Source organism: Paenarthrobacter sp. TAF1 (assembly GCF_052113825.1).
In the GTDB taxonomy this organism is placed as follows: domain Bacteria; phylum Actinomycetota; class Actinomycetes; order Actinomycetales; family Micrococcaceae; genus Arthrobacter; species Arthrobacter nicotinovorans.
The window spans coordinates 56,893-110,903 of the sequence record NZ_JBFRDO010000007.1 but is presented as its reverse complement, the minus strand read 5'-3'; the positions used below and the strand labels follow the sequence as shown (position 1 = coordinate 110,903).

General features: G+C 63.1%; 58 protein-coding genes (1 of these 58 running past the window's edge). 27 read left to right on the top strand and 31 right to left on the bottom strand.

All coding sequences use genetic code 11. The features are described from left to right. Positions 1 to 323: 323 nt before the first annotated feature. Together AB4Y81_RS12140 and AB4Y81_RS12135 are read left to right on the top strand one after the other, a co-directional pair. Complete coding sequence (locus tag AB4Y81_RS12140; protein WP_441995983.1) at positions 324 to 1,091, top strand: daptide-type RiPP biosynthesis methyltransferase; 768 nt, start codon at positions 324 to 326, stop codon at positions 1,089 to 1,091. Then, positions 1,088 to 1,270: a hypothetical protein gene (locus AB4Y81_RS12135; protein WP_441995982.1), complete on the top strand. Its 183-nt coding sequence runs from the start codon at positions 1,088 to 1,090 to the stop codon at positions 1,268 to 1,270. Before AB4Y81_RS12140 ends, AB4Y81_RS12135 begins: the two co-directional genes overlap by 4 nt. Before the next feature lie 31 nt (positions 1,271 to 1,301). Here AB4Y81_RS12135 and ggt read toward each other — a convergent pair whose 3' ends face one another. From ggt to AB4Y81_RS12110, 5 genes are all read right to left on the bottom strand, one after another. Beyond that, positions 1,302 to 3,158, bottom strand: coding sequence for a gamma-glutamyltransferase (gene ggt / locus AB4Y81_RS12130; protein WP_441995981.1), 1,857 nt, complete (start codon positions 3,156 to 3,158; stop codon positions 1,302 to 1,304). Positions 3,159 to 3,267: 109 nt separating this feature from the next. Next, positions 3,268 to 4,212, bottom strand: coding sequence for a hypothetical protein (locus AB4Y81_RS12125; RefSeq protein WP_441995980.1), 945 nt, complete (start codon positions 4,210 to 4,212; stop codon positions 3,268 to 3,270). A gap of 131 nt (positions 4,213 to 4,343) precedes the next feature. After that, positions 4,344 to 5,432 (bottom strand): type I restriction endonuclease, encoded by a 1,089-nt coding sequence (locus AB4Y81_RS12120; RefSeq protein WP_055973111.1) that lies wholly within the window; start codon positions 5,430 to 5,432, stop codon positions 4,344 to 4,346. A gap of 123 nt (positions 5,433 to 5,555) precedes the next feature. Beyond that, a complete protein-coding gene (locus AB4Y81_RS12115; protein WP_441995979.1) occupies positions 5,556 to 6,458 on the bottom strand; it encodes a hypothetical protein in 903 nt (300 codons plus the stop codon). 9 nt (positions 6,459 to 6,467) lie between these two features. Next, a complete protein-coding gene (locus AB4Y81_RS12110; protein WP_441995978.1) occupies positions 6,468 to 7,487 on the bottom strand; it encodes an SPFH domain-containing protein in 1,020 nt (339 codons plus the stop codon). A gap of 101 nt (positions 7,488 to 7,588) precedes the next feature. On the opposite strand from AB4Y81_RS12110, the gene AB4Y81_RS12105 reads away from it, so the two are divergent. Next, entirely contained in the window at positions 7,589 to 8,329 is a 741-nt protein-coding gene (locus AB4Y81_RS12105; RefSeq protein ID WP_018778772.1) for an NUDIX hydrolase, read from the top strand. A gap of 37 nt (positions 8,330 to 8,366) precedes the next feature. Here the strand turns inward: AB4Y81_RS12105 and AB4Y81_RS12100 are convergent, their stop codons facing one another. The 3 genes from AB4Y81_RS12100 to AB4Y81_RS12090 form a co-directional block, all read right to left on the bottom strand. Then, complete coding sequence (locus AB4Y81_RS12100) at positions 8,367 to 8,840, bottom strand: hypothetical protein (protein WP_441995977.1); 474 nt, start codon at positions 8,838 to 8,840, stop codon at positions 8,367 to 8,369. A gap of 14 nt (positions 8,841 to 8,854) precedes the next feature. Beyond that, positions 8,855 to 9,073, bottom strand: coding sequence for a hypothetical protein (locus AB4Y81_RS12095; RefSeq protein ID WP_039242936.1), 219 nt, complete (start codon positions 9,071 to 9,073; stop codon positions 8,855 to 8,857). 123 nt (positions 9,074 to 9,196) lie between these two features. Next, the gene (locus AB4Y81_RS12090) at positions 9,197 to 9,802 is read right to left on the bottom strand and encodes a dTMP kinase (protein ID WP_441995976.1); all 606 of its coding nucleotides are present in this window, start codon (positions 9,800 to 9,802) and stop codon (positions 9,197 to 9,199) included. A 357-nt stretch (positions 9,803 to 10,159) separates the two neighbouring features. On the opposite strand from AB4Y81_RS12090, the gene AB4Y81_RS12085 reads away from it, so the two are divergent. The 9 genes from AB4Y81_RS12085 to AB4Y81_RS12045 all read left to right on the top strand — a co-directional run bounded on the left by AB4Y81_RS12085 (position 10,160) and on the right by AB4Y81_RS12045 (position 16,055). Beyond that, positions 10,160 to 10,318, top strand: coding sequence for a hypothetical protein (locus tag AB4Y81_RS12085; protein WP_018778776.1), 159 nt, complete (start codon positions 10,160 to 10,162; stop codon positions 10,316 to 10,318). An 86-nt stretch (positions 10,319 to 10,404) separates the two neighbouring features. Beyond that, the gene (locus AB4Y81_RS12080) at positions 10,405 to 10,578 is read left to right on the top strand and encodes a hypothetical protein (RefSeq protein WP_156369765.1); all 174 of its coding nucleotides are present in this window, start codon (positions 10,405 to 10,407) and stop codon (positions 10,576 to 10,578) included. Positions 10,579 to 10,896: 318 nt separating this feature from the next. After that, entirely contained in the window at positions 10,897 to 11,373 is a 477-nt protein-coding gene (locus tag AB4Y81_RS12075; RefSeq protein WP_082924658.1) for a hypothetical protein, read from the top strand. Next, positions 11,370 to 12,599, top strand: a complete 1,230-nt coding sequence (locus AB4Y81_RS12070; protein ID WP_441995975.1) for an Nramp family divalent metal transporter — start codon at positions 11,370 to 11,372, stop codon at positions 12,597 to 12,599. The genes AB4Y81_RS12075 and AB4Y81_RS12070 overlap by 4 nt, the downstream gene beginning before the upstream one ends. Further along, positions 12,596 to 13,021, top strand: a complete 426-nt coding sequence (locus tag AB4Y81_RS12065) for a hypothetical protein (RefSeq protein ID WP_441995974.1) — start codon at positions 12,596 to 12,598, stop codon at positions 13,019 to 13,021. Before AB4Y81_RS12070 ends, AB4Y81_RS12065 begins: the two co-directional genes overlap by 4 nt. After that, a complete protein-coding gene (locus tag AB4Y81_RS12060; protein WP_020608537.1) occupies positions 13,011 to 13,346 on the top strand; it encodes a PRC-barrel domain-containing protein in 336 nt (111 codons plus the stop codon). The genes AB4Y81_RS12065 and AB4Y81_RS12060 overlap by 11 nt, the downstream gene beginning before the upstream one ends. A gap of 125 nt (positions 13,347 to 13,471) precedes the next feature. Beyond that, on the top strand, positions 13,472 to 13,822 hold the full coding sequence (locus tag AB4Y81_RS12055; protein WP_018778782.1) for a hypothetical protein: 351 nt from the start codon (positions 13,472 to 13,474) through the stop codon (positions 13,820 to 13,822). A 115-nt stretch (positions 13,823 to 13,937) separates the two neighbouring features. Continuing rightward, positions 13,938 to 14,423: an SRPBCC family protein gene (locus AB4Y81_RS12050; RefSeq protein WP_018778783.1), complete on the top strand. Its 486-nt coding sequence runs from the start codon at positions 13,938 to 13,940 to the stop codon at positions 14,421 to 14,423. Positions 14,424 to 14,510: 87 nt separating this feature from the next. After that, the gene (locus tag AB4Y81_RS12045; protein ID WP_441995973.1) at positions 14,511 to 16,055 is read left to right on the top strand and encodes a CYTH and CHAD domain-containing protein; all 1,545 of its coding nucleotides are present in this window, start codon (positions 14,511 to 14,513) and stop codon (positions 16,053 to 16,055) included. Here the strand turns inward: AB4Y81_RS12045 and AB4Y81_RS12040 are convergent. Further along, positions 16,045 to 16,479, bottom strand: a complete 435-nt coding sequence (locus AB4Y81_RS12040; RefSeq protein ID WP_441995972.1) for a winged helix-turn-helix transcriptional regulator — start codon at positions 16,477 to 16,479, stop codon at positions 16,045 to 16,047. The genes AB4Y81_RS12045 and AB4Y81_RS12040 overlap by 11 nt on opposite strands. 124 nt (positions 16,480 to 16,603) lie before the next feature. Here AB4Y81_RS12040 and AB4Y81_RS12035 point away from each other — a divergent pair, with 124 nt between their 5' ends. The 3 genes from AB4Y81_RS12035 (at position 16,604) to AB4Y81_RS12025 (ending at position 21,103) form a co-directional block, all read left to right on the top strand. Beyond that, on the top strand, positions 16,604 to 17,281 hold the full coding sequence (locus AB4Y81_RS12035; RefSeq protein ID WP_064722733.1) for an FMN-dependent NADH-azoreductase: 678 nt from the start codon (positions 16,604 to 16,606) through the stop codon (positions 17,279 to 17,281). A gap of 115 nt (positions 17,282 to 17,396) precedes the next feature. Beyond that, positions 17,397 to 19,130 carry an ABC transporter ATP-binding protein gene (locus AB4Y81_RS12030; RefSeq protein WP_039242924.1) on the top strand — a complete coding sequence of 578 codons (1,734 nt, stop codon included), beginning with the start codon at positions 17,397 to 17,399 and terminating at the stop codon, positions 19,128 to 19,130. Further along, the gene (locus AB4Y81_RS12025; protein ID WP_441995971.1) at positions 19,127 to 21,103 is read left to right on the top strand and encodes an ABC transporter ATP-binding protein; all 1,977 of its coding nucleotides are present in this window, start codon (positions 19,127 to 19,129) and stop codon (positions 21,101 to 21,103) included. The genes AB4Y81_RS12030 and AB4Y81_RS12025 overlap by 4 nt, the downstream gene beginning before the upstream one ends. Positions 21,104 to 21,252: 149 nt before the next feature. On the opposite strand, the gene AB4Y81_RS12020 is transcribed toward AB4Y81_RS12025, so the two are convergent. Then, positions 21,253 to 21,822, bottom strand: a complete 570-nt coding sequence (locus AB4Y81_RS12020; RefSeq protein ID WP_441995970.1) for an MOSC domain-containing protein — start codon at positions 21,820 to 21,822, stop codon at positions 21,253 to 21,255. 75 nt (positions 21,823 to 21,897) lie between these two features. Between AB4Y81_RS12020 and AB4Y81_RS12015 the strand changes: the two genes are divergently transcribed. From AB4Y81_RS12015 to AB4Y81_RS12005, 3 genes are read left to right on the top strand one after another with little or no spacing between them, the layout of a single operon-like run. Further along, positions 21,898 to 22,335 (top strand): hypothetical protein, encoded by a 438-nt coding sequence (locus AB4Y81_RS12015; RefSeq protein WP_441995969.1) that lies wholly within the window; start codon positions 21,898 to 21,900, stop codon positions 22,333 to 22,335. Then, a complete protein-coding gene (locus AB4Y81_RS12010; protein ID WP_018778791.1) occupies positions 22,332 to 22,523 on the top strand; it encodes a helix-turn-helix transcriptional regulator in 192 nt (63 codons plus the stop codon). Before AB4Y81_RS12015 ends, AB4Y81_RS12010 begins: the two co-directional genes overlap by 4 nt. 26 nt (positions 22,524 to 22,549) lie before the next feature. Then, complete coding sequence (locus tag AB4Y81_RS12005) at positions 22,550 to 23,329, top strand: alpha/beta fold hydrolase (protein ID WP_441995968.1); 780 nt, start codon at positions 22,550 to 22,552, stop codon at positions 23,327 to 23,329. Here the strand turns inward: AB4Y81_RS12005 and AB4Y81_RS12000 are convergent, their stop codons facing one another. After that, positions 23,330 to 23,827 (bottom strand): NUDIX domain-containing protein, encoded by a 498-nt coding sequence (locus AB4Y81_RS12000; RefSeq protein ID WP_039242987.1) that lies wholly within the window; start codon positions 23,825 to 23,827, stop codon positions 23,330 to 23,332. It abuts the gene before it with no gap. A gap of 365 nt (positions 23,828 to 24,192) precedes the next feature. Here AB4Y81_RS12000 and AB4Y81_RS11995 point away from each other — a divergent pair, with 365 nt between their 5' ends. Further along, a complete protein-coding gene (locus AB4Y81_RS11995) occupies positions 24,193 to 25,437 on the top strand; it encodes a hypothetical protein (protein ID WP_422757458.1) in 1,245 nt (414 codons plus the stop codon). On the opposite strand, the gene AB4Y81_RS11990 is transcribed toward AB4Y81_RS11995, so the two are convergent. From AB4Y81_RS11990 to AB4Y81_RS11955, 8 genes are all read right to left on the bottom strand, one after another. Further along, on the bottom strand, positions 25,434 to 25,625 hold the full coding sequence (locus AB4Y81_RS11990) for a hypothetical protein (RefSeq protein ID WP_018778794.1): 192 nt from the start codon (positions 25,623 to 25,625) through the stop codon (positions 25,434 to 25,436). The two genes, AB4Y81_RS11995 and AB4Y81_RS11990, sit on opposite strands and share 4 nt — an antisense overlap. A 7-nt stretch (positions 25,626 to 25,632) precedes the next feature. After that, complete coding sequence (locus AB4Y81_RS11985) at positions 25,633 to 26,778, bottom strand: glycosyltransferase family 2 protein (RefSeq protein ID WP_431229666.1); 1,146 nt, start codon at positions 26,776 to 26,778, stop codon at positions 25,633 to 25,635. Positions 26,779 to 26,997: 219 nt separating this feature from the next. Beyond that, positions 26,998 to 27,168, bottom strand: coding sequence for a hypothetical protein (locus tag AB4Y81_RS11980; protein ID WP_018778796.1), 171 nt, complete (start codon positions 27,166 to 27,168; stop codon positions 26,998 to 27,000). 180 nt (positions 27,169 to 27,348) lie between these two features. Beyond that, positions 27,349 to 28,179 carry an oxidoreductase gene (locus tag AB4Y81_RS11975; protein ID WP_431229665.1) on the bottom strand — a complete coding sequence of 277 codons (831 nt, stop codon included), beginning with the start codon at positions 28,177 to 28,179 and terminating at the stop codon, positions 27,349 to 27,351. Between the two features lie 108 nt (positions 28,180 to 28,287). Next, complete coding sequence (locus AB4Y81_RS11970) at positions 28,288 to 30,264, bottom strand: amino acid transporter (protein WP_413304828.1); 1,977 nt, start codon at positions 30,262 to 30,264, stop codon at positions 28,288 to 28,290. 144 nt (positions 30,265 to 30,408) lie between these two features. After that, entirely contained in the window at positions 30,409 to 30,954 is a 546-nt protein-coding gene (locus AB4Y81_RS11965; RefSeq protein ID WP_441995967.1) for a GNAT family N-acetyltransferase, read from the bottom strand. Next, positions 30,951 to 32,315, bottom strand: coding sequence for an LLM class flavin-dependent oxidoreductase (locus tag AB4Y81_RS11960; RefSeq protein WP_441995966.1), 1,365 nt, complete (start codon positions 32,313 to 32,315; stop codon positions 30,951 to 30,953). The genes AB4Y81_RS11965 and AB4Y81_RS11960 overlap by 4 nt, the downstream gene beginning before the upstream one ends. A 58-nt stretch (positions 32,316 to 32,373) precedes the next feature. Beyond that, positions 32,374 to 33,258 (bottom strand): MetQ/NlpA family ABC transporter substrate-binding protein, encoded by an 885-nt coding sequence (locus AB4Y81_RS11955; protein ID WP_018778801.1) that lies wholly within the window; start codon positions 33,256 to 33,258, stop codon positions 32,374 to 32,376. Positions 33,259 to 33,481: 223 nt separating this feature from the next. On the opposite strand from AB4Y81_RS11955, the gene AB4Y81_RS11950 reads away from it, so the two are divergent. From AB4Y81_RS11950 to AB4Y81_RS11935, 4 genes are all read left to right on the top strand, one after another. Continuing rightward, positions 33,482 to 34,591: a methionine ABC transporter ATP-binding protein gene (locus AB4Y81_RS11950; protein ID WP_441995965.1), complete on the top strand. Its 1,110-nt coding sequence runs from the start codon at positions 33,482 to 33,484 to the stop codon at positions 34,589 to 34,591. Positions 34,592 to 34,593: 2 nt separating this feature from the next. Further along, positions 34,594 to 35,253 (top strand): methionine ABC transporter permease, encoded by a 660-nt coding sequence (locus AB4Y81_RS11945; RefSeq protein ID WP_018778803.1) that lies wholly within the window; start codon positions 34,594 to 34,596, stop codon positions 35,251 to 35,253. Positions 35,254 to 35,275: 22 nt separating this feature from the next. Further along, positions 35,276 to 36,436 carry an LLM class flavin-dependent oxidoreductase gene (locus AB4Y81_RS11940; RefSeq protein ID WP_441995964.1) on the top strand — a complete coding sequence of 387 codons (1,161 nt, stop codon included), beginning with the start codon at positions 35,276 to 35,278 and terminating at the stop codon, positions 36,434 to 36,436. A gap of 89 nt (positions 36,437 to 36,525) precedes the next feature. Further along, positions 36,526 to 38,070: an MFS transporter gene (locus tag AB4Y81_RS11935; protein WP_441995963.1), complete on the top strand. Its 1,545-nt coding sequence runs from the start codon at positions 36,526 to 36,528 to the stop codon at positions 38,068 to 38,070. On the opposite strand, the gene AB4Y81_RS11930 is transcribed toward AB4Y81_RS11935, so the two are convergent. Together AB4Y81_RS11930 and AB4Y81_RS11925 are read right to left on the bottom strand one after the other, a co-directional pair. Next, on the bottom strand, positions 38,034 to 38,489 hold the full coding sequence (locus AB4Y81_RS11930; protein ID WP_441995962.1) for a rhodanese-like domain-containing protein: 456 nt from the start codon (positions 38,487 to 38,489) through the stop codon (positions 38,034 to 38,036). The two genes, AB4Y81_RS11935 and AB4Y81_RS11930, sit on opposite strands and share 37 nt — an antisense overlap. Positions 38,490 to 38,544: 55 nt before the next feature. Further along, on the bottom strand, positions 38,545 to 39,681 hold the full coding sequence (locus tag AB4Y81_RS11925; protein ID WP_441995961.1) for an LLM class flavin-dependent oxidoreductase: 1,137 nt from the start codon (positions 39,679 to 39,681) through the stop codon (positions 38,545 to 38,547). A 345-nt stretch (positions 39,682 to 40,026) separates the two neighbouring features. On the opposite strand from AB4Y81_RS11925, the gene AB4Y81_RS11920 reads away from it, so the two are divergent. Then, complete coding sequence (locus AB4Y81_RS11920; protein WP_441995960.1) at positions 40,027 to 42,057, top strand: rhamnogalacturonan lyase; 2,031 nt, start codon at positions 40,027 to 40,029, stop codon at positions 42,055 to 42,057. A gap of 74 nt (positions 42,058 to 42,131) precedes the next feature. On the opposite strand, the gene AB4Y81_RS11915 is transcribed toward AB4Y81_RS11920, so the two are convergent. The 4 genes from AB4Y81_RS11915 to AB4Y81_RS11900 all read right to left on the bottom strand — a co-directional run bounded on the left by AB4Y81_RS11915 (position 42,132) and on the right by AB4Y81_RS11900 (position 46,019). Continuing rightward, a complete protein-coding gene (locus tag AB4Y81_RS11915; RefSeq protein ID WP_441995959.1) occupies positions 42,132 to 42,785 on the bottom strand; it encodes an SRPBCC family protein in 654 nt (217 codons plus the stop codon). Between the two features lie 99 nt (positions 42,786 to 42,884). Further along, positions 42,885 to 44,117: an amidohydrolase family protein gene (locus AB4Y81_RS11910; protein ID WP_441995958.1), complete on the bottom strand. Its 1,233-nt coding sequence runs from the start codon at positions 44,115 to 44,117 to the stop codon at positions 42,885 to 42,887. Between the two features lies 1 nt (position 44,118). Further along, positions 44,119 to 44,628: a GAF domain-containing protein gene (locus AB4Y81_RS11905; protein WP_064722705.1), complete on the bottom strand. Its 510-nt coding sequence runs from the start codon at positions 44,626 to 44,628 to the stop codon at positions 44,119 to 44,121. Next, positions 44,625 to 46,019: an MFS transporter gene (locus tag AB4Y81_RS11900; protein WP_055972435.1), complete on the bottom strand. Its 1,395-nt coding sequence runs from the start codon at positions 46,017 to 46,019 to the stop codon at positions 44,625 to 44,627. The genes AB4Y81_RS11905 and AB4Y81_RS11900 overlap by 4 nt, the downstream gene beginning before the upstream one ends. Before the next feature lie 108 nt (positions 46,020 to 46,127). Between AB4Y81_RS11900 and AB4Y81_RS11895 the strand changes: the two genes are divergently transcribed. Together AB4Y81_RS11895 and AB4Y81_RS11890 are read left to right on the top strand one after the other, a co-directional pair. After that, positions 46,128 to 47,006: a MurR/RpiR family transcriptional regulator gene (locus tag AB4Y81_RS11895; RefSeq protein WP_441995957.1), complete on the top strand. Its 879-nt coding sequence runs from the start codon at positions 46,128 to 46,130 to the stop codon at positions 47,004 to 47,006. Positions 47,007 to 47,056: 50 nt separating this feature from the next. Next, complete coding sequence (locus AB4Y81_RS11890; RefSeq protein WP_441995956.1) at positions 47,057 to 47,635, top strand: adenylate kinase; 579 nt, start codon at positions 47,057 to 47,059, stop codon at positions 47,633 to 47,635. Positions 47,636 to 47,771: 136 nt separating this feature from the next. Here the strand turns inward: AB4Y81_RS11890 and AB4Y81_RS11885 are convergent, their stop codons facing one another. Genes AB4Y81_RS11885 through AB4Y81_RS11875 form a run of 3 tightly spaced genes read right to left on the bottom strand, consistent with a single transcriptional unit; the run spans position 47,772 to position 50,406 of the window. Beyond that, positions 47,772 to 48,344: a flavin reductase family protein gene (locus AB4Y81_RS11885; RefSeq protein WP_018778815.1), complete on the bottom strand. Its 573-nt coding sequence runs from the start codon at positions 48,342 to 48,344 to the stop codon at positions 47,772 to 47,774. 2 nt (positions 48,345 to 48,346) lie between these two features. After that, entirely contained in the window at positions 48,347 to 49,393 is a 1,047-nt protein-coding gene (locus tag AB4Y81_RS11880) for a methionine synthase (protein WP_441995955.1), read from the bottom strand. Positions 49,394 to 49,413: 20 nt separating this feature from the next. Next, positions 49,414 to 50,406, bottom strand: coding sequence for a DUF1852 domain-containing protein (locus AB4Y81_RS11875; protein WP_018778817.1), 993 nt, complete (start codon positions 50,404 to 50,406; stop codon positions 49,414 to 49,416). A 122-nt stretch (positions 50,407 to 50,528) separates the two neighbouring features. Here AB4Y81_RS11875 and AB4Y81_RS11870 point away from each other — a divergent pair, with 122 nt between their 5' ends. Continuing rightward, positions 50,529 to 51,470 (top strand): LysR family transcriptional regulator, encoded by a 942-nt coding sequence (locus tag AB4Y81_RS11870; RefSeq protein WP_018778818.1) that lies wholly within the window; start codon positions 50,529 to 50,531, stop codon positions 51,468 to 51,470. A 4-nt stretch (positions 51,471 to 51,474) separates the two neighbouring features. Here AB4Y81_RS11870 and AB4Y81_RS11865 read toward each other — a convergent pair whose 3' ends face one another. The 3 genes in view from AB4Y81_RS11865 to AB4Y81_RS11855 are tightly spaced (each overlapping or abutting the next) and all read right to left on the bottom strand, a layout consistent with a single transcriptional unit that may run on beyond the window. Further along, positions 51,475 to 52,221 carry a glycosyltransferase gene (locus tag AB4Y81_RS11865; RefSeq protein WP_441995954.1) on the bottom strand — a complete coding sequence of 249 codons (747 nt, stop codon included), beginning with the start codon at positions 52,219 to 52,221 and terminating at the stop codon, positions 51,475 to 51,477. Then, the gene (locus tag AB4Y81_RS11860) at positions 52,218 to 53,582 is read right to left on the bottom strand and encodes a PIG-L family deacetylase (protein WP_441995953.1); all 1,365 of its coding nucleotides are present in this window, start codon (positions 53,580 to 53,582) and stop codon (positions 52,218 to 52,220) included. Before AB4Y81_RS11860 ends, AB4Y81_RS11865 begins: the two co-directional genes overlap by 4 nt. Further along, positions 53,576 to 54,011, bottom strand: partial view of an acyl-CoA dehydrogenase family protein gene (locus tag AB4Y81_RS11855; protein ID WP_441995952.1) — the final stretch only. It continues 641 nt past the right edge of the window; the window shows 436 of its 1,077 coding nt (coding positions 642–1,077); the start codon falls outside the window, past its right edge — the gene reads right to left on this strand; its stop codon occupies positions 53,576 to 53,578. The genes AB4Y81_RS11860 and AB4Y81_RS11855 overlap by 7 nt, the downstream gene beginning before the upstream one ends.

Genomic DNA, 54,011 nt, shown 5'->3' with positions numbered 1-54,011 from the left:
TACCGCTCATTGCTCTCATCCCCTTTGCGGCCAACGAAATCTGGCTTTCCCGAAAAGTCAGGAAGCCGTCTGGCGGTAAGACCCCGTAGGCATCCTGGCGGTGAGCCCTCGGCGCACGGACATTTGACCGGCGCCGAGGGTTTGCACGTCTGAAGGGCTTGGGCCACCTAGACGAGGCTCGTTACACCACCTAGACGAACCCAAACAGCCCCTAATTTCGTCCGATTCACCACCTAGTTTTGCCGTTCCGCCCTGTGGCGCCCCCGGCCGCACGTAGTGTCGATTCCAAGAACGAACACGCCGAAACTGGGGGAAGGTCACAGATGACAACCACACCGGAACGGGCCATTGATCCTGTCCTGCAGGCCTTGGAAGGCGGAAGCCGTCCCAGAGACCAGCAGGAGATCCATGGATGCCGCCTTTATGACCACATCCTCTCCAAGGACCTGACGGAGATTCCCGAGATCATGGCCGCGGTTGGTGAAACCCATGGGCCGATCCTTGAAGTGGCCCCAGGTTCAGGCCGCCTCACTTGGCATCTCCGTTCCTTGAGGCGGGAGGTGGCTTTGGGAGAGGTGGGTACAGCTTGCGCCGCTTTGGTGGAAACGTATGGCTGCGTCGTCCTTGGGGCCAGTTATGCCACACTCCTTGAGCCGCGCCGCAGGCGGATGCTGTTCCGCGAGGTGAGTCGGGGCTTGGCTCCGGACGGACGCTTCCTGATGACCGTGGTCAATGCTGATCACCGCGCCGAGAAGGAAACCATCAACGGCGGCACCACAATTTCCCAACTGGGGGAGGACGCATTCCTGATCACTGTTGAAAGCCGGGATGCCCTTAACGGCGCACGTCACCTGAACATGAGCTACGTCAGCTTCAACGAGTGTGGAACCTACCGGTCGTCTGAGTACACGAGTGATGTCGCTTTAGTGAGCACCGAACTCCTCGAAGAAGAGCTCAATGCGGAGGGTCTCAGCGTTCTGGAGCGCCGGCCCATCGCAGTTGTCCCCGAAAGCCCCGACATTCAAGAGCTCAACCTTTGGATGTGCGCCCGCAATCAACAGGGCCAGACAGATGTAAAGGATCGTCCATGAGCAACAAATCGATGAGCTGGCTGATCCTGGCCATGATCCTGGGATTCTATTCCCTGTACGTCTTCATTTCCGGTGCCAGCGACTCCGTTTGGTCGCTCACCACCGGAGTCGTTTGCGCCCTCGCTGCCTGCACAGCCTACTGGCGTTCCCGGCTGGAACGCAGAGCGGACCGCGGCTGACAATGCCGCGGTCCGCTCTGACGGTAGAAAGCTACTTGAGCTTAGGACCCTTTCCAGGGCCTTGACCGTGGTCGGAGACCACCATCGCAGAACCCCCTCCGCGACGAGTCGGCTCGGATACGGCGGTGAGCTTGCCGCCGTCGCCGAATTCAATGGCAGTAGCCGCGCCGATCTCAGCCGCAGATGTGAAAGCATCACCGGCCGGAACCAGATCGTGTCCCAGGGACTCCAGCGCCGGCCCATAAGCGTCAATGAACGCTGGTTCGGAGCTGACGGTGGCTCCGTTCCTGGGCGCTGCCCGTGGAGCCGCGAGGGCCTCGGAGATGCTCATGCCCAGGTCAACCCGGTTGATGATCGTCTGGAGCACAGTCGTGATGATGGTGGAACCGCCTGGCGAGCCGAGGGCAAGGAACGGGGCGCCGTCCTTCACGATGATCGTGGGAGACATGGAGGAACGCGGCCGTTTCCCCGGCTGGATACGGTTAGGGTCGGCGGCGTCGTAAACCGTACTGAAGTCAGTCAGCTCGTTGTTCAGCAGGAATCCGCGGCCAGGAACAACGATTCCCGACCCACCCGTCTGCTCAATCGTGAGCGTGTACTCCACCACGTTTCCCCACTTATCCGCAACGGTCAGGTTGGTGGTGGAGATGTTCTCGGTGTCGGATTCTTTGGCGAGCGGTGCCGCCGAAGTCGGGCACGCGCCGTCGTAATTGGTGACGTCACCCGGGGCTACCGGCTTCTTGGCCGCTGCTGCCGGATCGATCAGGCAAGAGCGTTCCTTTCCGAAAGCAGGGTCCAGGAGGGCCTGGGTCGGAACCTTCACGAACGCAGGATCGCCGACGTATTTGCCGCGATCTGCGAACGCAAGCGAACTCGCCTCGAAGTAGTGGTGCAGCGCGTCCGTTGCTTTCATTTCGGAGAGGTTGAACGGCGCCAGGATATTCAGCGCCTCCCCGACAGTGGTGCCGCCGCTGCTGGAGGGGCCCATGCCGTAGACGTCATAACCGCGGTAGGTCATGTGGGTGGGATCCTGATCCACCACCTTGTAGTCGGCCAAGTCCTTGGCTGTCATGAAACCAACAGGAACGGGCAGCGTCGGTTTGGCGACCTTGGGCGGCGCCTTGACGGTAGCGGCGATCTCCGTAGCCAGCTTGCCGCCATAGAAGGCGTCCGTGCCTTCCTTGGCAAGCAGCCGATAGGTCGCCGCGAGGTCGTGGTTCTGGAAGACGCTTCCGACGGCGGGAGCCTCGCCACCGGGGAGGAACAGGTCCTTGGTCGAGGTGAAGTTGCTGAACCGTGCCTGGTTGTCCTTGGTTTGCTGGCGGAACGTTTCGTCCACCACGAAGCCCCGGGTTGCCACCTTGATGGCTGGCTTCAGCGCGTCACCCAGGTCCATGCTGCCCCACCGTTCCAGGGCGCGTTCCCACGTGGCCGGAGTGCCGGGGACACCGACGGAGACGCCGCTGGTCACCAGCTGCGGGGTGAAGGGGTAGGGCTTCCCTGTGGCGGGGTCAATGAATGCATCGTTCGGCATCGCCGCCGGAGCAGTTTCGCGGCCGTCAATCGTGCCGACTTTTCCGGTCTTGGCGTCGTAGAACACGAAGTATCCGCCGCCTCCTATGCCGGCACTGTACGGTTCGGTGACTCCCAAGGTCGCGGCAGCGGCGACGGCGGCATCGGCTGCGTTGCCGCCCTTTTTCAGGACCTCAATCGCTGCTGCCGAGGCTTCCGGATCCACGGTGCTGACAGCTCCGCCATATCCGGTGGCCGTAGCTGTTTTCTCGGTTTCACGAGGATCGGCGGAAGCCGGGCTTGCTATCCCCACGCTCGTTGCGCCGAGTGCGAAGGCTGCTGCGACAGCGGCCAGCTGACGTCTCACATGTGTCATGGTTTCTCCCAGAACTTTCCCAGACGATGATGTGGGCGAACGGTTCGGTCACCCTACCCCGGGGTTCTGCGAGGGACAACGGTTGATTCTTGAAGCAGTGGGTATTGACCTACTGCTTGCCAGCGCCCTGTCGTGCGGCGATGGTCCGGACAGCGACGCCTACCAGGCCGATACCCAAGGCCAACAACACTGTTGGACCGGCACCGCCGTCGGGCCCCAACGCTGCGGTCAGGACCTGCTGGCCCATGAGCACCATCTCAGGGATATCGCCGGCAATGACCCGGGTCCCCAGAACCGACTGGACAGCTGTGAAAATCGCCGGGATAACCCACAGAAAAACAAGGTTCAGCACCCACACCACTACACGGCGGGTAGGTTTGAGCCCGCACCAAGCCAGCGCGCAACCCACCAGGACAGCGGGAACCCAATGGGCGATGGCCGGTACTTGGATGGGCAGGTTCTGCCGCCCTGCGACACCGACTGCCCACGCAACAGTCCAGGACGTAAAGGGGACGGCCATGAGTCCTATACCCAAGGCTGCGATGGCCCGCGTCTTTGCTGCAACCAGGAGAAGCGCCACAAGGGAGGCAGCCAGCGAGGAGATGACGCCGGCGAGGAGGCCAAAGTAGTAGTAGTCCGTGAGCTTTCCTCCAGCGAGGCCGTTGTTCAGTGCCGTGAACGACTGGACCGTTGCTACAACCTGGACCATCAGGACACCGCCCACCGCACACCACGTCGCTACCCCTCGGTGAACGGGCTTCCAGAGCCTGATCACCAGTCCGGCCGCTGCTCCTCCGGTGGTCAGGAGTGCGATCAGGGTCAGGACTTCGTATTGGCTAAGGGGCAGCAGCGCCAAGGGCATCTGATCCGGCATGACCTGGTTGGCCCAGAGGTTCTGCAGGGGGAGCTTCGCGCCGGTAATCCACCACGGGGTGAGGCCGAGCGCTGCGGCAAGGAAGCCGATCGACAAGGCCACTGCGGCCTCGCGGGCGGCGCTGCTATGGCGGTTTTCCGACGCCGGAGCGTGGTTCAGTGCCTGCGGGGCGTGGCTCACGGAAGCTCCTCGATTTGAGTCGGTGGTCGCATGCCGAGGAAACGACATCAGATCAGTCGCCAATATTACACCGACTGGACTAACTCTCTTCCAGTCAGGTGGGAGGTGTGCAATCACCTCCCACCAATGACTTAGAGGTAGCTTTTCACGCTGGCCCGCAAGGCTTCCGTGTGCTCGTAAATTTCCTCCAGTGAGCCAATTGGAACCCGCGTCTCTTCTTTGTTCTCGTTGAAGAGTCCGATGTACTTCTGGGTTCTATTGAAGTGAAGCCGCGCGATCGGCTTCCGATTGTTGTCGTCAAGAAGCACTGCGAAGTAAGACTTGGCATCTCGTTGCACCACGCGCGCAGGCTTCACTTCACTGCAGACGATGGCTCGAACGATCTGGTACCCCTCGATTTCTTCAAGGGTCGTTTCGATGGCGTCTGCTTCCGCGAGGTCGGCTTCAGCCACAGGCTTGCTGGACAGGGCGGCTGCGGAGACATCCTCGACAGGTGCGTAGGCCTGAGCGCCAAGGGCCTTCTTTAGCCGTTCGTTGACTTGGTCATTCAGGAACTGCTTGGTTGCCTTGGCGACCAGGACTGTGAATTGCTCGCGGACACGTTGTGTATATGGTCCCGTGTAGACGCGGGACGTGAGGAACTTGACCCACTCGTCTTCGGGTTCCCGGAACTGCGCGGCCAACGTCCTCTTGAGTTCGCCGATGTACTTAAGCTCACCAGCGGCACTGATGATGGAGTCCAGATCGAAGACGTCCTTCGAAAGTTTTTGGAGTTCGGGCAACAGGGTTTCGTCGATATCGTTCAGGTCCAGCACAAGGAACGGTTTAGCGTCCATGCGGTTGGGGGCATCGAGGTCGGTGAAGAACTGATAGATCTCACCATTCGTGAGGATGGCTATCCTTGCGTTGGTCACCGCAAAATAGCGGAAGAGCTGCGATGCGTGTTCGATCTTTACCGGCTCGATGGACTTCTTGCACTCGATGAGTATCTGGATTTCACCATCCTTCACAATGGCATAGTCAACTTTTTCGCCCTTTTTGACACCGACGTCGGCTGTGAATTCGGGCACGACCTCCAGTGGGTTGAATACGTCATAGCCCAGGATCGAAGAGATGAATGGCATGACGAAGGCATTCTTCGTCGCCTCCTCTGTCTCAATTACGCCTCGCTGCTGACGGACTTTGGCAGCCAGTGCGGCCAGCCGTTCTGCAAATTCCATGTGACCCCCATTGGTCTCAATTTGGACAGGTGTGCCCACCATAGCCGAGCTTTGTATCCCCATGCTGCAACGCTCCTGTGCCGTTTGTCGCACAACTTGGTACGGCGGCCAAAAGGGACGAAATTAAACAACCAACCGCAGCGGCCGTTGCCCCAACTGCACCGTGATCTCCTGCCCCCAGGAAGCCGTCAACCGGTCGTCCTCCATGCCATCACCGAACACCACCAGCTGGTCGGATGCCACGGTAATGCGCAGCACTTCTCCGGCTTCCAGCACGCCTTCGGTCAAAGAAGCCCCGGTGACCGGTGATGGCCAGGCTTCGCGAACGAACCAGGCGAGGCGCGGATCCGTAGGGGCGGGCAGGGCCCGCCCGCCACGTTCCAAGGCGATGGACGCGCACCATCCGGTGGCCCCGGTTCCGGTGGAAACAATGAGGCCCGACGACGACTGCCGCTCGGTCTGTCCGCCGGCCTGGGTGAAGCTCGGCGCTGCGAGCGAGTACTTCGCCGACTGGTGCGAGGCGTGCCCGACGAAAACTTCGTTGAGCGCCGAAAGCTGCTGGCCGTCGTCGAGCGTTGCCGTCACGGTGGTGAGGTCCTGGCAGCGCAGCCGCCCGACATCTCCAGCTGCCAGGAGTGCAGCGGCGGCCGTTGGCGTGTGACGGACAAGGACGCCGGGGTTGGCCCCCGGGTCGGGGTCGATGCCGATCACCGGCTGCCCGTTCAGGTACTTGGCGACGTTCGCAACCAGTCCGTCCTGCCCTACGACTGCGATGATGTCCTCCGCCGTGAGGAGGAAGCGGCTGAGGTCCGCGCGTTCAACTTCGGCCTGCCGCCAGTCGGACGGCACCGCTTCCCGGACGGTTGCGAGGGCGGCGGTGAGGCGGTCGTGCCGGTCCTGAACGTCCTGGATGCTGCGCCCGCGGGTGCTGAGGAAGAATTCGGCTTGGCCGCGGGTGGCGTGCCGGTCGAGGAGTTCCTGAAGTTCGGTCCGCCGGTGGACGAGGACGATGCGAGGGGTTGCCATGACAGATCCTTACTTGGTGACTTCAGCGGTGGCAGCGGGTTCCTTGAACAGTCCGGCAAGTGCTCCGCTGAGCAGGTCCGGGGTGATGGTGAGGTTACCAATGTTCGGCAGGCTGCCTGCTGCATCCTTGAGGGCCAGTGCCAGCAGGGTGGCTTGTTCCATTCCGCGGTAGACCTCCATGGTGGCGGCTTCGCGGGAAGCTGCCGCTTCGCCGACCAGCCGGATCTGGTTGGCTTCAGCCGCGGCGCCGATGCCCTTGCGTTCGGCAGATCCCTGGGCCTCGATCAGACCTGCCGCTGCCTTCTCTTCGGCGGCGCGACGGGCGTTGGCACCTTCCTGGGCCACCAGGTTCTCGCGGCGGACCGCCAGTTCGATCTGGCTTGCCATCTCGTTCTCGGAGATAGTGCGTTCACGTTCGACGGCGACTGCCCGCCTTTCGTAAACTGCCCGGTCCGCTTCGGCTTGGAGCTGTTCGCGGACGGGTGTCTGCAAGGCCCGTTCCACGTCGGCTTCGGGCCGGACGGCCAGGACCTGCACGCCGAGGATTTCGATGCCGGTGGACTGGAGCCTTGCATCGGCGCGGAGTGCGTCGGTGAGAACCAGCCGGAGCTGGCTGACGCCGCGTTCCAAGGCTTCGGCGAGTGTGGTGGTGGCGATCTGGTCGATCGCGTGGCTCTGGCACAGCTGGCCGATGATGGTGGAAACCTGTTCGCGACCGGTGGCCGGTGCCTTGCCTGCGGTCTGCAATCCGAAGTCCAGGCGTGTGGACACGGCTACTGGATCGATGAACCGGTAGGTCACGTTGGCCTGAACGCTGACGTCCTGGTGGTCGCGGGTAATGGCGTGGAAGAGCGTGGGGAGTTCCTGGTCGTCCACGGGAACTTCGCTCAGTACCGAGTTGGCGGGGCGGAAGAAGAATGCCTGGCCCACTCCCTGGTGCTTGACCGTCCCCTTCTGCAGGTGGACGACGTAGCCGGTGGGGCTGCCGAGGAAGTGGCTGATCCAGGGGTAGCGCTTGATGATGGCCATGATGTTCTCCTTTACTTATTGTCGTCAATTTGACGATAACTAAACAGTAGGAGCTTCCCGCATTATTGTCAACATGACGATAACTTGCCTAGAATTGCTGCATGCCTGAATCCCATCCGGCGCCCCAGCGCTTCCCGGTGACCGTCGACGTCGTCGCCCTCACCGTGCGCGACGGCGAGCTGAACGTCCTGCTCATCACACGCCTCATCGAACCCTTCAAGGGCAAACCCGCACTGCCGGGCGGCTTCGTTCTCGCAGGCGAGGACCTGCAGGAGGCGGCGGTCCGCGAACTCGCGGAAGAGACCGGCGTCGAGCGCCTTCCCGGGCACCTCGAGCAATTGGGGAGCTACGGACCCAAGGGGCGCGACCCCCGCGGCGACGTACTGACCGTCGCGCACCTCCTCCTGGCACCGGACTTCCCGGTACTGGCGGCCGGCAGTGACGCGGAGAACGCCGCGTGGTATCCGGTGACGAAAGTCCAAAGCGGAGAGCTGGAACTCGCCTTCGACCACGCCAAAATCCTCGACGACGCCCTTGAGCGGGCCAAGTCCAAACTCGAATACTCACCCCTCGGCGCGGCTTTCTGCGGCGAGGAGTTCACCATCGCCCAACTTCGTGCCGTGTACGAAGCCGTCTGGGGCACGCGCCTGGACCCGCGGAACTTCCACCGGAAGGCGACGGGGACGCCCGGTTTCCTGGAGGACACCGGCCGCATGACAGCGGGCGACGCCGGCCGCCCGGCTGCGCTGTTCAGGCTCGCCCCGGAGGCCCGTCCGACGGCGGGCCACCCCACGCGCGCGGTGCTGAACCCGCCGCTGATGCGCCCCGCTGCGCCCAAGTAGGCGACAGCTAACGCTCTCTTGGGAACTTAGGGGGAAGTTATTCGTCCCTTAGTTTGCCGGCGTGGGCGAGAACCGCCGTTGCTGTCGCCTCCGGCTCCGGCGTCGAGACGATCCAGATGCGGTTCGGCAGCTCGATAGTGATGGCCGGACCACCGACCAGCAGACCCCACGTCCTCCGCCCCAAGTACCGGACGCCGAAGCCCTCGGTCATGGAACTGGCAGGCGCTGGTGAGGCGTCGACGATGTCTGCCAGCGGTATGTGCTTGGCGTAGAACGGCCGGCATCGAAGCACCAGATTTTCGGCTGCGGCTTCGATGCTCACTGTCATGCGGAGCACCACTGCGGTCAGAAGCAGCAAAGCTATAGCCAGAGCTGTGGTGATCAACAGGACGCCACTGGGAATCGCCGTGGCGATGATAAACAAGCAGGCCGCCCCTACAACGCCTGCGATGACCTTCCGGGAGTTGCGGCCGATCCGCGCCTCAGAGACGACTGACGAGTTCGAAGTCAAAGCCGGCAACCCGCTCACTGCGGCAGGTCCGGTTCTGAAGGTGCATCCGCGGCCTTCAGGCCAGGGTGCTTGCTGAACCTTGGCCGCAGCCATCCATCCAGGTAAACCGTGGCCGCGGCCACCACAAGACCCAGAAGAAGGGATGGCAGTGGGCCCAACGTGGATAAGAGGATCATGTAGGACCCGAATCCACTGATGAAGATAAGGAGCCCACGCCGGGTTTTGGCGCTCATTAACTTTCCCCCAATCGCTGCCCGCATCGATGTGGACATGTGGCGAGCCTACCCGGAGCGCGCCAGGGAGCAAGTCAAATGCTGCCTACGCATGAATCCGGGAAGGCGCCACTTAGGGGGACGTTATCCGTCCCTCATTGCTGCGTGGGCGAAGGGAACCGGCTCCGTTGCTGCAATGAGCCGGTTCAGTTGGGCCCGCACCTCTTCCGGGGTGCCGTTGGCGTCCACGACAACAAAGTCAGCGAACCCAGGGAGAGCGCGGTAGGCGTCCCGAAACGCCTGCAGTTCGGCCAGGCTTTCTTTATCGATGCCGCGTGCCATGACACGCTGGTGCGCACGGCGCGGGTCGACGTCGAAATGAACTGCCAGGTCCGGGGTGGGCAGCATCCGCAGCAGCCACGGCAGCAGTCGTCCGTGTTCCAAGCCCTTGCTTTCCCGGAGCGCGAGCTGGCAATGCAGGTGGCGATCCATGACAACCAGGCCGTCGGTCCGCCGGGCGCGTGCATGGTTGACGAGCACGGTGAAAAGGCGCACGCCTGTCTCAATGAAATCTGCCACGCGCGGCGGAAGCGGGAAACTGAACCGCTCGGCCAGCAGGGATAACTGCCTCCGGCCGGCGTGATTGCTTAGCAGCAGGGCATCCCGCCCCTCAGCGCGGGCCGACTCGACCAGGGCGCGGGCCGCCGTCGTTTTTCCTGAACCGTCAATTCCTGTCAGAACAATGAGCATGAGGCCTCCCCTCGTCTCCTGTCCAACGAAGGGGAGCGGCCTCTTGTGCCGTGAGTCGGCACACAGCTCGGCGGGGGCGTCCTGAGGGCGGTCCCGGGGGCATCTCCGCAAAACGGTAGTAAGTTTCCTGACGAACTGCTTCGCCAAAGAGGGAAGCACGCCTATCATGATGCTATGTACGTACTACTGACGGGCAAAAGATTCGTTTGGATCCTTTTCCCTGAGGGTACGTAAGAAATACGGAGATGAATTTCTCCAACCGGTGCCCGTTGGCATGGGTGGCGCTCCACGCGGTGTGGAGTACCAGCGGACGCCTTCCTGAATAGACAACAGTTATTGAAAGGGATGCGTAGCTCAATGAACACACTCTTGATAATCGCCGGCGTAATCGCGATCATCCTGCTTCTTGTAGGCGGATTCAACCAAGCACTCAGTTTCCTGCTTTGGGTAGGAATTATCCTGCTGGTGCTGGCACTTATTGGTTGGGTCGTCGGCAGGGGCCGGTCGCGCGTATGACAACTGATCCAAGCGAAGTTGCCGGTTTTTCCCAGGTTCGCGACGGAACCACCACCCCTGGCCATCCCATTCCCAGGGAGCCGGGGGTGCCAGAAACCAGCGGTCCGGGAGACGCCGGTGACGCATCGTCGGGAAGTCAGGATGACTCCGTCGATGCTGGTCCCAGCGAATCTGCCAATCCACCCGGGCCGGCAGAAGAAAAGGATGAAAAGACAGCGGACAACCGCGGTCTGACAACCGAAACCAATCCCACGGATTGATCGGATCAGCGGGGCGGCGGGCGGGAGATATCCGGTCCGCCGCCACGCTCCTTTAGGGTCCCAAAACCACGGTTTGTCACTAATTGCTGAGCGTTGTCAGTTAGCGATTGGGGTAGAAATGCGAATCGGTTCAATCATCGGGCTATTGGTAGTCGTCTGGCTCGTTATAGGGGCAGTTGCCGCCGGGCAACGCGGCTACTASAGCGACCCGCCCGCCCAGTGCTCGCAAGTGGCAACCATTGCGCTGAATATTGTTGCCGGCCCACTGAATTACATGGGCATGAATCCTCAGGGTGGGTGCGAGATTCCGAAGCCGTCATGAGTAAATCTCCGCGGCTCCGAACCGTTCTCCTCACTCTTCTGGTGGCTGCTGCCGGCATGTTGGCCGGCTGTTCGCAGCAACCCTCAGCCGACGCCCTGAAAGGGCCGGCTGATGAGGTTTCATCGGCCGTGCGGGCGGCCAGCCTTGCGGTGGATCTCAGGATTTCGGACAGTACGACGGCGGCCGCCGCTGCTACCGCTGCCGACGACATGCTGGGCGACGTGGAGTCGGCCACGAACGAGGTGCACGGACTCACGGCGCAAACCCAGGAAGAACGCGTACTTCGCAACGATGTCCTGGCTGCCTTCTCCTCCATTTCCAGGGCACTCCTGCACGCGCGGGATGCCCTTTCTTCGTCGTCGAACGGTCCTGACGACGGGCAAGGGAAAGCCAGGCTTTCCACCGTGCAAGGAGAACTTCGCGTTGCCACCGAGCAACTGGACAGTCTGATGACCAAGGCCGGCATCCAGTGAAACGGCTCCTCGGTGTTGCACTCGGCATCCTGACGGCGATCGGGGGCTTTGTCGACATCGGGGACCTCGTGACGAACGCCGTGGTGGGCTCACGGTTCGGCATGTCGCTGGCATGGGTGGTGTTGGTCGGCGTCGTGGGTATCTGCCTCTTCGCCAACATGTCCGGCAGGGTGGCTGCAGTCTCCGGCAGGGCCACTTTCGAAGTCATTCGGGAGCGCCTTGGACCCCGGGCCGGATTGGCCAATCTGGGTGCGTCCTTCCTGATCAATGTCATGACGGTAACCGCCGAAATCGGCGGCATCGCCCTTGCCCTCCAACTAGCCAGCGGGGTGGCCTATATTCTCTGGGTTCCTTTTGCACTGCTGGCCGTGTGGCTGGTGGTTTGGCGGGTGAAGTTCAGCATCATGGAGAACGTCACAGGGCTTGTGGGTTTGTCTTTGGTGGTGTTCGCCGTTGCCCTGTTCCTTCTAAAACCTGATTGGGGTGCCCTGGCCGGGCAGGCGTTTTCTCCGTCCATTCCGGCCCAGGAAGGCGCCGGCGTGTACTGGTACTACGCCATTGCCCTGTTCGGAGCTGCGATGACGCCGTATGAGGTGTTCTTCTTTTCCTCCGGAGCAGTGGAGGAGCGCTGGAAGATCAAGGACCTGGCCCAGTCACGCCTCAACGTCCTTCTCGGTTTCCCGCTCGGCGGGTTCTTGTCCCTTGCGATCGCCGGGTGTGCCGCCGTCGTTCTTCTCCCAGCCGGAATCAGCGTCACCTCGTTGTCGCAGGTTGCGCTTCCCGTGGCGCAGGCGGGCGGCCAGCTTGCACTGGCTGTGCTGATTCTGGGGGTGGTGGCAGCGACTTTCGGGGCGGCCTTGGAGACGACGCTGTCCAGTGGCTACACGCTTGCACAGTTCTTTGGATGGTCGTGGGGCAAGTTCCGCCGCCCGGCCCAGGCAGCCCGGTTCCACGTGTCGATGATCGTGGTGTTGCTGGCCGGGGTGGCGGTGCTGGCCACGGGCGTTGATCCCATCCTCGTGACTGAATACTCCGTGGTTTTCTCGGCGATTGCGCTTCCGTTGACCTACCTGCCGATACTCATCGTGGCCAACGACCCGCAGTACATGGGCAAGCATGTCAACAACCGCGCGGTGAACATCGCCGGAGTGATCTACCTGTTCATCATCCTGGTTGCCTCCCTGGCGGCCATCCCCTTGATGATCGCCACAGGAGCTGGAGCATGAACAAGAGCAAGCCCAAACGCTTCCAACCGCAGCAGCTCCACGCTGCACCCTATCCGGCGGGCCTTGTGCTCGACGCCCAGCTGCACTTGTTGGACAGGCAGATATTGGACGTCGACGGCGTCCCTGTCACCACAGTCGACGACATCGAGCTGAGCGGGCCCGAACCCGATGAGAAGATCCCGGAGGGATCGGCGCCCCCGCAGATCACGGCTTTGCTCACCGGGCCGGTACTGGGAACCCGCATTTTCGGCGGCAGGCCGCCGTCGAGCCGTTTGATCCGTATTCCGTGGAAAGTGGTGGCGGGCGTGGACACGGTGGTGTCGCTGGGGGTCCGCGCCGACTGGATGGATGCCTCATGGGTTGAGCGGTGGCTGCGAAACCATGTCATTGCGCGGATCCCGGGAGGCAGGCATGAACCTTAGCGACGTGTTGGGCAGCGATGTAGTGGATGGGGCCGGCCAGCGGTTGGGCGAGGTGTCGGACGTCCGGTTCGCGTTGGATGCGGGAGCAGGCCAGCTCCTTAGCCCGGCCAGGCTGGTGGGCATCGTGGTAAGTCCGCGGACGGCGTCGTCGTTTCTGGGCTACGAGCGGCAGGAAATCAGCCAGCCCTGGCCTGTTGCTCAGCTGCTCCGTTGGCGGCACAAGGGGTCATTTCTGGTGCTGTGGGAGGACATCGCGGAGATGGGTCCGGAGAGGGTTGGGCTGCGGCCCGGCTTCACCGCCTACGATGCGCGGCTGACACGATAGACCATCGAAAAGGGAATTGCTAAGTTTACTGATAATTTTGGCGTAGCATGGACATGCCACTAAGCATCCTTATAGGTTCGAAGTGTTCCATCAACACGTTCGCCGCATCGGAAAGGACTAGTCATATGGACAAGCAGGACGCCACACCCGAAGAGGAAGTAGGAGGCTACGGCACTCCTACGGCAGAGCAGGAAGCCGGCGGAGGCCAGGCCCAGCCGCGCGTTGAAGAAGACATCGACGAGGCTGCATTGGGTGAGGGTACCGGTGCGCCGAACCTTAGCCACTTGAATCCGGAAGACTCGGACAGCTCCGGCGAGCCGGGCGCAGGCCGCTTTGGCGGCATCGATGAACAGTCCCACGCAGAGCAGTCATCCGTGCCGGATGACACTGAAGAACTGCCCGATGGCAGCGGAAACGACCTTCCCCAGGAAGAGTCCCCGAACGATGATGACGAAGAAAGTTTTGACGCCGGCTAAGAGCTTTGGCTGGCGCGCTTAGACTGGCGCGCCACTGGTTAAGCAGCCAGCCGGTTGGTGCGCCGCCGGAAATCCCGAATCTGGAAACAGAGACTAGATCGAAGGAGCAAGACCCATGGCAACGGTGAACAAGTCAATTGACGTGGACGTGCCCGTGTCTGTCGCCTACAACCAATGGACGCAGTTCGAATCCTTCCCGGAATTCATGAATGGCGTGGAGTCCGTGAAGCAGATCGATGACACGGCCCTGCACTTCTCCACCAACGTGGGAGGGGTCAAGCGCGAATACAACGCCCAGATCATCGAGCAGGTTCCTGACGCATTGGTGAGCTGGACAAGCGTTGACGGGCCGCGGAATTCGGGCACAGTCAGCTTCGTGCCCCTCGAGGATGCCCGCACCCGGGTCAACGTGGCCATCGACTGGGAGCCTGAAGGCCTCGCCGAAAAGGCCGGATCTGCGCTTGGCGTGGACGAACTGCGGGTGGGCGCCGACCTCGACAAGTTCAAGAAGTTCATAGAAGCCCAAGGGCACGAGTCCGGCGCCTGGCGCGGAACAGTGTCCGGTGGCGATGTGGACGACGCAGGCGGAGCGCCTCTGTAAATCTTGCTGCACGCGAGGGCCGGCCGTTTCCACGGACCGGCCCTCGCGGCATACTTGGAGTAACCGTGAAGGGGAGTACCGAAAGCCATGGCAACGTCCAGCAGCGTAGAGGCAGAACAGAAATTCGACGCCCTGGAGTCCACGCCGCTTCCGATGCTGGACGCCATCGACGGCGTGGGCAGAGTCGGTGACCCGGTAAGCCACACACTGGAAGCCACTTACTTCGACACCAGCCGGCTTTCGCTCGCACGCCACGGAATCACGCTGCGGCGCCGCACCGGAGGACACGACGCCGGCTGGCACCTCAAACTGCCGCTCGGCCCCGGAAAACGAACCGAAATCCACGCTCCATTGGGCAGCGCAGATACCGTTCCGGTGGAGCTCATGGACAGAGTGCTCGCCTATACCCGGGCGCACGCCGTCCTCGCAGTGGCCACCCTGCATACGGATCGTATGAGCTACGCCCTGTACGGAGGCCAGGGCGAGCGTTTGGCCGACTTCGTGGATGACCGGGTCCGGGCCCATGTCACGGTGGGGGACGACCGCCGGCTTGAATGGCGGGAATGGGAGGTGGAGCTGGCGGCCTCCGACGGAACCGGTGACTCCCTGTTGGCTACCTTGACCCGCCAGCTTTCCGCAGCAGGTGCGACTCCCAGCCATCGAAGCTCCAAACTGGCCACCGCCTTGGGCGGCTTGGGTGGCGAATTGCCCATGGCTGGGAAAGCTGACCGGAAGCCAGGCGCCGCCAAGGGCGCCGGCAAGAAAACGGCAGCGGACGCCGTGCTCAGCTATTTGCAGCGGCAGCTCGCCGGCCTGCTTCTCCAGGACGCCCACGTGCGGCTGGGCCGTGACGATTCCGTACATCAAATGCGGGCGTTCACCCGACGGATACGCTCGGTCCTGCACATTTATCGTCCGCTTTTTGCCCCCGGGCCCGTCAATGACCTGGAACGCGGGCTGAAATCCTTGGCGGAGACCCTGGGCCGGTACCGCGACACCGAAGTCCTGCATGAGCGCCTGCGGGATGCCCTTGATGAGCTGCCGGAAAACCTGGTCCTGGGCCCGCTCCACGATGAGCTGGACCAGCGGATGATGATCAGGGCCGATACTGCACTGGCCGCCATCCGGACGCGTCTGACCAGCCCGGGGTACTTCCGCCTCCTCGACGACCTTGAGGCGTTCATCGAAGCGCCGCCCCTGACGGAAAAAGGGCGCGCACCGGCAAGGAAGACCACCGCGAAGCTCGTCAACAAAGCCGTGAAGCGCCTCCGCAAGCGCCACGACGCGGCGGTATCGGCCGCCGTCGGGCAATCACGCGACGAAGCCCTGCACCGCGTGCGGAAGTCCGCCAAGAAGCTGCGTTTCGCGGCGGCGGCCGCAGAGAGCGTCCACGGCAAGCGCGCAGCGAAGCTTGGCAAGGCTGCGCACAAAGTCCAATCGGTTCTGGGTACCCACCAGGACAGCGTGTTGGCCCGCAGAGAATTGCTGGACCTTGGTTCAGCGCCCGGGACGGCCAGCGCGGCCTTCACCTATGGGGTGCTGCATGCAAGGGAATCCGCCGTTTCAGACGCAACGGAGCGCAAGTACCTTAAGGGCAGTGCCAACACCTTGAAGCTGCGCCTTAAGAAGTAGGTTCCGGGTTGCCGGCCGGTGTGGCCCGGGCACGCTCCGCGTCGTGCAGCCGGCGCGACGCAGCCACGGCGTCCATGTTGTCCTCAGCCCATTCCTTCATGTCGAAAATAGTCGGCAGTAGTGAGCGGCCACGGTCCGTGAGCCAGTAGTCGGTCCGAACGGGGACGGACGGCGTGACTTCCCTGTGGATCAGGCCATCGCGCTCCAAAGAACGCAGCGTCGATGTCAGCATTTTCTGGCTGGCCCCCGGAATGTGCCTGCGTAACCCGCTGTGGCGTTGCGGTCCCTCTTCCAGCGCCAGCATCACCAAAGTCACCCATTTGCTGCTGATCGCTTCGAGCAATTGCCGGGCCGGGCAGTTCTCCAGGGAGGCGTTGTACTGGTGCCGGGCTTTCTGACGGGTCTGCTCAGCCGTGAGTGTCATACCCCCAATCATTGCAGGCACTTCGACGTGCCTTGGGCACAAAAAAGTGCGTTCTTACGCTGTGCCGGGGAACCGGGCGAGGATCAAGTAAGGGGGCGGAACGTCCCCCGTTCGAAAGGAAACCATGCCCTCCATCCTCCATATCAACGCCTCTCCCCGTTACGGCAGCAGCGATTCGCTGGGACTCGCCCGTCACTTCATCGATTCGGTCCAGTCTGCGGCTCCGGAGACTTTTGAACTGGAGACACTGAACCTGTTCGACGACGATGCACTGCCGGCTTTCGGTCGGGTCGCCGCCTCCGCGAAAATGGCGGTCTTCACGGGCCAGGAACAAACGCCGGAGCAGATGGCAGCGTGGGAAGCGGCACGGTCGGTCTTTGACCAGTTCGCGGCGGCGGATGCCTACGTGTTCAACATTCCCATGTGGAATTCGGGGATTCCCTACGCTTTGAAGCAGTGGATCGACATCGTCACCCAGCCCGGTTGGAGTTTCGGTTTCCACCCGGAGCATGGGTACACCGGCCTCATGGAAGGGAAGCTGGCGATGGCCATCCACACCAGCGGTGTCTACGCCCCAGGGGTCCCGGCAATGTTCGGTGCCGACTTCAGCAGCACGTATTTTGCCGATTGGCTGAACTTCGTGGGCATCCAGGACGCCGCCCACATCCGATTTGCCCCTACGGTCCTGAATACGGACGTGGACGGCAGCCGCCACCTCGCGGAAAGGGAATTGAGCGACGCGGCACTGTTGTTCGCAGGGAAGCTCGATGCCGTTCGGGCCTCGGAACTGATCAGCAAGTGAGGTGAACCGGGGGCGTTGTCCGGGTTGTCTCCACAACGCCCCGGTTCCCTCTAGTTGCCCACAGCAACCAGACGTAAACTGGCCTTCGGTTTCACTTCGAAAGCTCGGAGACAGCATGCTCTGGAAGGTACTGGTTCGCTTCCTGCGGCCGCATCAGCGGTTGCTGGTGGGCGTCGTCATTTTTCAGTTGGCGCAGTCGATTGCGTCCTTGTACCTGCCGACGCTCAATGCCGACATCATCGATCACGGCGTTGCCACCGGGGATACCGATTACATCCTCCGCATGGGCGGGCTCATGCTGCTGATCACTCTCCTGCAGATCGCGTGCGCCGTGGTTGCGGTCTACTTCGGGGCGAAGGCTGCGATGGGCATGGGCCGCGACGTGCGTGACGCGATCTTCAGCCGGGTGGGGGAGTTTTCCGAACAGGAAGTCACCAGGTTCGGTGCTCCTTCACTGATCACCCGGTCCACCAACGACGTCCAGCAGGTCCAACAGCTGGTTCTGATGTCCTGCACGCTCATGGTCGCGGCGCCGATGCTGAGCATTGGCGGCGTGATCATGGCCGTGCGCCAGGACGCGCAACTGTCCTGGCTGATTGCCGTGTGCGTGCCCGTGCTGTTGGTTGCCGTCGGGCTGATCGTGACACGGATGGTTCCCCTGTTCCGCAAGATGCAGGTGCGGATCGACGCCGTGAACCGGGTCCTGCGCGAGCAACTCACCGGCATCCGCGTCGTGCGGGCTTTCGTGCGGGAGGACATGGAAATCAGCCGGTTCGCCAAAGCGAACGACGACGTCACCGACGTCGCGCTGCGGGCCGGCCGTTTGATGGCGCTCATGTTCCCTGTGGTCATGCTGGTCATGAACGTATCCAGCGTGGCAGTGATCTGGTTCGGGTCCTTCCGGATCGAGGACGGCTCCATGCAAGTGGGCACCCTGATCGCATTCCTGAGCTACCTCATGCAGATCCTCATGTCGGTCATGATGGCCACGTTCATGGCCGTGATGATCCCGCGCGCGTCGGTTTCTGCCGACCGCATCGGGGAGGTGCTGGATACCGACTCCAGTGTCCGGCCGCCGTCGAACCCTGTCACCGGCGGCATCCGCCGCGGCGAGTTGGAAATGCGCGACGTCGGATTCGCCTACCCGGGTGCCGAGCGGCCCGTGCTGAGTGGCCTGACTTTCACGGCCCGCGCAGGGCAGACCACCGCGATCATCGGCAGCACCGGAGCCGGCAAGACCACGCTGGTCAACCTCATGCCCCGGTTGTTCGACGCCACAACGGGCTCCGTCCGGATGGACGGTGTGGACGTCCGCGACCTCCACCCGGACCTGCTGTGGGGGCACATCGGCTTGGTGCCGCAGCGGCCGTACCTGTTCTCCGGCACGGTCCGCAGCAACCTGCAATACGGCAAACCGGACGCCACCGAGGACGAACTGTGGCAAGCGCTGCGCGTGGCCCAGGCTGACGACTTCGTACGCGGCATGGACGGGGGCCTGGATGCGGCCATCTCCCAGGGTGGGACCAACGTTTCGGGCGGGCAGCGTCAAAGGCTCGCCATTGCGCGGGCCCTGGTGAAGCAGCCGGAGCTCTACATTTTTGATGACTCCTTCTCCTCGCTGGATACCGCCACCGACGCGAGGCTCCGGCAGGCCCTCAAGCGCCATACCAACGGCGCCACCTTGGTGATCATCGCCCAGCGTGTGTCCAGCATCGCCGACGCAGACCGGATCCTGGTGCTCGACGACGGCAGGATCGTCGGCCAGGGGACGCACGAAGAATTGTTGGAGACATCCGAAACGTACCGCGAAATCGTCTCGTCCCAGCTGGCAGCGGAGGAGGCAGCATGAGCACGTCCACCGCTCCAGCCGGCGGCCGCGGACCCCAGCGCCCCGCAATGGGCCCGGGAAGGGGAGGCCCGTTCGCCGGAATGAACATTCCGGCAGAGAAAGCGTCGAACTTCAAGGCTTCGGCCCGCAGACTCCTGGGAACCCTGCATCCGGAACGGCTCTGGCTGGCCCTGGTGCTGGTCTTCGCCGTGGCCAGCGTTGCGCTGTCCGTGATCGGTCCCCGCTTGCTGGGCGAAGGGACCAACCTGATCTTCGCCGGCATCGTGTCCAAGCAACTGCCCGCCGGGGTATCCAAAGAGCAGGTCATCGCGGGCCTGCGGGCCTCAGGTGAGAACAGCAAAGCCGACATGCTGGGCGCCATGACCCTCACACCCGGCGTCGGAATCGACTTTGGAGCGTTGTCCTCCGTACTGCTGTGGGCACTGGCCCTGTACGTCCTTGCCTCAGCGTTCGGCTGGATGCAGGCCTACGTGCTCAACGGTGTCGTGCAGCGGACGGTGTACCGCCTCCGCCAACGCATCGAAGCAAAAATCCACCGCCTGCCCCTGCGCTACTTCGACTCCATCCAGCGCGGCGAACTGCTGAGCCGGGTAACCAACGATGTTGACAACATCTCCCAAAGTTTGCAGCAATCGATCAGCCAGGTGGTCTCGTCCCTGCTGACTGTGCTGGGCGTGCTGGTCATGATGTTCCTGCTCTCGCCGTTGCTGGCGCTGATCGCACTGGTGACCATTCCCCTGACGCTGGGCACGACGCTCCTCATTGCAAAGCGCTCGCAGAAGCTGTTCGTTGCCCAGTGGAAGAACACCGGTGAGCTCAACGGCCAGATTGAGGAAACCTACACCGGGCATGCCCTGGTGAAGGTGTTCGGGCGGCAGAACGAGGTCCAGGAGAAGTTCCGCGCCAAGAATGGTGAGCTGTTCCAGGCCAGCTTCGGAGCGCAGTTCGTCAGCGGTCTGATCATGCCGGCCATGACGTTCATCGGAAACTTGGTGTACGTAGGCATTGCCGTGGTTGGCGGCCTGCAGGTGGCTTCCGGTTCCATGCAATTGGGTGATGTGCAGGCGTTCATCCAGTACTCACGGCAATTCACCATGCCCCTGGCGCAGCTCGGATCCATGGCGAACATGCTGCAATCCGGCGTTGCCTCCGCCGAGCGTGTATTCGATCTCCTGGACGAGGACGAAGAGTCGCCCGAACCTGCTCCTTCGGGCGCTTCGGCCGGGCGCGGTCGCCTGGTGTTCGAGAACGTCTCCTTCCGCTACTCCCCGGACAAGCCCCTGGTCACGGACCTCAGCCTGGTGGCAGAACCCGGCCAGAGCATCGCCATCGTCGGGCCTACGGGGGCGGGCAAAACCACCCTGGTGAACCTGATGATGCGCTTCTACGAGCTGGACTCGGGGCGGATAACGCTCGACGGCGTCGACATTGCCTCCATCTCGCGGCGGGAGTTGCGCTCGCGGATGGGCATGGTCCTCCAGGACACGTGGCTGTTCGGCGGCACCATCCGCGACAACATCGCCTATGGCCGGCCCACGGCTTCTGAAGCCGAGATCGTCGAAGCGGCGCAGGCAACGTATGTGGACAGGTTCGTCCGGTCCCTCCCCGAGGGCTACGACACCGTTCTCGACGACGAAGGCGGCAACGTCTCAGCCGGCGAGAAGCAATTGCTGACCATCGCCAGGGCCTTCCTGTCCCGGCCATCGGTGCTAATCCTGGACGAAGCCACGAGCAGCGTCGACACCCGTACCGAGGTGCTGGTGCAGAAAGCCATGAATGCCCTCCGCTCGGACCGGACCAGCTTCGTCATTGCCCACCGGCTCTCCACCATCCGCGACGCCGACCTGATCCTGGTGATGGAGGACGGGCAGATCGTGGAGCAGGGCACGCACTCGGAGCTGCTCTCTGCCGGTGGGGCCTACTCCCGGTTGTACGAGGCCCAGTTTGCGGCGCCGGCGTCGGAGGAAGTTTGAGCTTTCCGGTTGCGGGGCAGGTGGCTTCCTGACCCTCTTATGGGTGGGTTCCTGACCCACTTTGGATGCGGTAACGCCATATTTCAACGCTATTTGGTTGTTTTCGGATCACGCTGCGGCCAAAGAGGGTCGGGACGCGCAAGTGCCTGCTAAGGCAGCCTCGAAGGCCGGAGCACGTTTGCCTCGCCTGCCTTGCCCGGGTCGAGCGGCACCGGGCTGGTCAGGACAGCCGGCCCACGATGCAGCAGTCCGCCGGAAACAACCTGGCACCGCACGCCGCCGCGCCCGCGCATCGCCTTGTGGGCACCCGGGGCGAGCATCTGGTCCATCCAGGCGCAAGGATTGGCTGGTCTGCCGGCCTTCAGCGTCACCACATCTCCGCCGGACTCCAGCGTGAATCCGTGGCCGAGCAATGGAGCCAGTTCCACTCCCCGCAGCACGACGTTCCGGCGCGTCAGCAGCGGATCGAAAGGCCCGGCGTCGAGCTCGGCAGCAATGGCTTCCAGTGCCTCTACGGCGAACACCGTCACGGCGGCGTCCATGTGGGCGGCCTTGCCGAAGAACCTGTCCCCAACAATCCCCTTGCCGGCAACCAACTCAGCGTGGTCGGCGTCGGCAGTTGGAACGTCCGCGGCGCCTTCGCGCGCACGGCCAAAGTAGGCGTGCGCCGGCGACACCAAAAGGTGCAGCACTTCGACGTCGTACCTGTAATCAGTCATGCTTCAACGCTAGCCCCTGTCCGTGTGGAGCGCAGGGGCATTGTTCCGCGGTGTAAAGCGTGCTTTACTTTGCCTATGAGTAAAGCGTCCTTTACATCCCGGCGGGTCCCGGCCCAGCACTATGTCTTGGCCGTCATCCTCGGCGCCATCCTGACAATCACGGTTGCGGTGGTGGTGGGAGCAACAAACCCGGATGATTTCTGGCCCGCCGCAGGAATCGGGGCGCTATGCTCCGGGTACCCTGCGATGTCCCTCGGAGTGCGGGTTTTCGTCTCCAATAACACCGTCACCCGGGATCCGAACGGGGAACAAAGCGTGGAGCTGCAATGGATGCGCCAGGCCGGGGCCGGGGCCTTCATTGACGTGCTGGTCGCGACGATTGCTGCTTCGCTGGTGCTGGCCATCGGCCGTTTCCAGGTTGATGCGCTCCCACTGCTTCTGGGGCTCGTTGGCCTCAGTACGCTGGATGCCGGCCTCCGTTACGTGGCCATCCGCCACCGTGCTCTGAAGTGAAGAACAACCTTGCCGAGCGCCGAGCCGGCCGCAACTGGACCCAGGCGGACCTGGCCGCCGCGCTCGGAGTGTCCCGGCAGACCGTCATCTCCATCGAGCGAGAGAAGTTCGACCCGTCATTGCCCTTGGCGTTCCTCATTGCGCGGACCTTTGGCTGCGCCATCGAGGACGTCTTCACCGCGGAGTGACACCACGGTAAAGATAAAGTGGCACCGTGAACTTTGCTGAAGCAGCCGACGGCGTCGAACTCGCCTGGACATCGGAGGGCGAAGGCGAACCCATGCTGCTTATCGCCGGGCAGGCCACGTCCATGGACGGTTGGGGCCCGACGGCGGAGCTTCTGTCGCGCTATTACCGCGTCATCCGCTTTGATCACCGCGGGATTGGCCACAGTGGGAGGGGTGACGCTGAGCGGTACACCACTCGACGTCTCGCCAACGATGCTGCGGCCGTGCTCAGCGCGGCCGGGGCGGAGTCAGCACACGTGTACGGCCATTCAATGGGCGGACGCATAGGCCAGTGGCTGGCCATCGATGAGCCGCAAAGGGTTCGTACCCTGATCCTGGCGGCAACGAGTGGCGGGAGCATGCCGGACAGCGCAGCCGAGCCGGACAAAGCCGCCCTTGACGCCCTGGTCAGTGGCGACCTCTCCCGTCTGGAGCCGCTCTTTTTCGACTCTGAGTGGGTCAGGAACAACCCCGAGGCGACCCTCACTTTCTTCAATTCCCGCGCGTCGGCGTGGGCCAAGGCGCGTCATTTCAGGGCCAGCCGCGAGCACGATGCCTGGAGCGAACTGGGTGCGATTACGGCTCCCACCTTGATACTCCATGGCACCGAAGACAGACTGACTCCCTTGCCCAATGCGCTGCTGCTACGCGGGCACATAGCCCGTTCGGTCCTTGTCCGCGTACCGGGTGCGGGACACGGGCTGCACCTGGATCACCCCGGGACCGTCGAGTGGATCCGGCAGTTCATCGCGCGCAGGAGCGGCTAGCTAATACTGCGGGCCGGCCTGGGACGATTCCCCGGCAAGCCGTTGTACCAGCGCGTCCACGATTGGCAGTTGCCCTTTGACGAGCTTGGTCCGCGCCACGGCTTCCTCAAGCCATTGTGCGTCGTCGATCTCGGGGAAGTCCTTGATGGTGCCAGAGCCTTTGGGCCATTCCATGGGGAATGTGTTGCTGACAATCTCTTCGGGCTGAAAACCACTGGCTTCCGCGATGAACGCCGTGATCAGTTTGCCCGAGGGCTGCCGGAATGTACCCAACAGAACGTAGTCCGCAGATGGCGGCGGAGTGCCGATTTCTTCAGTGAATTCCCTTCGTGCGGCAACCAAAGCGTCTTCGTCGTCGGAGAATTCGCCCTTGGGAATTGACCACGCGTGCTGATCTTTCCGCGCCCAAAAGGGCCCACCCATGTGGGCTATCCAAAGCTCCAATTGTCCGGCGGTATTTCGCCGGTAAAGGAGGATTCCTGCGCTGCGGATAGTGATGTCGCCTCCCGGGGTAAAGGTGCTGCACACATTTGTTGGAACACCTCAAGGCTACGCCGCCAGGCGCGGCCGTTATCCAATCGATGTTAATTCCCGGATCTTGGGTACCAATTTCGCTTCCCGCAAGGCCACGGCTACTCGATAATCGAGGAGTTGTACGTTCTCCGGGGGGAGGAGCGTATTGCGGCCAGCGGGACCAGCCGCTGGCATTCTGGGCGCATCAGCAGGAGGAAACAGCTATGGCATTGTCAATGAGGCTCCTTCCACGTGGGGGAAGAAAAGTTATGGGGGTAGCCGTAATTGCTGCGGTTGCCCTGTCCATGTTTGCCGGCACAGGACCATCGCATGCGGCGGACACAACGCCTATGGCAGATGATCCCGGCCCGGTGGGCAGTTTTGCCTGGAAGGGATTCAATTGGCAGAAGCGTTTTTGGGGTGGAGCGCCCATGTACAACGCGACGTGGGATGCCAACAATGTCAGCAACCCGGATGCCAACGGCTACGTGAAGCTGTCCATAAGCAATCCGACAGGTTCGGCGCCCAAGGGTGCGGAATTCCAGTCCACCCGTGAAGGATTCGGTTACGGTACATACAGCACCACGGTGGAAAAGGATGTCAGCGCACTCCAAAAGGAAGTGGTGTGGGGCTGCCTTTTCACCTATGACCCCAATGCCGTTCCCGGCTACACCGAGATCGACCTCTGTGAAGCGTCGGCGTGGGGCGGGGGCGCCGCATATGGCGAAAGCTGGCCGGTGACCCAAGGGCACGGTTACTGGTTCGATGCCACCTTGCCTCCGGGCCAAGGCAACAACACGGTCACCTTCGATGTCACGAATGCCCCCATCCTCACCCACCGGATGGTCTGGGAGCCGGGCAAGCTGACCTTTGAGACGTTTGCCGGGGAAGGGTACGACGGGCCACTCCTCAAGAGGACAGTCCTGGAAGGCTCCACTGTTCCCACTCCTGCCAAGGAACAGATTCACTTCAACCTGTGGGTCACCGGCGGCGGCGGTGGAGACGCTGCACATGTTGCACCGGAAACCGTCACGATCAGGGACTTCTCCTTTGTCCCGGCGAACCAGCTCACGGGTCCGGTTCCGACTATCACCGGCACGGCAGCGGTGGGCTCGACACTCACCGCAGTCCCGGGCACCTGGCCTGCCGGAACAACCTTGGCGTATCAATGGTTCAAAAACGGCACGGCCATTTCAGGAGCCACGGGACCCACCCGAGTCCTGGCCGCTGCGGACCAGGGCGCCAGCCTGACTGTGCGTGTGACGGGAAGCCTGGCCGGGTATGCCACGGCTACTAAGGAGTCGGCCCCGACGGCGGCAGTGGTGGCCGGAACCTTGCTGGCTCCGACCCCCACCATCACAGGTACGCTCACAGTTGGTTCGACCCTGACAGCAAACCCCGGAACGTGGACTTCCGGTACCGCACTGACGTACCAGTGGTACCGCTCCGGGACCTTGATTGCTGGAGCGACGGCCAAGAACTACAAGCTTGTGAGCGCAGACCAGGCGGACACCATGAGCGTCAGAGTCACCGGAACCAAAGCCGGCTACACCGCGGTGTCCAGGGTTTCAGCAAGCACCGCGGTGATCCCCTAGGAGGCGGACGGCAGGTTCTTCTGTGCGCGGACGGGAACAATCCTCTTGATCGCGAGCCCCAATGCCAGCATGGCGAACGCGGCCAGGGCGAACCAGAAAAGGTCGCCTGCTCCGGTCAGGGCGAGGGTACCGGATCCCATTCCGGCCGCGGCTGCTCCGGCTGCGGGGGTTACTGGGCTGTTGTACATGAGTCGATTACCAAACTTTCTTTCTGTTGAGTGCTGCGTCCAGGTAAGCCTTGGCGTGGACTGCCTGGAGGAAGATGTCGATCACTGTTTCGTACATGGTTGCGGCCAGCAGCATGTGCCTCCAGCCCCGGAACCGCACCGTGATGACGCGTTCCAGGATGAAGATGCCGGTGACTGCAATCCAGAAGGGCTGGAGGTTCAGACCCATCCCTGAAATGAGCGCGAAGAGGATGGAGCCAAAGTAGGCCAGCGTCACTACGACGCCGATCATTGAAAGGAACTGGCGGCCCCAGTAGGGCCTGGTCACTTTGGTCCATCCGTATTGCACGCAGTTCTCCACCGCGCCCCGCTTCCACCGGAGCCGTTGCGCCCACAGTTCGCGCCACGTGGGCATGACCTCCGTGACCAGCGTGCAGTTGGCTGGTGAAGCGATCCGGTAACCCAGTGTCAGCAGGGCGAAGGAGAGTTCGTTGTCCTCTGTCAGGACGGACGTGTCGTAGATGCCGCCCTTGCCGTTTCCGGGAGGGAGTGTGCCGCCAAGGCGGGCAGCTGCGACGTCGCGAAGAGTCTTGACGCGGAAAAGGGCGGCGGTCCCTGTGACTACCAAGCACTTGCCGTGGAGGCGCTTGACGTCCCGGGCGTAGCGGGCGTATTCGTTGCGCTGGAGGTGACCTACGAAGCCGCCACCGGGACCTCCGCTGAAGACACCGCCTACCGCGCCGAGCAGTTCGTCGGCGAGCAGGTTTTGTGTGGCGTTCTCAATGAAGTCAAGGGCGAGCTGGGAGTCTGCGTCCTGGACCAGGATGAGGTCCTCGGGGTCGGCGTCGGGCAGCAGCCGGCTGAGGGCGAAGTTCAGAGCTCCGGCCTTTTTGTCCTTGTTTCCCACCGTACGGATGACCTCAGCGCCCTGGGCGACCGCGAGGTCCTCGGTATCGTCGGTGCAGTTATCGGCCACCACGATCACGCGGTCCGGGCGGCGGGTCTGGTTGTTCAGGGAGACAAGTGTGTCGGTGATGCCGGCGGATTCGTTGTGGGCCGGAACCAGGACAGTTACCACGCCGCCGGCGGCACGGTGGGATCTGCGGGGCGCGGTGGCCGGGGCCGGTGAGGCAGCGGTGTCCGTTGATGCGTGGACCGTGGTTTCCGTGAGCATTGTGATCCCTCCGTTCGTTAGCTGGAAGCGTTGACTCACTTAGAGTTCCAACGCCAACGCAAGAAACGCGCAGGCAAAGCGTCAAGGAAAAATCAAGGTTTGCTCAGGGTTTGCTTGAAGCGTCACGCAAACGGTTACGGGATCAGGTGCAGCCTTAAACGCAAGAGGACGACGTCGGGAGGTCCCGGCGTCGTCCTCTTGCGTTTGTTGTCGAGCAGCTTAGCGGCTCAGGCTGACCGTAAAGGTCTTCGGTCCGCTGAGGGTCACGGCAATGCCGCAGTTTTCTGCCGCAGCGCGGTGGGAAAGGGACTGGATGGCGGCATCGATGGTGTGGTCGATGGCCGACTTGTCCCAGATTTTCAGCGTGATGGAGTCAGTATGTGTCGTCATTGTCAGTACTTTCACTCAGGCTGGTGACAGCCCCAAGCTTCGTCGCCCGGGGCCGCATCCTCGTCGGTGAGGATTGCTGATTCAGCTTGTATGGGAACGGATTCCCTCCTTCATGGTTCATGCTGCCCACCGTGATTGACAAGCGAATCCAGCCAAGTGTGACCGATTACACGTTGCTTGTTACTCCGTGTAACCGGTGCTGACAGTGAGCTCCCGCCAACGATCCACCTCCGCTCGCTGGGCTTCCGCTACGGCGTCAAAGGCCTTGGCGGCGTCCTCACCGAGCAGCAGGAAGCCAGGAGTTTCAGCGGCCTCGACGGCGTTGATAATCACCTGGGCTGCCCTGTCCGGATCACCCTGCTGCCTCCCATGCACCGTGTCGTTTTCCTTGCGTCGCTTGCCGGCAGTCTGGGCGTAGTCGTCAATGGCTTCTGCGGATTGCGTGAGCGACCTTCCGGCGAAGTCCGTCCTGAAACCACCCGGTTCCACGGCCGTTACTGTGATGCCCAACGGTGCCAGTTCCTTCTGCAGGGAACCGGAAATGCCTTCCAGCGCGGCCTTTGTTGCCGAGTAATAGCCCGAGCCGGGTGGGCAGATGCGGGCGCCGATCGAGGAGATGTTCACGATCGCACCCGAACGCCGGGTACGCATCCCGGGCAGGACGGCCTTGATCATGGCGACGGGACCGAACACGTTGGTATCGAACAGCGTCCTGACGTCAGCGTCGGCGCCCTCTTCGATCGCGGCGCGGTAGCCGTATCCCGCGTTGTTGACCAGGACGTCCACACCGCCGAAGCGCTCCACGGCCTGCTGCACGGCCGCTTCCACCTGCGACTGGTCGGTGACGTCGAGCGGGACGGCGAGTGCCGTCGTCGGGAATTCCGCGGCGAGGTCCTGCAGAGTGGCGGTGTCGCGCGCGGTCACGACGGCGTTATCGCCTTTCGCGAGGACCGCCCGGGCAAGTGCGCGGCCGAGACCGGTGGAGCAGCCTGTGATGAGCCAGGTAGTCATGATGTTCCTTTCATGGTTGACCTATCCCACTGAACGCTACTCCCCGGCGCCACGGGAGTGACGGCCCATACAGGTATTGCCGGTGCCACCCGGGACAGAGGACGCCGCTCAACCGACGTGCACCCACGGGCGGCGGCTCACCTCCGGTTCGGCCTCCCTGAGGACCTCGCGGGTCACCGGGGCTATTTCGCCCTCGCCCAGGAACAGGAAGCGCAACAGGTTGGTCATCGGGTTGCCCTCAGTCCAGCGGAAATATATGTGGGGCATCAGTCCTGTGACGTCACGGATATGCAAAAGCACGGAGGCAATGGTGTTCGCCACCACCGGACCATGCACCTCAAGGATCCGGTAGCCGTGCCGTTCGATGCCCTTGACGTACAGTTCGGTCTCGAAATCCGAAGTGTCGTCCAGCACCACTTCAAGGAACAGGCCGTGGTAGTTGAGGGGGAGGTGGCTGACCTCGATGGCCGAGACCAGCTTCGAGCGATAGGCCTCCGCCGTAAGCCGGAGCGGTTCGTGCGCGATGAGCCGTATGGGTTCGGTGCCGTCGTCAAGGATGAATTCCAGGGCGTTGCGGTCCATGTGGACGAGTGTGGCGTGCAACTCGAAGGACCTGCGCACCCGGGACAGCAGGGAGATGCCGATGATGCCGGCGATGAACACGGCCGCAATCCGGATGCCTTCGGGTCGCTCCACGACGTTGGCCACCGTGGTGTAGACGAACACGGCGGCGATGGCGCCGAAGCCGATCATGCGTTTGCGCTGATCACGACGGCGCGTGGACAGTGTCACGGCAACGGCGGCTGACGTCATCAGCACCAGGACGCCGGTGGCGTAGGCACCGCCCTGGGCGTCGACGTCGGCGTTGAAGACGAAAGTGATGAAGAACCCCACCAGCGTGAAAACCAGCACCAAGGGGCGAACCGCCTTGGCCCATTCCGGAGCCATGCCGTAGCGGGGAAGGTACCGCGGTACAAGGTTGAGCAGGCCGGCCATGGCGGAGGCGCCTGCGAACCACAGGATGGCGATGGTGCTGATGTCGTACACCGTGCCAAAACCCAGGCCCAGGTACTCGTGGGCGAGGAACGCGAGGGCACGGCCGTTTGCCTGGCCGCCGGGCTCGAACTCGCGCTCGGGGATGAGGACCACAGTAGTGAAGCTTGAGGTGATGAGGAACGAACTCATGATCAATGCGGCGGTGGTGAGCATTCTCCGGGTTCCCCGGATGCGGCCTGTTGGCTTGGCCTCAGTGTCATCGGGGTCGCCCTGCACCTGCGGCATCACGGCGACACCCGTCTCGAATCCGGAGAGGCCCAACGCGAGTTTCGGAAAGACAATGCAAGCGATGGCTACGGCCATGAGCGGGTTGCCGTGGGAAGTCCACAGCAGCTGCCACCAGTCACCTACGGCGGTGGGATGCGCCAGGACCTCGACGACGGTGGTGGCGACCACCACCACATTCAAGCCCAGGTAAAGGACCACAAGAACGACGGCGACGCCTATCGCCTCCTTGAAACCACGGAGGAAAACGGCGGCCAGGAGTGCCAGGAGGACCAAGGTGACAGGAACATTCTGGCCCTGCAGCCAGGATGGCATCACCGGGTTCTGGATGAAGTGGGCCGTGGCATCCGCCGCGGAAAGGGTCATGGTGATCATGAAGTCCGTGGCGGCAAAGCCGAGCAGCACCAGCACCAGCAGTTTGCCTCCCCAGCGTGGAAGTAAACGCTCGAGCATGGCGATGGAGCCCTCGCCGCGGGGACTTTCCCCTGCCACGCGCCGGTAGACCGGAAGCGCGCCGAACAAGGTAACGGCAACCAGGACGATGGTGGCCAGCGGTGAGATCACGCCCGCGGCCAAGGCAGCGATGGCCGGCTGGTAGCCAAGGGTGGAGAAGTAGTCCACGCCCGTCAGGCACATGACCTGCCACCAATGGTGCTTCTTTTCGTGGGCCGCACTGACCACGCCGGGGCCGGGATGCCGGCCTTTGCTGTCCTGCAGCCCGAACAGGAGCCACGTCCGGAATGATGTCCAACCCCGGGGCCTGGGAGCCGAGGGGTCAGCCGGTGGTCTGCTTAACGTGGTCATGGGTGCCCTCCCAGACGCTCGTCGATCTGAGCTGAACATAGCACCGCGCACGAGGCGTGATGCCGGAAGGGGCCAATTCTTGATAAGACCTTTACGCGAGGGGTGAGCTCCCGGGGTTATTGGCGCGAACCAAAGGGGTGGGAGCTAACCCCTCACGGGCGGGAGGTCCAAGGTGTAGACCACCAGCTGCACCTTCGGTGCGGGCCGTTCCTTCTCCCGCTCGGGCCGGCGGACGTAGTCCAGCCGGCGATAGAGGCGCTGGGACGGTTCATTGTCGACGGCGGTGTCCAAGACCACGCGCGCGGCACCCCTGGCGGCGGCCAGCCGGGCCGACTCGTCGAGAAGTTTTTGGCCAAGACCGGTCCGGCGGGCCTCGGGCAGTACCGCCAACAGCCTGAGCTCCACTTCGCCGTCTTCAGCCTGCCTGCTTAGATGTGAGCCAAAGGGCAGGAGGCTGGCCGTGCCTACCAGGCGACCGGTTTCCACGTCCTCGGCTACCAGCAGCACACCTTCGCGGGCCCGGGCGGCAGCATCCAGCAGGAGGCTGAGCCGCGCGTCGTCCGGTTGATGCGCGCCGGGAAGATGATGACCGAAGCCTTCGTACGTCAGCTGCCCCACGGCGTCGTACTCTTCGGGGCGTGCCTGCCGGATCACATGGGTGCCGGTGGCGACGGTTGGTGTGGTGGTCATGGTTTTCCTTTCGGCTGCGGATCGAGTCCGAGATGGGATTTGAGCGTGGTGCCCGAATACTCTGTGCGGGCCAGGCCGCGCGCCTGGAGTATGGGAACGACCCCGGAGGCGAAGCGCTCCAGATCCTGGGGGAGGAGTGAGAACATGAGGTTGAAGCCGTCCGCGGCGCCCTCCGAGTGCCAGCGTTCCAGCGAGTCGGCCACGTGCTCCGCGGTACCGATGAAGTCATGATTGCGTTTGTCGCCGGTGAGGATCGAATAGAGGTCCTTGAGGGTGACCTCGTCCTCCCGGCCCCGGATCTGTTCGCCGGCAGAACGGAAATCGCTACGGGGGCGGGCGATCGTGGGTATGCCGGACTGGGCCACCGTGGCGTCCGCTCCGAGGCCGGTGAAGTCGACGGTACCTTCGCGGGCGGGCCCGGAGAAATATTCCTGCAGGAAGTCCAGGACCTGTTGATCGGTGATGAGGCCGTCCAGCTCACGGATGCGCTCCAGAGCTTCTTTACGAGTGTCCGCGACGAGGGGCGAGATGGCCTGGTAAACATAGAGCTCATCCGGATTCCGGCCGAAGGCCTCTGCCTGGGCACGGACCGATGCGCGGTAGCTCCGGGCCTGCGGAATATCCGGATGGCTCGCGAAGAGGGCGTTGGCGAACCTCGCACCCAGTTTCTGCCCGGGCACGGAAGTGCCCGCCTGAGCCAGCAAAGGGGAGTGCTGCGGCGAAGGCCCGATGTTGAGCGGCCCGGCAACCTTGAAGAACTCTCCTTTGTAGTCCAAACGGCTGAGTTTGTGGCGGTCGAAGAACGTGCCGTTTTCCTTGTCGTAGAGGAAAGCGTCCTTGTCCCAGGAATTCCAAAGGCCCTGGGTTACCTCAACGAACTCTTCAGCCCGGCGGTACCGGAGGCTGTGGTCGAAGTGCTCATCAGCGCTGAAGTTGCCTGCCGTGCTGTTGGTGAGGTCACGCGTGGTCACGATGTTCCAGCCGACGCGACCGCCGCTGATGTGGTCCGCGGTGAGGGCTGCACGGGCAAAGTTGAAAGGCTCGTCATAGGAGGTGGAGGACGTGGCGATGAGGCCGATGTTGCGGGTGACCGCGCCAAGAGCCGTGACAAGGCCTATGGGGTCGAAGCGGTTGAGGATGCCGGGGTTGGAGGTCTCATCGATCGCCAGGGAGTCGCCAAGGAAAATGGCATCAAACTTGGCCTTCTCCGCGGTCTTGGCGAGCTGCACTTGATGTGCAAAGTCGATGCTTGCCTGCGGAAATGCAGTTTCGTGGCGCCATGAAGCCAGATGGATGCCGGTGCCCACCAGGTAGGCGAAGAAATGGATCTGTTGGCGTTCACGGGTGAGTGTCTGGTTCATGGGCCTGTTCCTGAAATGTTTGCAGGGTGCCCGTTTGGGACGGGCACCCTGCACACAGCTACTTGGTCTTCTTGATGGCTTCTTCTTCGGCAGTCAGGACTTCCTGCAGCTTGGCAGCAGTCCAGTCGGCCTTGAACTGGAGGTTCCCGTCGTTGAGCTTGGTCACCGAGGCCTCAACTTCAGGCGTGTGATAGGCATCCACGATCTTCTTCCAGGTCGGATCGTCCTTGCGGTCCGCCTTCACCACGAATCCGTTGATGTACGGCGCCAGGGATTCCGAATTCAGGTCTTCCTTGAAGATGATCTTCTCGTCGCCCAGGCCGCCTTTCTGGGCCTGGGTGTTGTTCACGACGGCGGCATCCGTGGTTCCCTTGAGCGCGTTCACTGTCTGGTTGCTGTCCACCGGGACAACCTTGATCTTGCTCGAGGTGATCTCAGCCGGCGTGGACAGCGAGTTGCCGCCATCCTTGAGCTGCAACAGGCCTGCGGTCTGCAGGTTCAGCAGGGCGCGCGCCTGGTTGGTGGGGTTGTTGGGGATGGCAACCTCGGCGTCGGCCGGCAGCTCCTCCACGGACTTGAACTTCTCCGAGTACAGCGCCAACGGGTACACCGCGGTGGCGCCCACCGGAACCAGGGTGCCGTTGCTGTTGACGTTGAACTGCGAGAGGTACTTCAGGTGCTGGAACAGGTTGATGTCCACCTGGCCCTGCTGGGTGGCCGTGTTGATCTGGGCGCCGTCAGTGAAGTTCTTGACCTCAAGATCGATCCCCTGATCCTTCAGCTTGTTCTTCAAGAGGGTCCAATGCTCCTCGGCGCCGTCGTCCACACCGATGACCACCTTGGTGTTCGCTGCGGTTGACGAACCACTTGACGCACCCCCGCAAGCCGAGAGCGATAGGGCGGCAACCAGGCCGACGGCGGCGACTAACAGGCGGTTCTTCATGATGCTTCTCCGTACAAAGGGTATTGATGCGAATGGAAAGGTACGGGGTGTTCCCCCTGCCTCACGCTAGGCAGTTGCCGTGGTGGGAATCGAACGCTTTCGCAACACTCCGACGCGCACCGTCAAGGAAAGAAACCGCAGGTCACAGGGGGTCATTGGGTTCGATGGGATGGCCCGACCGCTGTTGGAATGGGCATCCAATCAACCCCTGAAGGAGGCTCCGGTGAGCGCGATCGTTTCGCTGCGCGGCGTCAGCAAACTGTTCCCGGTCCAAGGAGGCAAACGCACCCAACGCACCGAAGCTGTGCGCGCCGTCGACGACGTCACCCTGGACATCGACGAGGGAACAGTAGTTGGCATTGTTGGCTACTCCGGGGCCGGAAAATCCACGTTGGTGCGCCTGCTGAACGGACTGGAACGCCCCACCGAGGGCCAGGTGTTCGTCAAGGGGCAGGACATCTCCTCCCTCCCCGAGGGCGAACTGCGGAAAGTCCGCGGCGGCATCGGCATGATCTTCCAGCAGTTCAACCTGCTCAAGTCCCGTACCGTGTTCGGGAACGTCGCCTACCCGCTCAAAGTGGCCGGATGGCCGAAGGACAGGATCAAGCCGCGGGTGGACGAGCTGCTGGAGTTCGTGGGTATCGCGGACAAAGCCGGATCCTACCCGCGGCGACTTTCCGGCGGGCAACAGCAGCGTGTGGGCATTGCCCGCGCGCTGGCTAACGCACCGGACATCCTGCTCGCAGATGAAGCCACCAGCGCACTGGACCCGGAAACCACTCGTGATGTCCTGCGCCTGCTTCGACGCATCAACAAGGAACTTGGCACCACCGTCGTGGTGATTACCCACGAAATGCATGTGGTCCGCGAAATCTGCGACACCGTAGTGATGATGGAATCCGGCCGCGTAGTGGAAGCCGGACCAACGTACAAGGTGTTCGCCGACCCCCAAAGTGCGTCCACCCAGCGCTTCGTCTCCACGGCCGTACACGGCACACCGGAACCCGACACCGTCAGCAGACTCTCCGCGGCCCACCCCGGCAGGCTCGTCTCCATCGGCATTTCCGAAACGGCGCCCACCCCGCTGGTCGCAGCGACCTTCGAGCGCCATGGTGTGGGATCCAGCGTGGTGTTTGGGGGTGTCACCGAGATCCAGAACAAGATCCTCGGCACCCTCACCTACGAACTCACGGGCAGCGACGCCGCGATTGACGCCGCGCTCGCCGACCTGGGTGAGGTCACCGCCGTCGAACGCCAAGTTGCGACGGCGGCACCCACCGAAAGTGCCGTCCCGCACCTTCTAGCCCCCGTCCCCGCGACCGCCGGAGAATAGCCATGACCGACTGGACAACCCTCCTGCCCGTCCTGGGCGAATCATTCCAACAGACCATCTACATGGTGGTCATCACCGTATTGCTGAGCGGCGCGGCCGGGCTGGCACTGGGCGTCACTCTCTACGCCACCAGGCCGGGAAACCTGTTCGCCAACAAGGCCGTGTTTTCGTTCCTGAACTTCCTGGTGAACATCATCAGGCCCATCCCGTTCATCATCTTCATCACGGCCATCGCTCCGCTGACGCTGATCGTCATGGGAACCACCATCGGGACCACCGCGGCGATCCTGCCCATGGCGCTGATGGCCGGTGTGGTGATCGGACGCGTGGTCGAGCAAAACCTGGTGGCGTCCGATCCCGGTGTGGTGGAAGCCGCGCGGGCCATGGGTGACAGCCGGCTGCACATCCTGTGGTCAGTGGTGATCCCGGAATCGCTGGCGCCGCTGATCCTGGGCTACACGTTCATGATCATCGCGATCGTGGACATGTCCGCCATGGCCGGGTACATCGGCGGCGGCGGGCTGGGCAATTTCGCCATCATGTACGGCTACCAGCAGTTCAACTGGGAGGTCACGTTGGTGACTGTCCTGATCATCATCGTCATGGTGCAGGCCGCGCAGTTGCTGGGCAACTTCCTGGCCCAGCGCATCCTTCGCCGCTAAATCTTCCCTCAGGAGAACCACAATGCCTATCGAATTCCTCGGCATGGGTGCCGGCAACGACTCCACGGAGACTTCGCCAGCCACCACGCCCTTCTTTGACCCGGAGTATGCAGCCCGCATTGCGAGGATCCACGAGGACAACAACTGGGACCACGTCCTGTTCGCCTACAACTCCAGTACGCAGGATCCTTCCATCCACGCGGCGTGGGTGGCCGCGAACACTGAGCGAATCCAGCTGCGCCTGGCGCACCGGCCCAACGTCTCGCATCCAACGTTCGCGGCCCGGTCCTTCCTGACACTGGACCACATTGCGCGGGGACGGTTGACCGTTCACTTCATCACCGGCGGAAGCCAGGCGGACCAAGCCAGGGAGGGTGATTTCCTGGCAAAGGACGCCCGGTATGGCCGGACGCAGGAGTACATGCAGATCGTGCGGCGGGCGTGGTCGGGCGACTCCTTCGACTGGGACGGAGAGCATTACCGCTTCGAGAACTTCGCATCGGGCCTGGGACCGTTTGACGGGAAGCGGCCGGGTATCTCCTTCGGCGGGTCCTCGGAGGCCGCCTGGGCCGTGGGTGCTGCCGAGGCGGATATCTATGCGCTTTTTGGGGAACCGCTGGCCGACGCGGCTTCGCAGCAGGAGCAGATCCTGGCGCGGGCTGCTGCGCTCGGGCGGACCGAGCCGTTGCGCTGGCAGATCGCGTTCCGGCCCATTGTTGCTGCCACCGATGAGTTGGCGTGGGAGAAAGCCCACGCCATCCTGGGGACTTTCCAGGCCAGGCGGTCCGCCGGCGAGGTGATCGATCCTGTCCGCCACTACAACCAGAAGCCGGAGGCCGCCGGGACCCAGCGCTTGCTGGCGGCGGCTGAGCGCGGCGATCTACACGACCGCGCTTTGTGGACGGCCCTCGCCAAGGCTGCTGGTGGGGGAGGAGGAAGCGCGACGGCGTTGGTCGGCTCTTATGACACCGTCACCCAGGCGATCCTGGACTATCACGAGCTCGGATTCGAGATCTTCGGTCTCCGTGGCTACGACTTCATCCCGGACGCCCTCGAGTTTGGCCGGCATGTCATTCCGCAGTTGAAGCAGGAGGTTGCGCATCGGGAGAAGGGCCGCACCGCCGAGGAAATCCGGGCAGGCCAAGCCGCTTCCCGGGCACGGGTCCTCTCGGTGGCTTCCTGACCCGCTTTGACATTCACATGCCCCCAAATTAACCATTTCTGGTTGTTTTTCGGGCCCAACCTGAGGCAAAGAGGGGCGGGAAGGAACGCATGACCGGCCACGGAAATCACGCTAAACGTGCCGCTCTATGGCTTTGCCTGGGCGCCGGATTCATCACGCTGCTGGACCAGTCAATGTTCGTCCTGGCCGTTCCCGCGATGTCCGCCTCCTTGCACGCCGCCTCCGGGTCCGTGCAGTGGATCCTGGCGGGTTACTCGCTGGCGTTCGGCGTCGCGTTGGTTCCCGCGGGCAGACTGGGCGACATCGTCGGGCGGCGTACGCCCTTCATCGCCGGTATTGCCGTCTTCGGGGCCTCCAGCCTGGTGGGCGGCCTGGCCACGGACCCGTCGTTGGTCATCATCGCCAGGCTCCTCCAGGGGCTCGGCGCAGGCACCCTGAATCCGCAAGTGCTTGGCCTCCTGCAGGACATCTACTCGGGACATGACCGCGCGAAAGCGCTGGGTGCCTACGCTGCCGCCGGCGGTTCCGCCGCGGTCTGTGGCCCGCTGATCGGCGGACTTGTCTTGTCCGTGGGCGACCCCGCGATCGGATGGCGGATCCTGTTCCTCGCCAACGTTCCCTTGGTGCTGGTCCTGGTGCCGCTTGCCTTCCGGCTCCTCCCGAGGCCAGCCGGCAAACACCCCGAAAACGGAACCGCGAAAACCTCCATCGACGTCCTGGGTGCCTTGCTGCTCGGGGGAGTGGTGATCGCCTCGCTCATTCCCACGATCTATGGTGCGGGCACTATTGCAGTGACGTCACTGGCGGTCGGTGCGGGGGCGATCCTTGCCTTCGCTGGCTGGGAGATCCTCTACCATCGTCGCGGCCGGACTCCGTTGCTCAGTGCCTCGCTGGTGAAATCCAAGGGCTACGCTTTGGGCACGGTAGTGGCGCTTTGCCAGTTCGGCGTGGGTGCCGGGATGGCCGCCGTGACGGCGTTCCATTTCCTGGCCGGGACCGGGATGGCGCCGTTGGCAGCGGCAGCCATCCTTGCGCCCCAAGCAGCCGGGATGCTTTTGGCATCCAGCGTCAGCTGGCGCTTCTTAGCCCGATACGGTCGCGCCGGGATCGTCTATGCACTGTTGGGCAGCCTGGCCTGCCTGATTGCCAAGGACCTTTTTGTGCAGGGGCTCGACGGCGGAACGGCGGCTCTGGCGGTGGCCGCCGTCGGGCTTGTCCAAGGTGTGGCGACCGGTCTTGTCGTGGCGCCAAACCAGACCCTCACCCTCGCCCATGCACCCGCAGGTGCCGCGGGAGTGGCAGCAGGCTTCTACCAACTCAGCCAACGATTCGCTGCGGCACTGTGTTCGGCCGCTGCCGCCGGGATGTTCCTGCAAGCGCACGGCGCGGCCACCGGTGAAGCCTCCAAGGATGCGTTCCACCAGGGCATCGTGATGTGCTGCAGTTTGCTTGGTGTTGCCCTGCTTGCCGGCGGGCTGGACTGGCTGCGCGAGGCGCGGGACCGCAGAAACGCACGTGCCGTCGTCGTGACTTCCGGGAAGGAAGCCTCGACGACGGCGGTGGTGCTGACGCCGGAAGGCCCGACGGCGGCAGGTACTCAGCGCCCGGAAGCCCCCGAACCGGTGGACGCCTGAGCTGTGTCTACGGCCGGCACGGCTTCGACGGGCGGTGTGGTGGGCCCGGTGGTGGGGACGCCGGCGTCGCGGAGTGCCGGGAAGCCGCCGTCCACGTGGACGGCGTTGGCGTAGCCGAGGACTTTGAGCTTCTGCGCGACGGGACGTGAACCGTTCACGGAGCCGCAGAACACCACGATTTTCTGGTCGGTGCCGCTGACCTGGGCGAGGCGGTGTGCGGATTCGGGGCTGAAGTCTTCCTCCACGTGCTCGCGGTTCACCACTAGGGCGCCGGGGACTGCGCCGGTGCTGGCGCGGCCTCCTTCGCTGCGGACATCAATCAGCAGCGCGCCTTCTTCGATGAGTTTGGCCGCGGCATCGGCGGTGATCAGCTGGGTGTCTTCTTGTACTGAATCCTGGACTGTGGTTTCGATGGACATGGTGCTCCTTTTGTAGGTGGTGGACGTGTTGGTGGTGGGTGGAAAATCGGAAAAGTTAGAGCCCCCAGGCCTCGGCGAGCAGTTGGTAGGAGTTCTGCCGGTCGGCGGGGTCGTGGGCAATGGTGGTGATGAGCAGTTCCTGGGCGCCGGTGACGCGCTGCAACGTGCGCAGCTTGGCGCTGACTTGGTGGGGGTCGCCCACCAGCCTCGTGTCCACGCGGTCTTTGATCAGCTCCTCGGCTTCCGCGTCCAAAGGAAGATCCAGGGCATCGTCCGGCGAGGGGTAGGGGATGGCGCCCTGGCCGGTGCGAATGCCGTGTACCCACTGGGCATAGCCGCGTGCGAGGCGCTGTGCTTGGCGTTCGTCCGGGGCCACCAGCACGTCCGCCGAGACGATCACCTGCGGTTCCTGCAAGGAAGCAGACGGTTCAAAGTGGGCCCGGTATTCGGCAATGGAGTCCAGCACGCCGGCTGGTGCTACGTGGTAGTTCGCGCCGAAGGGAAGTCCCAACTTGCCTGCCAAACGCGCGCTGGGACCCGCTGTTGAACCGTGGATCCAGAATTGGGGCGCCTGCCCGAGAGCCGGCGTCGCGGTGACTTCCTCGCCATGCTTGGTCCTGTACTCCCCGGTGAAGAAACCGATGATGTCCTGGACGTCGTTCTCGAAGTTGTCCGTGTCTCCAGGGAAGCGGCCCAGCAGTTCACCTTGCAAGCGGAATTTCCTGGGAAGGACGGCGCCGAAGATGGGGCGCGGCGAAGGAATCAGCAAACCGTCAACCACGCGATCGCCGGGTGTGTCCGTAGGGGGAACTACTCCAGGAGCCGGTTCGCTGGGCGACTTCGGCGGGCCGGAGCGACCGAAGCCAAGGTCCACACGGTCCGGGAACATGGCGGCGAGCGTGCCGATGCTCTCCGCAATCTGGAGCGGCCTGTAATTCCCCAACAGGGTGGCCGCCGTGCCGACACGGATGGTCGTGGTGGCCGACGCAACCAAACCGGCCAGGATATGCGGGGCAGAACCGGCAACGCCTGTGTTGAGGTGATGTTCTGCGAGCCAGTAGCGCGAGTAGCCGGAAGCTTCGGCGGAGGCGGCAAGCGCGATGGTGCTGCGCAGCGCCTCGCCCGGTGTCTGCCCGGCAGAAACCGGGCTCAGGTCGAGGACGGACAGGGGAGTGACTGAAGGCTTCGGCATGGCACGACACTACGGAGCGCAGTGCCCCGGCCAAAGCCGATCCGTCACCCCGCTCAACCGGGCTAAATCCGGCGAAATCCGACGAACCGGACCGTCACGGAGGGCTCACAGATGCACATGGAGCAACGGACAAATTCGAACATTTCGCACCGAAGCCGCACAGTCATTTCCTGTCAAACCCTTGACCGGATGGTTGAGGCGCTGGTAAACCTTGTTGGCGGAAAGCGTTTTCTCGCATCGATCACCCCACTCGCTCATATGCGGAGAGATTGCTTGATGCTCAGTGAAACGTTCCAAAAAAGTGCGTGCAGACCCCCTGCCGCCCAGCATCAAAGGAGATGTTCTTTGGCTCACACCTCGAAATGTTCCTACCCCACCGCCCGTCGTCATGCGCGGAGGGCAGTTCCACTGGCGGCCTCTGCCTCCCTGGCTGCCGCCGCCATCGCGCTGACAGGCGTCCCGCTTGCCCAAGCAGCTCCCGCCCAACTCCCGCAGTCAGCGCAAACCGGACTTCCCGCCGTCGTGCCTGCCGCCAAGGACCCCGCTTCGCTGAAGCGCCAAGTGGAAAACCTGGACCGCGCACCCGTAGCCGTCCTGACGGATCAGGGCGTCACGGTGAGCTGGCGTATGCTCGGCCTGGACAAAGACAGTGTCGGCTTCCAGGTTCTGCGCGACGGCGTCAACATCACCCCCGAACCCCTGCGCAACGCCACGATGTTCGTTGACCCGGACGGGACGGCGCAGTCCAGCTACGTGATCAAGACCGTCGGCGACGGCCAAGGCCGGGACAAGCTGACCGAGGCGGTCACGCCCCTGGCGCAGAACTACCTGGCCATCAAGCTGGACAAGCCGGCCGACGGCGTGACGCCCGACGGCAAGCCCTACACCTACTCGGCCAACGACGCCACCGTGGCAGACCTCGACGGCGACGGCAAGTACGAGGTTATTCAGACGTGGGCGCCATCCAACGCGAAGGACAACTCGCAATCCGGTTACACGGGCAACGTCTACGTGGATGCCTACAAACTGGACGGAACCAAGCTGTGGCGCATCGATCTGGGGCGCAACATTCGCGCCGGCGCACACTACACGCAGGTCCTCGCGTACGACTTCGACGGCGACGGCAAAGCCGAGGTCTCGTTCAAGACGGCGGACGGCACGACGGACGCGGCGGGAACGGTGATCGGCAACGCCAACGCCGACTACCGCAACAGTGCCGGCTACGTCTTGTCCGGTCCCGAGTTCCTCACGGTCTTCAAGGGCGAGACCGGAACGATCATGGATACCGTCGCTTACGAGCCGGCCCGGGGCCCGGTGGCAGGGTGGGGCGACAATTACGGCAACCGCGTTGACCGCTTCCTCGCAGCCGTGGCATATCTCGACGGCGAACACCCCTCGCTGATGTTCAGCCGCGGCTACTACACCCGCACAGTGCTGGTGACTTACGACCTCGTCAACGGAAATCTCGTGAAACGCTGGACCTTCGATTCCAACCAGGCAGGGGACGAGTACAAGGGGCAAGGCAACCACAACCTCTCCGTCGCCGACGTGGACCAGGACGGCAAGGATGAGTTCGTCTTCGGCTCAATGACCATCGATGACAACGGCCAGCCGCTGTACAACACCAAGCTCGGTCATGGCGACGCGATCCACACCGGCGACCTCGACCCGTCCAGGCCGGGGCTGGAGACATTTGCCGTCCACGAAAGCATGGGGCAAAGCGGCAACCGTGGAGCGACCTTCCGGGATGCTGCTACGGGTGAAATTCTCTGGAGCATCCCTGCCGTCAAGGACACCGGCCGTGGTGCAGCGGGTGACATCGATCCCCGCTATGAAGGGGCCGAGGGCTGGGCCGTGGGTGGTTCCGCCGCCTGGGACTCGCCGGTGGGCCAGCTGAGGTCGGCCAAGGGTGAGCTGATCTCCGAGAACATTCCCGCCGCCAACTTCCTGGCTTGGTGGGACGGGGACCTGCTCCGCGAGATCGTTGACCACGACTACGATGCAACGGTCTCCCGTGGCGTCCCCACCATCTCCAAGTGGAACTGGGAAACCGAAACCAGCGACCGCCTCCTGACGGCAGACGGTGCCCGCAGCAACAACACCACCAAGGGCAACCCGTCCATTCAGGCCGACATCCTGGGTGACTGGCGCGAGGAGATCGCCTGGCCGTCCACGGACAGCACCGAACTCAGGATCTACACCACCACGGCTCCCACCGAGGTTCGCCTGCGCACGCTGATGCACGACACCGTCTACCGCACGGCTGTTGCACGTGAGAATGTGGCGTACAACCAGCCGCCGCACCCGGGCTTCTTCATCGGTGAGGGGATGCAGGCCCCGGCGGCGCCCGCCGTCGTCTACACCGGCACCAAGTAGAACAACGCGGGGTTACTTATGGCCTTTGGGATACCCCCTATGGGCCGTAAGTAACCCCGCGTTTCTTTCTCCGGTCAGTGCTGGCCGAGGGCGCCACCCAGTGGAGGGATGGCTCCGGGGTCGTCCCCGTCCCTGCGTTCGGCCTTGCTTCGGGTATCGCTTTCGGCGGTGCCATCCGAGTCTCCGTCGACGTCCGCCAACCCGTTGGTCTGGTCGAACGGGTGGTTGATGGGGTCGATAACCGGTGTGGTGTTTGTGGTGTCGGTTCCCGCAGTGTTTGTGGTGTCGGTTCCCGCGGCGCCGGTCTCCGGTGCCTGCTTTTCGATGTACTCCTTGAACTTCTTCAAGTCTGACTCAGCCTGCCTCTCAACAATGTGCAACTTGTCCCCCAGGAATTCCAGGACGCCGTGGGGTTCGTATTCCAACGACAAGTGCAGGGAAGTCTGGCTGGGGCCGGCTTCCTTGAACTCCACCCACCCTGCGTTCTTGACACCCTCGACGGCGGCCCACGCCACGGCACGGTCCACGTCCTGCTGGACGATCCTGGCTTCCCACGTGCGGTGGACGCCTGCAATCTCGGCGACCCATTCAAGGCGGTCGTCGCCGAGCCGCGTCACTCGCTCCACTCCGCCCATGAACTGCGGGAATTCCTCGAACTGTGTCCATTGCCTGTAGGCCGTACTGATCGGAACGTTGACCATGATTGTCTTGTTCACTTTCGTGGTCACTTTGTCCTCCTCCTGCTCGATTCGGTATTGATCAGCATGCTTACATTATCGGGCTTTTCGGAGGGGAAGAACAGGCCTGATAGCCCTCGGGAGCAGGCGCTAGGAGATCACCCGGCCGTTCTGGACCAGGTATTCGAGGTGCTCCGAAATATCGGCAAGCACGGAGATATCGGCCACCGGATCCGCGTCCAGGACCAGCATGTCCGCGTCGGCGCCCGGCGCCACCACGCCAAGTTCACCTGCGCGCTCAAGCAGCAGCGCCGCCGTCGTGGTGGCTGAGCGGATGGCGTCGATGGCGGGCTGGACCTTGCCCAACAGCCTGAACTGTTCGTTCTGGTGGCGGTGCATGCCGCCCAGAAGATCGGATCCGAAGGCCATCTTGACGCCTGTCTGGTGTGCACGCGAGATGGCTTCGAGTCCGCTGGTGAGCACGGAGTCCACCTTGGCCCACATCTCCTCGGTGAGGCCGAATTCCTTGCCTTCTTCCTTCAACGCCCAGTAGGTCACCAGCGTGGGAACCAGGAAGGCGTCCTTCTCGAGGAAGAGCCGCAGGCTTTCGTCGTCCAGGAGGTTGCCGTGTTCGATCGAACGCACGCCGGCTTCCAGCGCGCGGTTGATGGCCCGGGCGGTGTAGGCGTGGGCTGCGACGTAGCGGTTGGCAGCCTCGGCCTCTTCCACTGCTGCCCGCATTTCCTCCATGGAATACTGCGTGGAGTCGATGCGGTCAGTGGGGGAGGAGACGCCGCCGGACGCCATGATCTTGATGTGGTGGGCGCCCTTGCGGATTTCGTCGCGGGCAGCGGCCCTGACAGCGTCCACGCCATCAGCCACCCGGCCGATGCCACAGCAGCCGCGGCCATTGGGATCATGATCTTCGCCGGGGAGCCGCATATCGCCGTGACCGCCGGTCTGGCTCAGCGCATGGCCGCAGAAGTGGATTTTCGGGCCTTCCAGCAGCCCCTCCTCCTGCGCCATGGCCAGACCGAAGTCGGCGCCCGAGAGGTCACGGACAGTAGTAAAGCCGCGGCGCAGCATCTCTCCCATGATCCGGGCCGTCTGCGCGTAGACGTACGACGCCGGCGTGTAGGTCAGGGAACGGAAGTCGGCGCTTGACGCCACGACGTGGACGTGGGCGTCGATGAGGCCCGGGATGACGAACTTCCCTGTGCCGTCGATGACCCGGGCGTTCGAAGGCGCCTCGGCGTTCGGTCCTACGCTGCTGATCTTTCCATCAATGCTCACGACGTCGGCAGTCGAGTAGGTGCCGGCGTCCACGTCCAGGACGCTGGCGTTGCGGATGACGAGGGCCGTGGTTTCAAGGGTGGTGCTCATGCTAAACGGTGTCCTTCCCGGGGACTTCGGGGTCTTCAGGTACTTCAGTGGGATGGGCTTCAAAGGCTTGGACCAGCGCGGGCAGGTTCGCGTTGATGACTTCGACGGCGGTGTCCACACTTTGCCGCGTGTACTTGCCTTCCGCATCAAGGAGCGCCAGGACGCCCACCACGTTGTTGCCAGGATCGAGGACCGGCACGTTGATCACGGCTCCGCATCCGAGCTGCTGGATAAGTCCGGAGTCTGAAAAGACTTCGCGGAGTGCTGCCAGGTCAGGGGCAAGGAACGGCTTCTTTTCTTCGATGACGGTTCCCAGCCAGCCGGGGGAGATCTCGACGGTCTTCTCTCCGCCCACCGGGTATTCCGCGGGATGGCTGGTGAACAGCCGCTTCAGGCCGGAACGTTGCGGGATCCACTGCAATGCAGTGAACAGGATGACTCCCGGATCCTTCTGCAGGGAGGTGAAGGCCTCTTGGAACGTGGTGTCAGTCTTCATGGTGTTTCCGCTCATTTGCTCGCTGTTCCTGCCGCTGCCGGGTCATGTTCGGCTCGGGCGTTGATGTCTTCCAGCGACTTGCCCGCAGTGGAGGCGCCGAAGATCACGACGCCCAGGACGCCGATTGTCAGCACCACGGTGGTCATGGTGAACACTCCGCCGAAACCGAGCGAAGCCGCGAAGATTCCGATGATGGACGGGGCCAGGATGCTGCCGACGCGGCCCACAGCACTGGCAAGGCCAACGCCGGTGGCGCGCATCCAGGTGGGGAAGAGCTCCGGCGTGTAGGCGTAAACACCTGCGTAGGTGCCGTTCAGGAAGAAGGACAACGTTGCTGCGGCTACCAGGATCATGCCGGAATCGTTGGACTGGCTCAGCCAGAAGGCGCTGATGGCCGATCCCGCCAGGTAGAGGGCGATGGTGTTTTTGCGGTCGATCCGGTCACACAACCAGGCCGCCGAGAAGTAGCCGGGGATTTGTGCCAGGTAAATGAGGATGGAGAATTCGAAGCTCTTGGTGACCGTGATGCCACGGCCTACCAGCAACGTGGGAATCCAGGAGAAGAAGCCGTAGTAGGAGAACGTGATGACGAACCAGATCAACCAGATCACCGCGGTCCGGCGGCGCATTGCCTTTGACCACATGAATTTCAGGGCATTCCAGACACTGATCTTTTGCTCGTGCTTGGTGATCTCTTCTTCCGCGGATGGCAAGGGCGCCAAGGGCTTCCCGGTGGCTTTCACTACGCTCTGCTCGAAGCGATCCACTACTGCGGTTGCCTCTGCGATGCGCCCGCGGCTGATGAGGAAGCGCGGGGATTCGGGCAGGCTGCGACGCCACCAGAGCAGGAGGAGGATGGGAACGGCAGTGATGACCTGCGCCCAGCGCCAGCCATCCTCGCCCATCGGAACCACGAACCGGCCGATCAGCGCGGCAGCCACGAAGCCGAAGGAGAAGAAGCCGGCCAGGGTTCCAATGAACCAGCCGCGGCGCTTGGGAGGGATGAACTCGGAGAGGAAGGGGGCGATGATCACGCTTTCAGCGCCGGCCCCCAATCCTGCAAAGATCCGTGCAATCAGGAAGATTTCGAAGTTGGGGGCCATGGCCGCGACGATCGACATGAGGCAGTAGAAGGCAAGAGCCCACAACATGACCTTCTTGCGGCCGAAGCGGTCACCCATCCAACCGGCCAGGATTGCGCCGAAGAAGAAGCCGAACGGGGCCGCGGAGCCAACCAATCCGAGGCTGGCGGTGCTGAGGCCCCATAGTTCCTGGATGCGCGGGAGCAGGAAGGCGACTACTGCACCGTCCATGCCGTCGAACGAGTAGCCGAGGCCTCCGATAAGGAGAAGCTTGTAGTGTGGTCGACTGAGAGCCAGACGATCCAAGCGTGCTGTGAGAGACATGGTGATTCCTGCCAAAGTGGGCCAAGTTGTACATTTTTAGGAATATGCACGGATCTGTGCAGAAGCGATATATCGAAGTTACGGCCAAAGTGTGAGGTAGGTCAATAGGTGGAAGAAGATTTCGACTCGTCAACGTTGACCGAGTGGCTGGACAGCCGTGTCCAAGGGCGGAAGCTCGCGGCACGCCAATTGCAAGTCATTGGCATCCTCCGATCCCAGCCACGGCTTGCGTCCTACGGCTCTGTCAGCGACATCGCCGGGGCTGCCGCCTCGAACGCCTCCACGGTGACAAGAACCGCGCAAACACTGGGATTCAAGGGGTGGGCAGACTTCCAATTCGAGCTGCGTTCACGCTTCCTGGCGTCCCTTAGCGCAGTGGAAGTTGCCGCCGAACACAACGGCCACATCAACAGCCCGGCACAGGCTGCAGTGTCCACGGATCGCGCCAACCTGGCCCACTTTGAGCGAACCCTGGATGCCAACACCCTTCATGACATTGCGCAGGCGATTGCCGGTGCACGGCAGACTTTCATCGTTGCAGCAGGCAGTTACGCCATCCCGGGCAAGGCGCTGGAACACAACGCGATCATCGCCGGCTACAACGTCCGGCTCCTCGACGCCGACGTCGCTGCCCTGACCAACGCCATCGCACGGCTTGGTGCAGAAGACCTCGTCATCGTGATCAGCCTCTGGAGGGTCTACGACAGCACCATGCGGGCGGTCGAGATCGCGCACAACCTGGGCACCCCCATCGCCTCCATCACGGACAGCGCAGGATCGCCGGTGGCAGTGCATGCTGATCATCGGATCGTGGTGCCTACGGAAGGCGCGGGATTCTTCCCATCCCTGACAGGTGCCGTATCCGCGGTCCAGGCGATCGCCGTCGAACTCGCTTCCCTGGACCGTGAGCGGTCCAACCAGAACATCGCTGCATCGGAGCGTACCTGGGACCAGATGCGGATCATGCACCCGCGCTCCAGCTCCTAGCGGGAGAGTAGTCTTGTAACCCCGGCCGCCTCTCGAAACGGACCAGTGTCATGGCGCGACTGATCATCATGGGCCCTCCAGGTTCCGGCAAAGGCACGCAGGCTGAGCACCTTGCGCGGCATTTCGGGATTCCCGCCATCTCCACGGGGGATCTGTTCCGCGCCCACGTCCGGGACAGAACCGAACTCGGGCTGGAAGCCAGTGCTTTCATGGACAAGGGCGAGTTTGTGCCGGACCACGTCACCACGGACATGCTCAAGCAGCGCATGGAGGAACCCGATGCTGCCGACGGCTTCCTGCTGGATGGCTACCCCCGGACTGTCATTCAGATCGGGGCCCTGGACGAGATGCTTGCAGCACGTGGCCAGCCCTTGGAAGTTGTCCTGGCGCTCACGGCCCCGGACGGCGAGCTGCTGGCCCGGATGCTCCGCCGTGCCCAAGAACAGGGCCGTAGTGATGATACCGAAGCTGTGATCCAACGTCGGCTGGAGCTGTACCGCGAAGAGACCCAGCCGGTTTTGACGGCGTACACCAAGCGCGGGATTCTGTTGACCGTGGAGGGAACCGGCGAGCGGGAAAGCATTACGCGGGCCGCAATTGCCGCCGTCGAAGGGGCGCTGGCGGCTTAGCCCCAGGGGACCGCTTCGCGCGCAGTTCGACGACGGCGACCGCACCGCCGTCGACTTTAACGAGGACGACGGCGGGAGTTATGCTCCCGCCGTCGTCCGCCGTTCGGCCTGCTGCATTGCATTGTTGGCGCGGCGCTCAGCCTTCATGCTTGGAATGCTCGCCCAGACGGTGCCATGAACGGTTGTGGTAGACCAGGGCGTCGCCGGATTCGCCCGCTTGGACGTCACGCATCACGCGGGACTCCAGGGCGTGAACGGCGATGATGCTGGAGGTCCCCACCTCCATGCGATTGATGACGGCGCAACGCACCCAGGCGCGGACATCGTCATACACCGCTTCTCCGGTTTCAAGGGTCGACCAGCGGTGCGTTTGGTCAAAGCGGTCGGCGCCGGGGGTGGCTCCAAACTTCGCCAAGTCGATGTCGTGCGCGTCCAGCAGGTGCACGACGACGGTTTCGGCGCGTGAAAGGACCTCAGAGGCAGAGGACAATGCCGAGACCGAGAAAATCAGCAACGGAGGTTCCGCACTCACTGAGACGACCGACGACACCGTCAGCGCCACCGGTCCTTCGCCGGCATCCGCCGTGATGACGGCGACACCTCCAGGGTGGCCACGGAACAGTGCTTTGAATTCGTCGGCCGAGAGGGAGGACGGGAAGCTTTGCTGCGGAGCCCCGACCCACGTGTCCGGCGGGTAGGCATGAAACATGGTTATGACACCTGGGCGGCGGAGCGGGCGAGTTCCTCGCGGATGATGTTCGTCCCTGCGCTGAGAGCGCTCAGCTTGGCCAGTGCGACGTCCCGGGGGAACGGTGCCATGCCGCAGTTGGAGCTGGGGATGAGCTTGTCCGCATCGACGAACTGCAGGGCCTTGCGGAGGGTGTCGGCGACCTCCTCCGGGGTCTCGATGGTCTCATTTGCGACGTCGATTGCCCCGAGCATGACTTTCTTGCCGCGGAGGAGCTCGATGAGTTCCATGGGCACGTGGGAGTTCTGGCACTCCAGCGAGATGATGTCGATGCTGGAGCTCTGCAGCAGCGGGAACGATTCCTCGTACTGCCGCCACTGTGAGCCGAGCGTCGCCTTCCAGTCAGTATTGGCCTTGATCCCGTAGCCGTAGCAGATATGCACGGCGGTCTCCGTGCGCAGTCCCTCTGCCGCTCTCTCCAGGGCGGCCACGCCCCAGTCCTTGACCTCATCGAGGAAGACATTGAAGGCGGGCTCGTCGAACTGGATGATGTCCACTCCGGCCGCCTCCAGTTCTTTCGCCTCCTCGTTCAGGATCGCGGCGAACTCCCAGGCCAGCTTCTCGCGGCTCTTGTAGTGGTCATCGTAGAGCGTGTCCACCATCGTCATTGGGCCGGGAAGAGTCCATTTGATCGGCCGGTCGGTGGTTGCGCGGAGGAACTTTGCGTCTTCGACGAAAACCGGCCGCTCACGGCGCACCGGTCCGACGACGGTCGGCACGCTCGCGTCGTAGCGGTCGCGGATGCGCACGGTCTTGCGCTGTTCGAAGTCGACCCCGCTGAGATGCTCGATGAAGGTAGTGACGAAGTGCTGGCGGGTTTGCTCGCCGTCGCTGACGATGTCGATGCCGCGCCGGGTCTGTTCCTGGATGACGATCCGCAGGGCATCCTGCTTGCCTTCGAGCAGCGCATCTCCCTCCAGTTTCCACGGCGACCAAAGAGTCTCCGGCTGTGCGAGCCACGATGGTTTCGGCAGGCTTCCGACAACGGTGGTGGGCAAAAGTGTGTTCATGATTGACGTTTCTCCGGGGGTCAGTTGACGAGAACGGGGTATTTGGCGGTCCACCGGTCCAACAGGTCCTTGTGGGGAGTGATGAAGTGCTCCTCCGTGTATTTCGCCTGCTTGACCGCGAGCTGACTGCGCTCGACGCGGTCGTAAGCGATCCGGGTCCGCGAGTAATCCTGTTCTCCCAGGCTCGGCTGGTAGATGGCGGCGGCGGCGGAGTTCGCGTTGTAGACCTCCGGGCGGTAGATCTTCTGGAACGTCTCCATGGTGCTGATCGTGCCGATGAGCTGCAGGTTGGAGTAGTCGTTGAGCAGGTCGCCGCGGAAATAGAAGGCGAGCGGCGCTACGCTGCCGGGCGGCATGAAGTAGCGGACCTGCAGCCCCATCTTTCCGAAGTACAGGTCGGTCAGCGAGAAGTCGTCCTGCTGGTACTCGACGCCCAGGACCGGGTGATGGTTTCCGGTGCGCCGGTATGTCTTGCTCGTGGAGACGCTGATGCAGACCACCGGCGGCTGCGGGAAGCGTTCCTGGCATTCCGGGGAATCGAGGAAGTGCTGGAACAGTTTGCCGTGAAGATCGCCGAAGTCCTCGGGAACGGTGGGCTTGCCTGAGTCGCCTGCTGCTGCCGGCAGTACGACGCTGAAGTCGAAGTCGCGGACGTAGGAGGAGAAGTTGTTTCCCACGATCCCTTGGTGACGGACCCCGTTCAGCTGGTCGACGATCTGGATGTCGAGAACCTCGAACAGGGGGAACTGCTGGTCCGTGGCTTCCGTGGGGAGCTGTATCTGTACGGAAACGATCTCAAGTTCGAGCGTGTAGCGGTCCCGGTGCGGGTTGTCCCAGGCTGCGAGATCGTTGAAGCGTCGCCGCATCATCGTCAAGGCGTTGCGGAGGTTCTCCTGGCGGTGCTCGCCCCGTGCCAGGTTGGCGAAATTCGTCGTGATCCGGGAGCCTTCCGACGGCGAGTAGTCCTCGTCGAAGCGGGTGGTGGTGATGCTGAAGCTGAAGTCGTCTGCCATGCGTTGCCAATCCGTGGTGATGGGCCGGAGACGGCCTTTCAGAAGGGGATGTATCCATGGTGCAACCTTCCTGGGGATATCGGGTAACTAGGCATTTCTATGCATTCATATAGAATTTCCCTATGCCCCAGATTTCGAGTGGTCTGACCCTGCAGCAGCTCCGTTACTTCATAGAGGTTGCAGCTGAGGGGTCGATCTCCGCGGCTGCCGACCTTCTCTACGTTGCGCAGCCGACAATGTCTGCCGCGATGAAGGATCTTGAGGCCCGGGTGGGCCGTGCGCTCCTGCTCCGTTCCGCCCGCGGGGTCACCCTCACCGCCGACGGGGTGGAGTTCCTCGGCTATGCGAGGCAGGTCGTCGAGCAGTTTGCTCTCCTTGAGCAGCGCTACCTCGGCAGCCCACCGACGCGACGTTTGCTCGGGGTGTCAACGCAGCACTACTCGTTCGCGGTTGATGCCTTCGTCCGGATGGTCAAGGCCACTGACGTGGCCGAATACGAGTTCTCGCTGCGCGAGTCCCGAACCTGGGACATCATCGAGGATGTCCGGACGCTCCGCAGCGAGATAGGCATCCTTTACCGGAACGATTTCAACCGGAAGATCATCGACAAGCTGATCCGGGATTCCGGGCTCGCGTTCACTCCGCTTTTCCTTGCCGATCCGCACATTTTCATTTCACGGCACAACCCGCTCGCCTCAAAAGAGCGCGCGACCCTCGACGATCTCGCCGGCATGCCGCGGCTTACCTTCGACCAAGGTGCGAATAACTCCTTCTACTTCGCCGAGGAGATTCTCTCCACCTTGTCCAGCAAGCAGGAGATCCGGGTCTCTGACCGTGCGACGATCTTCAACCTCATGATCGGTCTCCACGGCTACACAATCTCGACGGGTATCATCAGCGGCCGCCTCGACCCGGAGATCGTCGCCATCCCGCTCGACGTTGACGAACGCATCGAGATCGGCTGGATCGGCCACGCAGCGATTCCGCTCACTGACCAAGCGCAGCGCTACCTCAAGGAATTGCGGGCCGTCGTCGCTGAGTTCGGCGTAGCGCTGATCGACTGACGGCTTAGCCAGTTACGGCCGGAAGTTCCGCTCCCAGGGCCCGGAGGTAGGCAGCGAATCCCTCCGGTGCGCGGGCGTGGGTCCGCCCGGAAGTCAGGACGCGGATGCTGTCCGTAGCGACCACCTGGAATCCCCGGCTGCGGAGGCGTTCCACCAGGACCCTGTCCTCGTGCGCCCGAAGCATCGGAAAGCCGCCGACGGCAAGATATGCAGAGCCGCGGACACCAAAGTTCGCGCCATAAATATGCTGGTGGTTCTCGCGGAACGGGTGGAGTTCCAGCCAGCGCCGCAGCACTGCGGGGTCAACATCGTTGGGGTCGGGCTCCACGGAACCCAGGATGGCATCCGCTCCGTTGTCAGCGAGCTCCACCTGACGTACAAGCCAGTTCTCCGGCACCGCGGAATCGGCATCGGTGTTGGCGAGCCAGAGGTCCCCGGCGTTGATGGGGTGGCACGCGGCCAGCGCGCTGCGGAAGCCAAAACCGCGGCTGGCGCCCGTGCTCCGCAACGCCACTTCAATCAGGGAAAAGCGGGCATCGCCGGTTACGTACGCGGCCGTGATCTCCGCTGAACGGTCGGTGCAACTGTCCAGGACCACCGTCATGCGGAGCCGGATGTCCGGGCGTGCCTTGTTGAGCGCGTCGGCGGCTGCCCGAAGCGCTGACAGCGCTTTGCCGATGTGCTGGTCCTCGTTGTGGGCGGGCACCACCACTGCCACATCCCGTATGCCCTGGGGTGCCGGATCTGTCATGTCGCTCCGCCCGGGGCGATGAGGATCTCGAGCATGAAGTCTTTCTCACGGTAAAGCCCATGCGTAGGCCACTCCAGCTGGGTGCGGGCCATCGCATGGACGGCTTCCGCATCAAGTTGCCAGCCGGAAATCGGGTGCCGCCAGTGGCACAGGAGCAGGGTGCCGCCGGGGCGGGTGGAGGCATGGATCCTGGCCAGGAGTTCGGTGAGCTCCTCCGGGGAAAGGTAGTAGCCGGTCTCGGACAACACCACCAGATCGAACATGCCTTCGGGCCATTCATGCGGCATGGTGAGGTGCCGGGCTTCCGCCGACGGAAACCCGGAAAGCCGCTTACTGGCCTCCTCGAGCGCCGTGCTGCTGGCATCCACTCCGAGGAACGTTCCGCAGCGCTTGGCGAGCTCTTCGCTCAGCGTGCCGATGGAACAGCCCAGTTCCAGTCCTGCTTCGTAGGATTCCCGGGGGAGTGCAGCCAGGGTCAGGGCCCGCTTGCGGCGTTCGTACCAGCTGGTGGTGTAGCTCCAGGGATCCTCTTCGCGGGAGTGGACTTCGTCGAAGATCCGCTCGGCATCCTTGGCGCTGTTGTTTCCAGCCGTTGACGGGTGCCAGGCGAAGGTTTCCCAAGGCCTCTGGAAGTGTTCCAGGAACGTTCCGGAGAGCAGTGTCTCGTCGCCCGGCTGCCCGGAGAGAGGTTCCGTTTGCGAGGCGTGGGCCCGCATCGCGGCAGCTTTGGCTTCCTGCTCCGATGCTTCGAGCGGGACCCGCACCCACGTCCGCCAGGTTTCGTGCTCCGGCCCTGCCCACAGCCAGTACCAGATGGGGTATTCCAACAAACCGTGGCCATCGTTTTCGGCGAGCTGCGCGGCCGTGGAGCCCAGGACGTCGTGGTCGGTGTGCCCGTCGGAACGGAACGGGGCAACGATCGTCACGTTTTCCGCCGGACGCCCTGATGATGCCACGGCCTCCCGCACAGCGTCCGCGATCCGGTCTGCGTTGCCTGCCAGTCTGCCGTCGGGCAGTTCCAGGAACTGCCAGCTCGCGCCGGGAGCCAGCCCGGACACAGCCGCGTCGAACTCAGTGAGCCTGACAGCCGCAAGCTGTTCCGGCGTCGTCGTTGGCGATTCCGGGTGGGAGGCTTCACCGGCGGTGCAGAGCAGGACCTTGATGTCTGCGCCTGCTGCGTGAAGTTTTGCGAGGAATCCGCCGGCGCCCAGGGATTCGTCATCCGGGTGCGCAGCGAGCACCACGAAGGTCGTGCCCGCGAGTTCGTCCTTGTCCAGGGGGAGTTCGGGCAAGGCGGCCAGGCCGCTGGCCAGCCAGTCAGACTCCGCCGTGCCGGTATCTGCATGCGTGAACGTCACCAACTGCGATCCCCTTTCAACGCCAGGGCGCCCAACTGGGCATCGTCCCGCATGGCGTGGTGCTGCCTGATGTACAGGGACAGGTCCGCCATGCGCTTTGCATATGTTTCGTCGAATGCCAGCGGGGCGGGGCCGAGGTTCTGCGTCACCAGGGTTTGGATGCGCTCGACGGCGGCGGCTACCGTTCCGCGGACACGCAAGGCATCGCTCCAGGGGCTTTGACCTTCGGAATCCGCGTCCTCCAGCTCGCCGGCGTCGATGCGTTCCGCGGTCTGGGCGAGGTAGCCGGTAACCGTGCTGATGGTGCGGTCGATTTCACCCAAGGTGGCCAGTGCGATCTGGTCGGGTTCACGGCCATTGCCGGAAGCCTTGCTCAGCGCGGTGGCGTAGTCCCGGGCCACGGCCACCGCCCCGCCCAGCCAGCATGCAGCG

Excerpts from the sequence above, each read along its gene's own strand:
- AB4Y81_RS12040 (WP_441995972.1), bottom strand. The coding sequence starts at position 16,479 with ATGACACTCACGGCTGAGCAGACCCGTCAGAAAGCCCGGCACCAGTAC.
- AB4Y81_RS12055 (WP_018778782.1), top strand. The coding sequence starts at position 13,472 with ATGGACAAGCAGGACGCCACACCCGAAGAGGAAGTAGGAGGCTACGGC.
- AB4Y81_RS11935 (WP_441995963.1), top strand. The coding sequence starts at position 36,526 with ATGACCGGCCACGGAAATCACGCTAAACGTGCCGCTCTATGGCTTTGC.
- AB4Y81_RS11955 (WP_018778801.1), bottom strand. The coding sequence starts at position 33,258 with ATGAAGAACCGCCTGTTAGTCGCCGCCGTCGGCCTGGTTGCCGCCCTA.
- AB4Y81_RS11930 (WP_441995962.1), bottom strand. The coding sequence starts at position 38,489 with ATGTCCATCGAAACCACAGTCCAGGATTCAGTACAAGAAGACACCCAG.
- AB4Y81_RS11965 (WP_441995967.1), bottom strand. The coding sequence starts at position 30,954 with ATGACCACCACACCAACCGTCGCCACCGGCACCCATGTGATCCGGCAG.
- AB4Y81_RS12075 (WP_082924658.1), top strand. The coding sequence starts at position 10,897 with ATGAGTAAATCTCCGCGGCTCCGAACCGTTCTCCTCACTCTTCTGGTG.
- AB4Y81_RS11980 (WP_018778796.1), bottom strand. The coding sequence starts at position 27,168 with ATGACGACACATACTGACTCCATCACGCTGAAAATCTGGGACAAGTCG.
- AB4Y81_RS11865 (WP_441995954.1), bottom strand. The coding sequence starts at position 52,221 with ATGACAGATCCGGCACCCCAGGGCATACGGGATGTGGCAGTGGTGGTG.
- AB4Y81_RS11875 (WP_018778817.1), bottom strand. The coding sequence starts at position 50,406 with ATGGCAGACGACTTCAGCTTCAGCATCACCACCACCCGCTTCGACGAG.
- AB4Y81_RS12015 (WP_441995969.1), top strand. The coding sequence starts at position 21,898 with ATGAGTAAAGCGTCCTTTACATCCCGGCGGGTCCCGGCCCAGCACTAT.
- AB4Y81_RS12025 (WP_441995971.1), top strand. The coding sequence starts at position 19,127 with ATGAGCACGTCCACCGCTCCAGCCGGCGGCCGCGGACCCCAGCGCCCC.
- AB4Y81_RS12020 (WP_441995970.1), bottom strand. The coding sequence starts at position 21,822 with ATGACTGATTACAGGTACGACGTCGAAGTGCTGCACCTTTTGGTGTCG.
- AB4Y81_RS11945 (WP_018778803.1), top strand. The coding sequence starts at position 34,594 with ATGACCGACTGGACAACCCTCCTGCCCGTCCTGGGCGAATCATTCCAA.
- AB4Y81_RS11995 (WP_422757458.1), top strand. The coding sequence starts at position 24,193 with ATGGCAGATGATCCCGGCCCGGTGGGCAGTTTTGCCTGGAAGGGATTC.
- AB4Y81_RS11990 (WP_018778794.1), bottom strand. The coding sequence starts at position 25,625 with ATGTACAACAGCCCAGTAACCCCCGCAGCCGGAGCAGCCGCGGCCGGA.
- AB4Y81_RS12105 (WP_018778772.1), top strand. The coding sequence starts at position 7,589 with ATGCCTGAATCCCATCCGGCGCCCCAGCGCTTCCCGGTGACCGTCGAC.
- AB4Y81_RS11880 (WP_441995955.1), bottom strand. The coding sequence starts at position 49,393 with ATGAACACACTTTTGCCCACCACCGTTGTCGGAAGCCTGCCGAAACCA.
- AB4Y81_RS12045 (WP_441995973.1), top strand. The coding sequence starts at position 14,511 with ATGGCAACGTCCAGCAGCGTAGAGGCAGAACAGAAATTCGACGCCCTG.
- AB4Y81_RS11975 (WP_431229665.1), bottom strand. The coding sequence starts at position 28,179 with ATGACTACCTGGCTCATCACAGGCTGCTCCACCGGTCTCGGCCGCGCA.
- AB4Y81_RS11940 (WP_441995964.1), top strand. The coding sequence starts at position 35,276 with ATGCCTATCGAATTCCTCGGCATGGGTGCCGGCAACGACTCCACGGAG.
- AB4Y81_RS11905 (WP_064722705.1), bottom strand. The coding sequence starts at position 44,628 with ATGAGCGGAAACACCATGAAGACTGACACCACGTTCCAAGAGGCCTTC.
- AB4Y81_RS11885 (WP_018778815.1), bottom strand. The coding sequence starts at position 48,344 with ATGTTTCATGCCTACCCGCCGGACACGTGGGTCGGGGCTCCGCAGCAA.
- AB4Y81_RS12035 (WP_064722733.1), top strand. The coding sequence starts at position 16,604 with ATGCCCTCCATCCTCCATATCAACGCCTCTCCCCGTTACGGCAGCAGC.
- AB4Y81_RS12085 (WP_018778776.1), top strand. The coding sequence starts at position 10,160 with ATGAACACACTCTTGATAATCGCCGGCGTAATCGCGATCATCCTGCTT.
- AB4Y81_RS12135 (WP_441995982.1), top strand. The coding sequence starts at position 1,088 with ATGAGCAACAAATCGATGAGCTGGCTGATCCTGGCCATGATCCTGGGA.
- AB4Y81_RS12030 (WP_039242924.1), top strand. The coding sequence starts at position 17,397 with ATGCTCTGGAAGGTACTGGTTCGCTTCCTGCGGCCGCATCAGCGGTTG.
- AB4Y81_RS11960 (WP_441995966.1), bottom strand. The coding sequence starts at position 32,315 with ATGAACCAGACACTCACCCGTGAACGCCAACAGATCCATTTCTTCGCC.
- AB4Y81_RS12120 (WP_055973111.1), bottom strand. The coding sequence starts at position 5,432 with ATGGAATTTGCAGAACGGCTGGCCGCACTGGCTGCCAAAGTCCGTCAG.
- AB4Y81_RS12110 (WP_441995978.1), bottom strand. The coding sequence starts at position 7,487 with ATGGCCATCATCAAGCGCTACCCCTGGATCAGCCACTTCCTCGGCAGC.
- AB4Y81_RS11970 (WP_413304828.1), bottom strand. The coding sequence starts at position 30,264 with ATGACCACGTTAAGCAGACCACCGGCTGACCCCTCGGCTCCCAGGCCC.
- AB4Y81_RS12050 (WP_018778783.1), top strand. The coding sequence starts at position 13,938 with ATGGCAACGGTGAACAAGTCAATTGACGTGGACGTGCCCGTGTCTGTC.
- AB4Y81_RS11900 (WP_055972435.1), bottom strand. The coding sequence starts at position 46,019 with ATGTCTCTCACAGCACGCTTGGATCGTCTGGCTCTCAGTCGACCACAC.
- AB4Y81_RS12060 (WP_020608537.1), top strand. The coding sequence starts at position 13,011 with ATGAACCTTAGCGACGTGTTGGGCAGCGATGTAGTGGATGGGGCCGGC.
- AB4Y81_RS11910 (WP_441995958.1), bottom strand. The coding sequence starts at position 44,117 with ATGAGCACCACCCTTGAAACCACGGCCCTCGTCATCCGCAACGCCAGC.
- AB4Y81_RS12115 (WP_441995979.1), bottom strand. The coding sequence starts at position 6,458 with ATGGCAACCCCTCGCATCGTCCTCGTCCACCGGCGGACCGAACTTCAG.
- AB4Y81_RS11985 (WP_431229666.1), bottom strand. The coding sequence starts at position 26,778 with ATGCTCACGGAAACCACGGTCCACGCATCAACGGACACCGCTGCCTCA.
- AB4Y81_RS12140 (WP_441995983.1), top strand. The coding sequence starts at position 324 with ATGACAACCACACCGGAACGGGCCATTGATCCTGTCCTGCAGGCCTTG.
- AB4Y81_RS12065 (WP_441995974.1), top strand. The coding sequence starts at position 12,596 with ATGAACAAGAGCAAGCCCAAACGCTTCCAACCGCAGCAGCTCCACGCT.
- AB4Y81_RS11870 (WP_018778818.1), top strand. The coding sequence starts at position 50,529 with ATGCCCCAGATTTCGAGTGGTCTGACCCTGCAGCAGCTCCGTTACTTC.
- AB4Y81_RS11925 (WP_441995961.1), bottom strand. The coding sequence starts at position 39,681 with ATGCCGAAGCCTTCAGTCACTCCCCTGTCCGTCCTCGACCTGAGCCCG.
- AB4Y81_RS12090 (WP_441995976.1), bottom strand. The coding sequence starts at position 9,802 with ATGCTCATTGTTCTGACAGGAATTGACGGTTCAGGAAAAACGACGGCG.
- AB4Y81_RS11890 (WP_441995956.1), top strand. The coding sequence starts at position 47,057 with ATGGCGCGACTGATCATCATGGGCCCTCCAGGTTCCGGCAAAGGCACG.
- AB4Y81_RS12095 (WP_039242936.1), bottom strand. The coding sequence starts at position 9,073 with ATGAGCGCCAAAACCCGGCGTGGGCTCCTTATCTTCATCAGTGGATTC.
- ggt (WP_441995981.1), bottom strand. The coding sequence starts at position 3,158 with ATGACACATGTGAGACGTCAGCTGGCCGCTGTCGCAGCAGCCTTCGCA.